This is a genomic window from Bacteroides sp. BFG-637 (assembly GCF_024793605.1).
Taxonomy (GTDB): Bacteria; Bacteroidota; Bacteroidia; order Bacteroidales; family Bacteroidaceae; genus Bacteroides; species Bacteroides vicugnae.
In genome coordinates this window covers 1,153,432-1,211,102 of record NZ_JANUPD010000002.1, presented here as the reverse complement: position 1 = coordinate 1,211,102, position 57,671 = coordinate 1,153,432, and the positions used below count along the sequence as shown (strand labels likewise).

30 protein-coding genes and 6 pseudogenes (2 of these 36 only partly in view) are annotated in these 57,671 nt (G+C 44.5%); 10 read left to right on the top strand and 26 right to left on the bottom strand.

Features of this window, described 5'->3' with window-relative positions; genetic code table 11:
* The 9 genes and pseudogenes from NXX38_RS05145 to NXX38_RS05105 form a co-directional block, all read right to left on the bottom strand.
* Positions 1 to 89, bottom strand: the 5' end (the start) of a protein-coding gene (locus NXX38_RS05145; protein ID WP_005944213.1) for a hypothetical protein. 208 nt of this gene lie to the left of the window's left edge; the window shows 89 of its 297 coding nt (coding positions 1-89); it begins with the start codon at positions 87 to 89; the stop codon falls past the left edge of the window.
* A 15-nt stretch (positions 90 to 104) separates the two neighbouring features.
* A complete protein-coding gene (locus NXX38_RS05140) occupies positions 105 to 482 on the bottom strand; it encodes a DUF4134 domain-containing protein (protein ID WP_004301347.1) in 378 nt (125 codons plus the stop codon).
* A gap of 54 nt (positions 483 to 536) precedes the next feature.
* Positions 537 to 863, bottom strand: a complete 327-nt coding sequence (locus NXX38_RS05135) for a DUF4134 domain-containing protein (RefSeq protein WP_004301348.1) — start codon at positions 861 to 863, stop codon at positions 537 to 539.
* Between the two features lies 1 nt (position 864).
* The gene (locus NXX38_RS05130) at positions 865 to 1,311 is read right to left on the bottom strand and encodes a hypothetical protein (protein WP_018452175.1); all 447 of its coding nucleotides are present in this window, start codon (positions 1,309 to 1,311) and stop codon (positions 865 to 867) included.
* Between the two features lie 244 nt (positions 1,312 to 1,555).
* The gene (locus NXX38_RS05125) at positions 1,556 to 2,443 is read right to left on the bottom strand and encodes a toprim domain-containing protein (RefSeq protein ID WP_004301350.1); all 888 of its coding nucleotides are present in this window, start codon (positions 2,441 to 2,443) and stop codon (positions 1,556 to 1,558) included.
* 103 nt (positions 2,444 to 2,546) lie between these two features.
* Positions 2,547 to 3,648, bottom strand: a pseudogene (locus NXX38_RS05120) (AAA family ATPase).
* Positions 3,626 to 4,000 (bottom strand): helix-turn-helix domain-containing protein, encoded by a 375-nt coding sequence (locus tag NXX38_RS05115; protein ID WP_005944205.1) that lies wholly within the window; start codon positions 3,998 to 4,000, stop codon positions 3,626 to 3,628. The pseudogene NXX38_RS05120 and the gene NXX38_RS05115 overlap by 23 nt, the downstream one beginning before the upstream one ends.
* Positions 4,001 to 4,200: 200 nt before the next feature.
* Positions 4,201 to 4,905, bottom strand: coding sequence for a hypothetical protein (locus NXX38_RS05110; RefSeq protein WP_004301353.1), 705 nt, complete (start codon positions 4,903 to 4,905; stop codon positions 4,201 to 4,203).
* 199 nt (positions 4,906 to 5,104) lie between these two features.
* Positions 5,105 to 6,250 (bottom strand): site-specific integrase, encoded by a 1,146-nt coding sequence (locus NXX38_RS05105; protein WP_004301355.1) that lies wholly within the window; start codon positions 6,248 to 6,250, stop codon positions 5,105 to 5,107.
* Between the two features lie 420 nt (positions 6,251 to 6,670).
* Here NXX38_RS05105 and NXX38_RS05100 point away from each other — a divergent pair, with 420 nt between their 5' ends.
* Positions 6,671 to 7,015, top strand: coding sequence for a hypothetical protein (locus tag NXX38_RS05100; RefSeq protein ID WP_217720871.1), 345 nt, complete (start codon positions 6,671 to 6,673; stop codon positions 7,013 to 7,015).
* A 184-nt stretch (positions 7,016 to 7,199) separates the two neighbouring features.
* On the opposite strand, the gene NXX38_RS05095 is transcribed toward NXX38_RS05100, so the two are convergent.
* Positions 7,200 to 9,557 (bottom strand): glycoside hydrolase family 3 N-terminal domain-containing protein, encoded by a 2,358-nt coding sequence (locus NXX38_RS05095; RefSeq protein ID WP_258978740.1) that lies wholly within the window; start codon positions 9,555 to 9,557, stop codon positions 7,200 to 7,202.
* A gap of 238 nt (positions 9,558 to 9,795) precedes the next feature.
* On the opposite strand from NXX38_RS05095, the gene NXX38_RS05090 reads away from it, so the two are divergent.
* The 9 genes and pseudogenes from NXX38_RS05090 to NXX38_RS05050 all read left to right on the top strand — a co-directional run bounded on the left by NXX38_RS05090 (position 9,796) and on the right by NXX38_RS05050 (position 32,015).
* Positions 9,796 to 11,361 (top strand): glycoside hydrolase family 43 protein, encoded by a 1,566-nt coding sequence (locus NXX38_RS05090; protein ID WP_258978739.1) that lies wholly within the window; start codon positions 9,796 to 9,798, stop codon positions 11,359 to 11,361.
* 241 nt (positions 11,362 to 11,602) lie between these two features.
* Positions 11,603 to 14,697, top strand: a pseudogene (locus tag NXX38_RS05085) (SusC/RagA family TonB-linked outer membrane protein).
* Between the two features lie 27 nt (positions 14,698 to 14,724).
* Positions 14,725 to 16,458 (top strand): RagB/SusD family nutrient uptake outer membrane protein, encoded by a 1,734-nt coding sequence (locus tag NXX38_RS05080; protein WP_148366835.1) that lies wholly within the window; start codon positions 14,725 to 14,727, stop codon positions 16,456 to 16,458.
* A gap of 12 nt (positions 16,459 to 16,470) precedes the next feature.
* Positions 16,471 to 18,270 (top strand): hypothetical protein, encoded by a 1,800-nt coding sequence (locus NXX38_RS05075; protein WP_234133151.1) that lies wholly within the window; start codon positions 16,471 to 16,473, stop codon positions 18,268 to 18,270.
* Between the two features lie 10 nt (positions 18,271 to 18,280).
* Positions 18,281 to 19,990 (top strand): cellulase family glycosylhydrolase, encoded by a 1,710-nt coding sequence (locus tag NXX38_RS05070; protein WP_258978738.1) that lies wholly within the window; start codon positions 18,281 to 18,283, stop codon positions 19,988 to 19,990.
* A 184-nt stretch (positions 19,991 to 20,174) separates the two neighbouring features.
* Positions 20,175 to 24,216: pseudogene (locus NXX38_RS05065) on the top strand (two-component regulator propeller domain-containing protein).
* A gap of 143 nt (positions 24,217 to 24,359) precedes the next feature.
* Positions 24,360 to 27,224, top strand: a complete 2,865-nt coding sequence (locus NXX38_RS05060; protein ID WP_258978736.1) for an alpha-xylosidase BoGH31A — start codon at positions 24,360 to 24,362, stop codon at positions 27,222 to 27,224.
* Positions 27,225 to 27,245: 21 nt separating this feature from the next.
* A pseudogene (locus NXX38_RS05055) lies at positions 27,246 to 29,770 on the top strand (glycoside hydrolase family 2 TIM barrel-domain containing protein).
* Positions 29,771 to 29,785: 15 nt separating this feature from the next.
* Positions 29,786 to 32,015, top strand: a pseudogene (locus NXX38_RS05050) (glycoside hydrolase family 3 C-terminal domain-containing protein).
* A 299-nt stretch (positions 32,016 to 32,314) separates the two neighbouring features.
* Here NXX38_RS05050 and NXX38_RS05045 read toward each other — a convergent pair.
* The 16 genes and pseudogenes from NXX38_RS05045 to NXX38_RS04970 all read right to left on the bottom strand — a co-directional run.
* Positions 32,315 to 33,319 carry a FecR family protein gene (locus NXX38_RS05045; RefSeq protein ID WP_258978735.1) on the bottom strand — a complete coding sequence of 335 codons (1,005 nt, stop codon included), beginning with the start codon at positions 33,317 to 33,319 and terminating at the stop codon, positions 32,315 to 32,317.
* On the bottom strand, positions 33,319 to 33,861 hold the full coding sequence (locus tag NXX38_RS05040; protein ID WP_258978734.1) for an RNA polymerase sigma-70 factor: 543 nt from the start codon (positions 33,859 to 33,861) through the stop codon (positions 33,319 to 33,321). The genes NXX38_RS05045 and NXX38_RS05040 overlap by 1 nt, the downstream gene beginning before the upstream one ends.
* A gap of 55 nt (positions 33,862 to 33,916) precedes the next feature.
* A pseudogene (locus NXX38_RS05035) lies at positions 33,917 to 36,497 on the bottom strand (outer membrane beta-barrel family protein).
* Positions 36,498 to 36,579: 82 nt separating this feature from the next.
* Positions 36,580 to 38,157: a S41 family peptidase gene (locus NXX38_RS05030; protein ID WP_217721025.1), complete on the bottom strand. Its 1,578-nt coding sequence runs from the start codon at positions 38,155 to 38,157 to the stop codon at positions 36,580 to 36,582.
* Between the two features lie 37 nt (positions 38,158 to 38,194).
* Entirely contained in the window at positions 38,195 to 38,653 is a 459-nt protein-coding gene (coaD, locus tag NXX38_RS05025; protein WP_148366827.1) for a pantetheine-phosphate adenylyltransferase, read from the bottom strand.
* Complete coding sequence (locus NXX38_RS05020) at positions 38,650 to 40,527, bottom strand: DNA topoisomerase IV subunit B (protein ID WP_148366826.1); 1,878 nt, start codon at positions 40,525 to 40,527, stop codon at positions 38,650 to 38,652. Before NXX38_RS05020 ends, coaD begins: the two co-directional genes overlap by 4 nt.
* An 8-nt stretch (positions 40,528 to 40,535) precedes the next feature.
* Positions 40,536 to 41,672 carry a GNAT family N-acetyltransferase gene (locus NXX38_RS05015; protein WP_148366825.1) on the bottom strand — a complete coding sequence of 379 codons (1,137 nt, stop codon included), beginning with the start codon at positions 41,670 to 41,672 and terminating at the stop codon, positions 40,536 to 40,538.
* A gap of 49 nt (positions 41,673 to 41,721) precedes the next feature.
* Entirely contained in the window at positions 41,722 to 44,214 is a 2,493-nt protein-coding gene (locus tag NXX38_RS05010) for a PQQ-binding-like beta-propeller repeat protein (RefSeq protein ID WP_258978730.1), read from the bottom strand.
* Between the two features lie 47 nt (positions 44,215 to 44,261).
* Positions 44,262 to 46,139, bottom strand: a complete 1,878-nt coding sequence (locus tag NXX38_RS05005) for a sodium:solute symporter family protein (protein ID WP_148366823.1) — start codon at positions 46,137 to 46,139, stop codon at positions 44,262 to 44,264.
* A 251-nt stretch (positions 46,140 to 46,390) separates the two neighbouring features.
* Positions 46,391 to 47,578 (bottom strand): glycosidase, encoded by a 1,188-nt coding sequence (locus NXX38_RS05000; RefSeq protein WP_258978729.1) that lies wholly within the window; start codon positions 47,576 to 47,578, stop codon positions 46,391 to 46,393.
* 144 nt (positions 47,579 to 47,722) lie between these two features.
* Positions 47,723 to 48,901, bottom strand: coding sequence for a hypothetical protein (locus tag NXX38_RS04995; RefSeq protein ID WP_258978728.1), 1,179 nt, complete (start codon positions 48,899 to 48,901; stop codon positions 47,723 to 47,725).
* A 25-nt stretch (positions 48,902 to 48,926) separates the two neighbouring features.
* Positions 48,927 to 50,489, bottom strand: coding sequence for a glycoside hydrolase (locus NXX38_RS04990; protein WP_258978727.1), 1,563 nt, complete (start codon positions 50,487 to 50,489; stop codon positions 48,927 to 48,929).
* A 34-nt stretch (positions 50,490 to 50,523) separates the two neighbouring features.
* Positions 50,524 to 52,149, bottom strand: coding sequence for a RagB/SusD family nutrient uptake outer membrane protein (locus NXX38_RS04985; protein WP_258978726.1), 1,626 nt, complete (start codon positions 52,147 to 52,149; stop codon positions 50,524 to 50,526).
* A 38-nt stretch (positions 52,150 to 52,187) separates the two neighbouring features.
* On the bottom strand, positions 52,188 to 55,253 hold the full coding sequence (locus tag NXX38_RS04980) for a TonB-dependent receptor (protein WP_258978725.1): 3,066 nt from the start codon (positions 55,251 to 55,253) through the stop codon (positions 52,188 to 52,190).
* A gap of 531 nt (positions 55,254 to 55,784) precedes the next feature.
* Positions 55,785 to 56,702, bottom strand: a complete 918-nt coding sequence (locus tag NXX38_RS04975; protein WP_258978724.1) for an alkaline phosphatase — start codon at positions 56,700 to 56,702, stop codon at positions 55,785 to 55,787.
* Positions 56,703 to 57,497: 795 nt separating this feature from the next.
* On the bottom strand, positions 57,498 to 57,671 hold the 3' end of the coding sequence (locus tag NXX38_RS04970; RefSeq protein WP_258978723.1) for a DUF2264 domain-containing protein. 1,074 nt of this gene lie beyond the right edge of the window; 174 of the gene's 1,248 nt are visible here — the last part of the coding sequence; the start codon falls outside the window, past its right edge; its stop codon occupies positions 57,498 to 57,500.

The window sequence follows — 57,671 nt, the reverse complement described above, 5'->3', positions numbered from 1 at the left end:
TACCGGCCTTGGATGCCCAAAAACTCAAGAGGCCGTTGCAGTCCCTTGAACAGCGGATAGTCCGGATAGCGTTCGTCCTTGCTTTTCATACTTATCCTTGATGTTTAAGCGGCAATACCGAAGAACAGAGGCAACGCCTTGGCCGCCGCAATGAGGAAGATACATGCTCCCACGACCATCATAATCTTCTTCTTGACGTCCTGCTCCTCGTTGTTCATGGCGATATATACCGAGATTGCACCCACGATGGCCACAACGCCGGCAATGGCGTAGCACAATTTCACCATAATAGGCACATACTTGGCAATCTCATCGGCGACAGTGGATAATGCGCTCGTACCGGCGGAATAGTCGCCTGCGGAGTTCTGCGCTTTCGCCACCATGCCGGACAGCAGCATGAAGGAGAACATCATTACTTTGGTAGGGATTCCGTTGACGAATCCGAATGCCTTGCGGCACAGCTGTTTGGTTTTCTGAAACATACGTTTACTTTTTTAGTGAATATTTTATTTGTCTGCGACCTGATACAAGTAAGGTTATATGCGGTAGCCGAAGAAAGCCGGGAAAACATAGAATGCCCCGATCAGGAACAGGCACGCGCCGACAAGCGTCATTATCGACTTGGTGATGCCGTCCTCGCCCGTGTTCATCTTGATGTATATCTGACAAACGGACACGATGACGTAAACCCCGGCTATGGTGCAACAGATATACTGGACATAGAGCATCATCGTCACCACGAAGTCGTGCATCGTGGCCAACGCGTCCGCTCCCCAGCTATAGTTCACGCTGCCGCTTTTGGCAAAAGCCGTGTAGGGGAACGGGAGGCACAGCGCACATAGAATCTTTTTAGCTTTCGACATCTCACAACCGGTCTTGAATTGGGTTCCACTTTATTTCCGGTCGGTTGTCTAACCGTCCCTTGGAAATCATAGCCTTGTACATCTCCTCCGACGTGCGTGCGTCCGACAGGTAAGGCGTGGTCTCTTCCATCTGTTCCTCCGCCTCGGCCTTCAGCCGTTCCAGTTTCTCCTGCGCCGTTCCCGGTTTGTCCTTGATGTCCTCCTCAGGGGATGTTTCGGAAGAGGTAGCCGTACTTTCCGTCTCGTAGTTCTCGCTACCGATACTGAAGCCGCTCTCGCTTTCCGTGACAGCCACACTCTCTTCCTCTTCCGGTGCGCCGAGGTCGAAAACTTCCTCGTCCGGTTTGTCCGTCCCCTTTTTCCCGTAGAGGTCATGCGCTATGATGACGGCGTAGTAAATGATGTAGGCAACCGTCAGGACAATGGCAAAAATGAAATATGAGTTCATGTATTTAGTATGAATATTAAAAATTCGTATTAGTATGATTTTGCAAAGAAACGCACGAAATATAAAACCATAAAATAATTGAGCATTAAACATCTGTTTCGTTAATGAGATTTGTGTAAGTTTCAAAAATCGAACTATTAAATCGTACTATATTGCAGTCTCTATGGTGGGAAATGGAGAAATCGGGGCATAAAAAAAGCTCTCGTGGTGGAGAGCTTTAGGTGGCAAAAGAGAACATTGAATATCAGCGTTTCTTTCCGCGCAGGTAGTCGTTCAGGTCTTTGTATTCCGCATAGTGGCAAGATTCATCGCTGACACGTCCGCCATACATCCCGGCAATGGTCTCTGTGGTTCTCTGCCCGGCAAGGTCATTGTCGAGATAACAGTGAATGTCCGAATACTCCTGTAAACGTGCCAGCGTCTTTTTCAAATTGTTTACCGAGTTCATCACGAGGTAGTCGCATGGTATGGCAAGACAGACCGTCCGGTCGCCTGCCAGTTTCAGTGTCATATAAGAAAGAAAATCCATGAATCCCTCGAAGACACAGACGTTTTCCTGTGTCTCTTCTGTCAGATGTCTTATCAATGAGATGTCCTTGTTATTCAGGCATCCCTTGTAATAGGCGTTTCGCACCTCGTAACCGCCTGATATATTGCCGAATGCGAGAGCGAAGTAATGACGGCCTCGCAGTTCGTAATGCACCTCCTTGCAATACATACGGCTGATGTCCGCGTCGATAAGCCGGGATTGGAGGTAAGAGAACAGGGCGTGATGACGGAGTGGAATCACGATCACGTCTTTCATTTCAGCCTCCACCGGTCGGGGTGGAGCGGTCAGCATACGGGTTCTCGGTAGTGATGCGCCATTCACAAGCCTCTCTATATACGCCAGGGCCTCGCTCACGCAGTCCGTCCGGCAAATGTATTTTGCCAGTTCCACCAGGTCGCCACCGGTCGCCTCGCCGAAATCGTACCATTCATTGATGCGGTCATTCACTTTGAACGACGGGGTACGCTCGTTCCGTAACGGTGAGAGATACCAGTATTGTCCCGATTTTATGTGCTGCGTATGGTGACCGAGACGTGCCAGAAAATCCACGATACGCACTTGTTTTGCTTCTGCTATGGTCATGTCTTTTTTCTTTCACTTGGTTTCACGAAAATGGTTTAGTTTAGTTTTTTCCTATATATATAAATACTAAAGTAAACTAAATCATACAGGCCCGCGCCCGGCATCATTCTTCATCAAAAAGCATGGCCTCGGTAGGCGTCATGTCATAATAGAACAGCTTGTCCCGTTTGATGATGAGCTTGAGGTTGTCTATCAGGTATTGCATCAGTTTTATCATGACGCTCCGACCACGTTTGAACCCGATTGCCTCATAGGAGACCATCAGGCTTTGCAACAGGTTGTCGAATCCCCGGATAGGCTTTTCCCCGAAAGCGGCGGAGAGGGCTTCCCGGTGCTGTTCGATGCTCAGCTCCGTGAACCCCGTCCGAGCCTTGGGCTTCGGGGGCTCTCCGAACGAGTGTCCTTCCGCAATGACGGGCAGCCCAGTCTCGTTGATGGTGAACGCAAACGGCTTGAACTCCTTTTCCCGGATATGGAGCGCATGGACTTCGCTGATACCGGGATTCTCGTTGCTCTTGCTGATGACAAGCACGGTTTCCGCCTTGTTGCTCATTTCCGTACCAATGTGTCCCCGCACATTATTATCCCCTTTGTTCAAATGGAGTACACAATGGATATGCAGGTCGTACCTTGAAGACCATTCCATCATCCGGTTGATGACTTCCACCGATTCACCGGTGCTGTTGATGTCAAGCATCAGGTCGCGGATGCCGTCAATGATGACCAGCCCATAGCCTTTGTTCTGACGCAGCGCATAGTCGATGACCTCGACACGCACCGACGGCGAATATTCACGCAGGCAGAAGAAGTCGAGATTCTCCGGGTCGGTTGTCGTGGGCAGCCCGGCCAGCCGCAATATGCGCTCCAATACCGAGCGGCAATGGAAACGGCTCTGTTCCGTATCGACGTACAGAATCCGCTGTTTGCCTTCGGGCAGATGCGCACGGTAGTTCAACACTTGTTTCCCGGCCAATGGAAGCGGCGACAAGCGCAGAGACATTAAACGTCTTCTTCGACTTTGCCTTTCCTGTCGATGCACTGAAATTGCCGAGCGTGGCAATCGTCGAGTTGTCTATCCAGATGATTTGCGGCGGGGTCTCATAAATGTCCGTTGCCTTGATTTGCGAGGCCAGAAGGATGTCCGACAGGCGGTGTTCATCCATTCCCATATCGGCTGAGCGGTCAGTCTTTCTTTCGTTTTCCATTGCGTCTCTTATTAAGGAACGGTTCTGTGGCGGCGGCTTCCGTCGCCATGCGCACGGCCTCGTTCACTGTAGGTTCATAATTCTGCAACAGCCATTCGTCCAATTCCTCCTTGGCGAAATAGACCATTTTACCGCGCGGTTTGTAGTGCGGTATCTCCTTGCTCGATGTGAGCTTGTACAGCATACTTTCAGAAACCCCGATATACATACAGGCTTCCTGAAACGTGAACACTCTCTTGGTCGTGAAGATGGTATTTTCCAGCAACGTGATACGCTCCAAGAGACTTTCGACCGGTTCCAATTTCTTTAGTACCGATTCGATGGCGGCGAGCCGTCCGCTCATCCGCTCCATGAATGTCATTCTATTCGGCATAATAACATGGTTTGATTTTTGACAATGGAGATGCAACCTCCGTTATGCAGCGCGCTAACGGAGGTCAAAGGTATGTCCGGTAAACGAAGATGCCGTGATTTGGGGAATGATACTATGCGCGTATCATTGCAACTCTCATGCTTTTACCTTTCACATACTTCGCTTCTTGTCACTTCCTGTCATTCTTTCAGCCGGTCAATGGTCTTTCGGATGCCGTATGCGACCGATGTCATGTTGTTCTTGATGGATGACAGCGCGGAAGACAGGGTCGATACCGAAACGGAACGTGTCCCGTCCTTGGACTGCAGGAATGCACCCTTGCCGAGAACATTCTGCCACCGGGACTGGATAAGCGAGTTTTCAAGAAGCGCGTCGAACAGGATTACCACACGGCGGATATTGTTCACTCGGATGGAAAAGCCTTTCTTACAGGCGAAAAGAGCCTCCATGTCTTCAATGCGTACAGAAACACAGAACAGATGATAAGTATTGGCACAAGCCACAATACTTTCCATCTGTTCCGGGGTAAAATCACAGCCAAAAGAAAGGGAGAGATCTGCCGGTCGGTCAATGTGGGGCGGACCGAGCGGAGGCAACGATTCCGAGGTATCATACATCCGTTTCAGCTTCATGCACTCGTCAAACGTGAAATTCGGCGTAGCAAAGCAAATCTGGACGAAACGGGCGTACTCGGTCAGCAGCCCCTTGACGATGTGGATGTTCATTTCGTGGCAGTTCCGGCAGGCCGCATGGTCGCAGTCTATGTACCGGTGTCCGTTTACGAAATCGTCCACATAACGGTGGTACTGTTTACCACCCGACACAACATCGTGGAGATAAACTGTTTTTGCTTCGGTTAGCAGGGCGAAAAGTTCATTCGCCACATCCTTCTCCGCAGCGAAGTGCTGCAGGTGTTGGCTCCCTCCAAAAAGAGAGAAGGCCGTCTTCAGGTCTTTTCATGTCGATTTACCTTTTTGAGTTTATAATATGTGATGAAAGCATTAACTTCGGTTGCGTTCACAACCGGAGCAATGCCATAAATTGATGTTTGTAAATTAGACATGAACCACATAGTGCCGTCAATTAGTGAAACAAACCGTTTACAAGATTCACTGCCTCGTCCTTCTTCTTGTTGATAATCTTGGCATACACCTGTGTCATTTTTACGTCGGCATGACCGAGCAACTTCGAGACGGTATATAAATCCGCGCCGAGCGTCAGCATCATGGTGGCGAATGTATGCCGGCTGGTGTGATAGGAGAACCGCTTGGAGATTCCGGCTGCTTTCGCCCAAGGTTTGAGCTGCATCCTGATTGTATTGGCGGACGGCAGGTCGAACACATTATCTTCCGATGATTTTCCCCCACGTTCCGGCATCCACTTCAACGCTTCAGGAGAGAGGGGCAGGTAAATAGGCTCTTTGGTCTTTTTCATGGACACGGCCAAACGGTACTGTCCCCGGTCAACGAACACGTCTTTCCATTTCAACTTGATTATATCGCTGATGCGCAATCCGCAGAAGCAGGAGAACAGATACGCGCATTTTACTATCTCGTATTCCTCGTGGGGCATAGGAGTGTCAATCAACGCCTGTACCTCTTCGATGGTCATGTACGACCGCATACTCTCCGGCTTACGGATTTTCTCCGACTTCTCAAGCTCGTTGAAAGGGTTGGCCTTCATCTTTTTCTTCCTGACGGCAGAGTTCAACGCACCGTTCAACGCACGGTAATAATTGTGAAGCGTGTAGTTTGATATGTCCTTGCCTTTCGGATGATATTCCGTCAACAGATAAGTGATGTAGCCCCGGCAGAAGTCCCCGTCAATCTGATCCAGTGTGACCATTTCTCCGGCATAGTCTTTCAGTATGCGCATGGCAATCTTGATTTGGTTGCCGTCTTTCTTGCCCGCACTCTCTTGGGCTTCCATGTAAACCTTCATCCAGTCCAACAGATAAGTCTTGTCCTTACGGAATACGATTCCTGCCTCATTGCTGGTCAGTTCGATAATACGTTTCGACTTGATGGCATTGGCGGCATCCATTGTCGCCTGATTCTGCCTACGGGCATTATTATCCGTCTCCGGGATAATATACATCTTGAGGTATTCATACGTCCGCTTTCCATCGCGGTATATATCCAGATATAGACTCTTGCTGCCATCGCTCAACGGCTTCATCCGAAGACGAATCGGCTCTTTGACTTTTGTATGATTCTTAACTCGTGCCATAGGGATTCCTTTCTCATTTTTCCTATTGCAAATATACGGATAAGTATCGAGATTAAGAAACAAATAAGAAACAAAATTGCACCAAATAAGAGCCAATTCACTGAAAGTACTGAAAACAACTGAAAATAAAAATAGGCTTATAAAACACTGATTTATAGCTTATTTATTATCACTTTATTGGGTGTTGTTTGCATTTTGTATATATACTGCGTAAATCTGGTAAATTTAGCACCCGTAGATAATAAGTGACCGGTCTCCACGTCCATGTTGTATATATATTTGTTATATACCTCAACGGGCGTGGAGCTATTGCTTATTATTCGGGTACGGCCCACCAGAGCCTCTCACAGGATAGTACAGTAATAGTTTCCGCGCCTTTTTTATTGGCAAACGGGAACACATAATTTAAAAATGATAGTTATGAGTAACTTTACTTGTTCCCGTTCCTGTCTGATGAAGCACGATTTAGAACGCTCCGTCGACAAGCTTAGTTTTATGAAAGAAAACTGGCCTAGCTTTGCAAATATTGAAAGTGTAGACCAATTATCAAAAGCTGAATTGCGGTGTTCTCTCTGTTTGTTGAATATAGTGATAGACGGACTGTCTAAAGATGAATTTTCATGTCCGAATAAAGAACTCATTCGTTTGGTCATCATGTATGTGTATATACAGGAAAGGTTCGATTTATGTGAGATCAAAGAACTGCATACTAAATTGGTGATGGCTCCTGTGAAGAAAAGAAAGAAATGGCTCTCTAAGTCATAGTTATTCAGGTTGTCTTTGCAAAAATGTGATGAAAGTAGTGCTTTTTGCGGTGATAGGTGACAGATGTGGTGATAGGTTGAAAAACAACCTATCACCGCCGGAAACCTCGATGAATAAGGTGTTTGATTGCCGTTGGTGATAGGTGATAGAGAAAAGTGATTTTTTATATATGAGAAGAAGCTTATTAATGAAGAGTATTTTTATTCGGAGTATTCCATACTTTCGTCTGATCGCATACAATATCAATCCATTGGTCACCGCATTTGATCTTGAAATCTCCTTTTTCCAGTCTCCACTTACCGTCATATCCGACAAATGCCAAATCGCTTCCTTTTAGTTTCAACGTAACAGTCTTTGTTTCTCCCGGTTTCAAAGAGATCTTTTCAAAGTTCCGCAGACGGATATTGTCCGGTGTACTGCTTGCCACCAAATCTTTAGAGAATAACAACACACTTTCTTTTCCGGCAACTTTGCCCGTATTGGTTACATCAATCGTGAATATCAGCTCATCATCGGCATTGAAAGTCGGTTTGTCTACTTTTAGGTTATTATATTTATAATTGGTATAGCTTAATCCGAAGCCGAACGGCCATTGAATATCCATCACCGAATCATAATTGTAGTTACCTCCCATTTGCCCCATATTTTCACAAGGTTTGTAGTCATAAGTTGCCAAAGCGTTGATTAGGCGGGGATAAGTAAACGGCATTTTTCCACTGAAGTTGGCATCACCGGGCAATAAGTTAGCAAGTGCATCGCCACCATAATTGCTTGGCAGCATGATGTTGACGACAGCTTTTGCCAAAGGCTCTATGTCATTGATAATACGCGGACGTCCTTGGTTCAGAACCAAAACGATAGGTTTACCCGTAGCGGCCAGAGCTTTTACCAGATTGCGCTGATTTTCCGATAAGGTAAGATCCGTCAGGTTACCGGGAGTTTCGCAATAGGAGTTTTCGCCAATGCAGGCGATGATAATATCTGCCTGTGTTGCCGCTGCTACCGGTTTTTCAATTTCCGGTTTGTTTTCTTCCCACCAGTTATCGTTCTTGTAAGGAGCATAGGTGACTCCCGGTTCGTAGATAATATTCTCTTTTCCGTATTTCTCACACAAAGCCTCGTAGATTGTATGATATGCCTGCGTGTAATCATCGGCAACGTGTCCCTGCCAGCTATACGACCATCCGCCATTCAGGCAACGCATGGAGTTTGCGTTCGGCCCGGTCAGCAGAATCTTTTTGCCTTTCGCTATCGGCAGGGTATGTGCGTCATTCTTCAATAACACTTCCGATTCTTCGGCAGCCTGGAGGGCAACGGCAGCAAATTCCTTAGAACCGAACTTGTCATACTTCTTAATGTCCCAATACGGATTGTCGAATAATCCCAGACGATATTTCAAACGCAACACACGGGCTACTGCATCGTCGATGCGCTCCATAGATACCTCTCCTTCTTCAACCAACTCTTTCAGATAATCGCAGAAACTCACTTCATAAGGAACCATTGACATGTCGATTCCGGCATTGATGGCAATCTTGATAGCTTCTTTCTTGGTGGCAGCAATATGATCCCGTGTGCAGAGATTGTTTATGTCCGCCCAGTCTGTTACAATCAGACCGTCCCAGTTCAAGTCTTCTTTCAGCCATTCGGTCAGTAATTCACGGTTGGCATGAAAAGGCAGGCCGTTGTCAACGCCGGAATTCACCATCACGCTCAATGCACCATGACGCACGGCAGCCAGGAAAGGAGCGAAGTGTTTTTCACGCATATCGCTGCGTGAGATGGAAGAAGGAGTACGGTCTTTCCCGGAAACGGGTACACCGTAACCCATATAGTGCTTCATACAGGCAGCTACATGGTATGCTCCGATGCGGTTCGGGTCTTCTCCCTGAAATCCCTTTACGGCCGACACGCCCATTTCTGCATTTACATAACAATCTTCTCCATAGTTCTCCCACATACGTGCCCAACGAGGGTCACGACCTAAATCGACAACCGGGGCAAACGTCCAGGGGATGCATCCTGCTTTGGTTTCATAGGCAGATATTTCGGCACTTTTCCTTGTCAGTTCCCGGTTGAAAGTGGCTCCCATGTTGATGCCTTGCGGAAACATCGTTCCGTCCAGCGTGTAGGTCGTTCCATGAATCTGGTCTACTCCATAGATGCACGGGATACCGATTTCTTTCATTGATTTCTCCTGTATCTGCTTGATGGCTTCCGCCCACTTCTCCTTCTTCTGTGCTACTCCCAGAGGGACATTCAGTAGTGAGCCTACCTTATATTTACCGATAACCGTGTCGAGCATCGCCTCGCTTAGACAGAATCCTTTCTCACGGCTGGTTTCAAGGTCAGACACCACATCAATGGTGATTTCACACATCTGACCGATCTTCTGTTCGAGAGTCATTTTTTGAAGCCATTTCCGGATGTTAGCTTCAATAGCCGGATCGGTTGGGATGGCGGGAGGGGTAGCCTGCGCGTGAGTTGTAAGGCAGGTACCGGCAAAGGCTGATACTAATACCATTTTCTTAATGCTTTTCATGAGTTGATATTTTTAGAGTGAGACTTAAAATCTACCACAAATGTAGAAAGATTTGCAGTCACTCGAAAGGGCGAAATACAATTGAATACATATGATGCCCCAATAAGATACATTCTGTGCGTATGGGGAAAACATTTGGCAGACCGGGTGTAAACGAAATACCATGTCTCCTTGAGGGAAAACATCTACTTTTGTATCGTCGGCCGGCAAAAGATGTTTAACTCTTAAATTATATTATATGCGAAACGCTTTATTCCTTATTTTCATCTCGCTTTGTTCTGTATGCAAATCATCGGCTCAAGGTTACAGTAATCCTGTAATTCCCGGTTTCCATCCCGATCCGAGTGTTTGCAAGGCAGGGGATGATTATTATTTAGTCAACAGCAGCTTTCAATATTTCCCCGGAGTGCCTTTGTTTCATAGCAAAGACCTTGTGCATTGGGAGCAGATAGGAAACTGTCTGACTCGTCCGTCCCAGCTTGATCTGACTAATGCCAATTCGGGAAGCGGTATTTTTGCTCCTACCATTCGTTACAATGATGGAGTGTTTTACATGATTACGACTAATGTTTCCGGTAAAGGGAATTTCCTGGTGCATACTACTGATCCCCGTAGTGAATGGTCGGAACCTGTCTGGCTCGAACAAGGAGGCATTGATCCTTCGCTTTATTTTGAAGACGGCAAATGTTTTATGGTCAGTAATCCGGATGGATACATCAACCTGTGTGAGATTGACCCCCTGACAGGCAGACAGCTTTCTTCTTCCAAACGAATATGGAACGGTACCGGGGGCAGATATGCCGAAGGTCCGCACATTTATAAGAAAGACGGTTGGTACTATCTGCTGATTTCAGAGGGCGGTACGGAATTGGGACATAAAGTAACGATTGCCCGCAGTCGTTACATAGACGGTCCTTATCAGGGAAATCCGGCAAATCCTATTCTGACCCATGCCAATGAGTCGGGACAATCCAGTCCGATTCAGGGAACAGGGCATGCTGATCTGGTGGAAGGCACTGATGGTGCTTGGTGGATGGTTTGCCTGGCATACAGAATTATGCCGGGAACTCATCATACATTGGGACGTGAAACGTATCTGGCTCCGGTGCGTTGGGATAAGAATGCCTGGCCTGTGGTCAATGCCAACGGAACTATTTCTTTGGAGATGGATGTAACCACTCTGCCTCAACAGGAAATGAAAGGCAGACCGGAACGGATAGGCTTTAAAGAAGGAAAACTTTCTCCCGAATGGATTCATCTGCAAAATCCGGAAGCGAAGAATTATATTTTTACCAAAGATGGCAAACTTCGTTTGATAGCAACTCCTGTTACGCTAAGTGACTGGAAAAGTCCTACCTTTGCCGCCTTGCGACAGGAACACTTTGATATGGAAGCATCCGCTCCGGTAGTCTTGCATAAAGCGGAAGCAAATGATGAAGCGGGACTTTCCGTTTTTATGGAGTTTCATTCTCACTATGATTTATTTGTCCGTCAGGATAAGGATCAGAAACGTTCTGTTGGTTTGCGGTATAAACTGGGAGAGATTACTCATTATGCCAAAGAGGTTTCCTTGCCAACCAGTGGTGAAGTGGAACTGGTGGTGAAGTCGGATATCAATTACTATTATTTCGGTTATAAAGTGAATGGAATATATCATGATTTGGGTAAGATGAATACTCGTTATCTAAGCACTGAAACAGCAGGTGGATTTACCGGAGTTGTCTTGGGACTTTATGCTGTATCAGCCTCTAAAGAATCAGAGATGTGCGCTGATTTTGGGTGCTTTAAGTATAAAGGAAAATAGGAAGAAAACAAATGAATCCCCTTTATAAAACAAATTCACCCCATCGTTTCCAAAACGCTCCCTATATGAATAACATTACAGAAGCGAAGTTACATACCGAATATATAATTTTGCAGTGTAGAAAACAATATGTTTTAAATTAACTATTAAACAATATACCATGAGTAAACACTTTTTTAGAAAATGCACATTTGTGCATCTCTTTAGCTTTTCGGTAATCATTCTATTATGTTTGCCGATAATGGCTGTGAAGGCTGCTCCTTCACAAACTTCAACTGTCAGTGGTGTAGTTATCTCGGCTACTGATGAGTTGCCTCTGGTGGGGGTCAGTGTCTTGGTGAAGGAGACAGCCAATGGAACGATAACCGATATGGACGGAAATTTCAAGCTGAATGTGGTATCCGGCCAGACTTTAGTCTTCTCTTATATAGGATACGTTACGCAGGAAATCGTTGTGACGGGTCAGAAATCGCTCAATGTAATATTAAAGGAAGACACCGAAATCCTTGATGAAGTAGTGGTGGTGGGTTATGGTGTGCAGAAAAAGAAACTGGTGACCGGTGCAACGGTGCAGGTGAAGGGTGAGAGTCTTGCCAAGATGAACACCAATAGCCCTTTGCAAGGTATGCAAGGACAGACACCTGGGGTGAACATTTCTTCCACTTCCGGTCAGCCGGGCTCGGATATGAAAGTCAGTATTCGTGGTCTGGGTACTGTCGGAAATTCCAGTCCGCTGTATCTTATTGATGGTGTGGGCGGCGATATTTCCACTTTGAATCCTGCTGATATAGAAAGTATCGATATATTAAAGGATGCAGCTTCGGCAGCTATTTATGGTGCACAGGCTGCCAATGGTGTAGTGTTGATTACCACAAAATCGGGCAAGGAAGGAAAGGCGCAAATTTCTTTTGATGCCTATTATGGTGTGCAGACTGTGGCACGTAAGATAAATATGCTGAATGCGAAGGAATACATGACCATTATGGACGAGCAGGCTGTTAATTCCGGAAATGCGCCTTACAACTGGAGTTCGTTCCGGAGTATTTATGATGCCAATGGAAATGTACACGACACTGATTGGGTAGACTCGATGTTTAAAGACAATACCAGGACGCAAAGTTATACATTGGGTATCACCGGAGGTTCGAAGACTTCCACTTATGCCTTATCGTTGGGATATATGAGTCAGGAAGGAGTAGTGGGCGGTAAGGACGTTTCGAACTATGAACGTTACAACTTCCGCGTCAATTCCGAGCATAAGATATTCAAGGATTCGGATTTGCTGAAAGTGGGCGAGCAGGTCAGCTTCGTCTACAAAATGAACAATGGTATTTCAGTATCCGACCAATATAACAATACTTTGCGCGGCGCATTTGCCACTTCGCCGCTTGCTCCAATCTATAGCGATAACAATGTTTATGATTCTTCTTATAACGATACATCGAACTCCGATTGGTATAACGGTGACGGCAATCCTTACGGCTTGATGATGACCAACAGCAACAACAAGAACAAGACGGCAACATTCTCCGGCAATGTATATGCCGAACTGCAACCGGTCAGGAACTTGAAGTTGAGAAGCGTATTCGGGGCGGTGTACGGTTCTTCGGAATATCGTAGTTTCAATCCGCTTTATCAATTCTCAATTTATACTTATAATACGACTCGTACATCAGCCACCCAAAATATGAATCATTCTTTAGGAATGACTTGGACCAATACGGCTGCTTATGACTGGACATGCGGCAAACATGCATTCAATGCTTTAGTCGGAATGGAAGTATATCGCTATTCCGGTACTTACCTGCAGGCCAAAACCGGTGCATTGAGAGAAGGCTTTGACGACTGGGATCATGCCTATGTAGGTAATGGTACAGCTTCGAGCGCCGACGACGGAATGTCTGTCGATGGATATCCGCATGATGAAAGTCGCTCCGTTTCTTATTTTGGACGTTTCGGATGGAACTGGAAAGAAACTTATATGCTGAATGCCACCTTGCGTGCTGATGGCTCATCGAAGTTTGCACGTGGCAACCGTTACGGTGTATTTCCATCTATATCTGCAGGATGGACTCTCTCAAATGAAAAGTTCATGGAGAATACTCAGAATTGGCTTGATTATCTGAAGTTGCGTGCAAGTTGGGGGGCAGGTCGGCAATCAGAACATCGATAATTACCAGTATACGGCTCCTATCACCTCTTCCAATACCCATTACATCTTCGGAACAACCGATGGTGCTCCGGCACAGTCCGGTTACTGGGGGGCGTATCCTAGCCGTCTGGCCAATGAGAACGTAACTTGGGAAACCTCGGAACAGACCAATATAGGTATTGACGCACGTTTCTTAAAAAGCCGTTTGAGTTTGACCGCCGATTTCTATATCAAGACAACTAAAGATTGGCTGGTGGAAGCTCCTATTCTGGCTACGGCAGGAACGGGTGCACCTTTTATCAACGGCGGCGATGTGAAGAATACAGGTTTTGAACTGGCTTTAACCTGGAATGACCAAGCAGGTAAAGATTTCAATTATAATATTGGTGTGAACGGTGCATATAACAAGAATAAGGTAGGGGAATATTCCTACTGAAGATGGTATCATTCACGGCAAAATCAATATGTTGTATGATAATACACCGGAGTTCTACCGTGCACAGAATGGTCATGCTATCGGTTACTTCTGGGGATACGAAACTGCCGGTATCTTTCAGAACAAAGAACAGATTGCCAACTGGAATGCCGACGGAAAGCATGGCATCCTGCAGGCCGACGCACAAGCGGGTGACGTTATCTACGTAGACCAGAATCAGGATGGAATTATCGACGATAACGATAAGGTGGATTTGGGCAATGGCACTCCCGATTTTACCTACGGATTCAATGTCGGATTTAACTACAAGAATTTTGATTTCTCATTGGTAGCCTATGGAGCCGCTGGCAATCAGATTGTGCAATCGTACCGTAATCATGCCAATAGCAAGGCTAACTATACGACTGCCATCCTGAACCGCTGGACCGGAGAAGGAACCTCCAACCGGATGCCTCGTGTGACGGATACTAATATCAACTGGCAGTTCTCTGATCTTTATCTGCAAGATGGTGATTACCTGCGTATTAGTAACATCACCTTGGGCTACGACTTTGCCAAGCTGATTAAACTCAAAGCTATCAGTCAGGCCCGTTTGTATATTCAGGTACAGAATGCGTTTACTTTCACCAAATATGATGGCATGGATCCCGAAATTGGTTACGGAACCTCCGACTGGGTATCGGGTATCGACTTGGGGTATTATCCTCGTCCGCGTACATTCCTCGTTGGTGTCAATCTGAAGTTCTAATTTATAACCTTAAAAAAATCAGAGAATATGAATAATATGAAATTATATATAGTGGGAATGGGACTAGCCGTGATGTCACTTACGGGATGTACGGCAGGCTTTCTGGATGTGGAATCGAAGAAAGAATCTACTACCGGTAACTTCTACCGGACTGAGAGTGATGCGTGGCGGGCATTGATAGGGTGTTATGATGGCTGGCAGTGTACTACGTCCAGTCAGGCATGTGCTTTTTATTTTGCTTCGCAAATCATGGCGGACGAGTGCTTTGCCGGTATGGGAAATACTGACGCCCGCAACTATCAGGTGATAGATCGCTTCGATGCTACGCAATCTCCTTCCGATATGAACTTGCTGGAAACGGAATGGACCAACTATTATGCAGCAGTGTATCGATGTAATGAACTTCTGGCTCATGAAGGTCAGATATCCTGGACAAGTGACCAGACGAGAAATACTTATATGGGTGAATGTCGTGCCTTACGCGCCTTGTGTTATTTCGATATGGTCCGCCTTTGGGAAAATATTCCCTTATTCACTGAACCTGTGAATGAGAACCGTGCACAGGCCAACCCGGAAGAGGTGTACAATCTTATCTTTAGCGATCTTAAGTTTGCTGCGGATAATATTCCGGCAGGTGCATACCCTAAAAGTGCAGCTGCTTCGAATGACGGTCATATAACCAAGTTTGCTGCTGAAGCGCTGTTAGCTCGCGTTTACTTGTTTTATACAGGCTATTACGGTAAAGAACCTCAGGTAGAAGGTGTCACCAAAGCTTCGGTATTGCAGGGATTGGAAGATTTTATCTCTGTTGCGGAGACCGAAGGCTACGGGCTGGTTGAAGAATTCAAAAACTTGTGGCCGGCTGCTTCCACTTCATGGAGCCGAAATGCGGCGACAGGTGATTATACACAGACTACAACCTATGCCGGAAAAGGTAATAAGGAGGTGGTATTGGCACAGAAATTTAATTATACGCAAGACTATGACGGAAATAATGATGGAAACCGCTGGCTGGTCTATATGGGAATACGTAGTTATTTGAATCATGCACCTTACGGAAAAGGATGGGGAGGATGTACGGTCAATCCCAAAATGTGGACTGTCTATGGTGCAGGTGATGCACGTCGTGAAGCTTCTATCATCAATCTGGATAGTGAAGGTATCGCCGATGATTCGGAATATGCAAAATCATATGCCGACCAACGTGAATATACCGGATATACGGTAAAGAAATATACTCCGATGTCGAAATGGGTCAAAGATGAAAAGTCCGGTGCATGGTCGCTTGTTGATGAAGTTTCCGGTTTAGGCAAAGGCGATTTCCAGATTTCACAATATCAGGATTTCATTGTGATGCGCTATGCTGATGTGTTGTTGATGGCTGCTGAATTAGGAAGTCCGAGCGCACAGGCATATCTCAATCAAGTACGTCAGCGTGCTTATACGGTGAATGATGGTAAGGGAAACTTGTCGGTTTCAGGTGATTATCGGGAAGTTGCGGTCACAAAAGAAAATATAATAAAGGAGCGTATGCTGGAGTTTGCTTTTGAAGGACAGCGTTACTGGGACCTGCTGCGTCAGGGTGTGGATTATGCCGCTTCGCAGATTGCAGGCACTACGTCGGTTGTCAGCGGGGGAAATCCCGAGGATGTAAGCATTACAGTTTCGAATATTACCGGCAAGCGAGGTTTTTCTCAGATTCCGAATAATCAGATTACACTTTCGAATGGCGTTTTGAAACAGAATGTAGGTTGGTATTAAAAAATGGAAGTTATGAATAAGATTGTATCAAAGTTATATATAGCATTGCTGGCAACGCTCGTCACATTGTTGTCGGCATGTACTCCCGAAACTTATGAATTGGGAAGTCAGGATATCGTTTCGGATGATCTGGCTGAAGGAATTGCTTTTTCGATCACGCATGATGCGGTGAATCCGAATATTGTTTATCTGAAAAGTCTGATGCCTTCAAGTTATCAGGTATGTTGGGAACATCCGCAAGGGCGGAGTCAGAGTGCGGAAGTTAAGTTGCAGATGCCGTTTGAGGGGGAGTATAGCGTGAAGTTCGGTGTACAGACACGAGCCGGAATAGTGTATGGTCCCGCTGCAAAGTTTTCCATCGACAGTTTCTGTGCCGAATTTGTGAATGATGCTTTATGGACTTATTTGTCGGGAGGGGTCAACAATGAGAAGGTTTGGATTTTCGATAACGGCTCGTATGGCTTTGCTGCGGGTGAAGTGACTTATGCTGATCCGAGCACGACCGTAGAGTGGAACAACTGGAGTGCCAATTGGGATCCGGGCGTCGGTCATTCGGGAGATGATGCCATTTGGGAGAGTACGATGACTTTCGGTCTGACTGGCGGAGCGAACGTGACAGTTTATAATTCTTCTTCACAGAGCACAACCGTAGGTACATTTATGCTCAATGTGGACGATCATACCATCACGTTTACTGACTGTGAACTGTTGCACACGCCTTCATGGTCGGACAGAAGTACGAACTGGAACCGGAATCTGAAGTTGCTCGAACTGGATGAAAATCATCTGCGAATCGGGGTGATGCGTGACAATAGTGAAGGACCCTGGTGGTTGATATGGAACTTTGTTTCAAAAGAATATGCCGACAATTATGTGCCTGAAGATAAACCCGATCCGGAACCGGTATTGCCTGACGGATGGGAAGACATGGTATCAGAAGTCGTGACCACAGAAATCAAATGGACGATGTCGCCTGATGTTCCGTTCGACTGGGCAAATCTGGATGGTAGCCTGATGAATAACTTTACGGCCGGTAACTATCCTGATTGGGCAGCTCCGGTCAGCGGATTGGAGAAACTTGCTTTGACTTTGAATTCAAGTACGATGACATATTCCCTTATTTTGCCCGATGGTACTTCTTCGGATGGAACCTACAGTTTGGATAAAAAAGGTGTTTACACCTTCAGCTTGCCTTTGCCTGCCTATCACATCGGAGGTGGTGATATTATGTTTGGAGCAGATGCTAACAACCAACTCCGTATCTTAAGTATTGAGAGTGTAGGAGGATCGGTGATGGGTATGTGGCTTGGTGCACGCAGCTCTGAAAAGGATGAATACCAGGCTTATCATTTTGTGCCCAATGCCGGGGGAAGCACAGAACCGGAGGCAACCACTATTACTGTTGACAACAATAAATTGGTGTGGGGACATCTGGAGAACGATAAGAATAATTTCCGTATCGAACTGTACAATCAATATGGTCAGACAGCGTCTGCATCTCCGGTTGATCCGGCAAGCATTGTGTTCGACTATTCAATGGAACTGACTTTCACTATTAGCGGACTGAGTGGCGATGCGGCCACCAAGGAATATAATGCAGGTCTGATGTGTACGGCAAGTGGTTGGTGGCCTAGTTATTCGGGTACGAGTGATGTAAAAGTGAAAGGCAACGGTACTTATACTATCAACATTAAACCAGAAGCGGCATATAACGGTGTAATCGTATTTGTGATTGATATCATTGATATGTTCAGTGACATTGCAGAACCGGATAAAGTGAACGTTACTATAGATACTTTAAGAATCTTGTAATTGAATGAGTATGAATAAGATTTGTAGCCTTTGGACTTATTATATTTTCTGTTTGGCAGGTGTTTTGCTTATTTCCTGTACGGAAGATGAAGTAGCGGAAACTCCTTTCATCACAGTCTCAAAGCAAGAACTGACTTTCGGTAAGAATGGAAGCGAGACTTTACTCTATATACAATCAAATGTGTCTTATGAAGTAGTGTCGGATTCGCCGGAGTGGTGCAGCATCACCCGGCAGGAATCGGACTCAAAAAAGACTGGCAAGTATTTGGTTAGTGTAACTGCTAATCCTGATACAGAATCCCGTTCGACTACGATTAAGGTGACAGGAAGTGAAATGAATGAGGTGGTACAGGTGAGTCAGCTTGCCAGTGATCTTTTAGTGGGGGAAACACACGAAGTGACAGTTGCCGGTGAAGGAGAAAACTTTTCTATTAAGATGCAGGCATCCGGAGATTATGAGATAACGATCGATGCCGGATGGCTTCATCATAACTCCTCACGTGCTCTGACTGAAAAGGTGGAGACATTTACCGCCGATCCCAACGTTGGTAATGAAGTTCGTACAGCCGTCATCACATTCATGCTGAATGACCTTATAGAATCGGTTACCGTGATTCAACAGGTTTCTTCGATACCGGAAGCAGATATGACAGGCATGGAGAAGAATGCGATGGAATTGATGAAGGAAATCGCGATTGGATGGAATCTGGGTAATTCGCTGGAAGCTACCGGTGGAGAAACTGCTTGGGGAAATCCGGCTACTACCAAAGCCATGATTACCAAAATAAAGGAACTTGGATTTAGTGCGGTACGCATTCCTTGTGCTTGGAATGATTATCTGGCAAGTGATGGAAGCTATGAGATACAGGCGTCGTGGCTCAACCGTGTGAAAGAAGTAGTAGACTATTGTGTGGATAACGAACTGTATGTTATTCTTAATATCCATTGGGATGGTGGGTGGTTGGAGAATGATATACCAAACGGCTATAATAAAGCTGTAGACCAAAAGCAACGGGCTTTGTGGCGTCAGATTGCTACTTTCTTTAGAAATTATGACGAGCATCTGATTTTTGCTGGCTGCAACGAACCGAATGTTGAGGATGCCGATGATATGGCAGTACTGCTACAGTATGAACAGACATTTGTAGATGCCGTTCGCGCTACGGGAGGGAAAAATGTGTATCGTAATCTCATAGTACAGGGACCTGCTACGGATATTGACAAAACTATCCAATGGATGGGGCAGTTACCCGAAGACCCGACGGACGGGCGTATGATTGTTGAAGTGCATTATTACAGTTCGTGGCAATTCTGCGGAATGGAGAAAGACGAGAGTTGGGGAAAGGCTTTCTATTTCTGGGGAGAAGAGAATCGCGGGTATGCTGTTGGCAATTACGAAGGTCGTTGGGACAATATTGGCGGAGAGGAATACATGAAAGCTCAATTTCAGAAGCTGAAGACCCGGTTTGTAGAACAGAATATTCCGGTACTCATCGGTGAGTTTGCGGCTATCCGTCGTCAATTGCAGGATGAAGAAGCCCAAAGAGGACATGACCTGTCGCGTGCGGCGTTCGACAGATGTGTAGTGCGTCAGGCGCGTGCTCATGGACTGGTTCCATTCTATTGGGATCGTGGGGACGGTGTTTTGAATCGCAATACGTTGGACATTTATGACAAATTGGAGTATAACGCTCTGATAGAGGGACTCGCGACAGAATAGTCCGGATAAGAGTTGTTCTGTTGTTTCTATTGAGTATCAATAAACCATAAAGACGGTCTGTACGGGAATCTCCGTTCAGACTGTCTTTTTCTTGGCGGGTTGGTTGATTTCGCCAAATAATCCGCAGACTCTTTTTCTTGGCTGTTTGATAATATTTTATTTCCTTTGTACAAATCTGAAAAACATGATAAGAAAGAGCCTTTTATTGTTAGCTTTACTTTTCACTTCATGGATTGTGTCTGCACAATCCTATCTGTTCAAGCATCTGGAAGTATCGGACGGATTGTCTAATAATTCTGTAAATACTATTTATAAGGATCGTGACGGGTTCATGTGGTTTGGCACGACTGCCGGATTGAACCGCTATGATGGATATACTTTTAAGGTTTACCAGCATGTCGAGGACGAGCCGGGATCTTTGCCGGATAATTATATCACTGATATTGTAGAAATGCCTGATGGACGGTTTTGGATAAATACTGCCCGGGGATATGTATTGTTTGACAAGGAACGGGATTGCTTCATCACTGATGTTACCGGATTTATGAAGACTCTCGAATCATGGGGAGTTCCGGAACAGGTTTTTGTAGACCGGGAAGGGAATACCTGGCTTAGTGTGGCAGGTGAGGGATGTTACTGTTACAAGGAAGGCGGAAAAAGACTTTTCTTCTCGTATATGGAACATTCGTTACCGGAATATGGAGTAACACAAATGGCAGAATGTAGTGACGGGATCTTGTTGATTTATAATACAGGACTACTTGTTTGCCTGGATCGTTCCACATTAGCAGTAAAATGGCAGTCTGATGAAATCAAAAAATATATTCCGGAAGGGAAGAAGATAGGAGCTTTCGCTCTTTGTAGACAGAGACAATTGTATCTGGGCATATAGTCTTATGGGAATCTGGGTGTATGACTGCGGAACAAAAAGTTGGCGGACAGACTTGACTGGTATTTGGTCGTCACGTCCGGACGTAATCATTCATACGGTGGCACAGGATATAGAAGGCAGAATCTGGGTTGGAAAGGATTATGACGGTATAGATGTGCTTGAGAAAGAAACTGGAAAAGTGACTTCTCTTGTTGCCCATGATGACAATGGACGGAGTTTGCCTCATAATACAATTTATGACTTATATGCTGATAGAGATGGTATCATGTGGGTGGGAACTTATAAGAAAGGAGTATCTTATTATAGTGAAAGTATCTTTAAGTTCAATATGTATGAATGGGGAGATATTACCTGCATAGAGCAGGCAGATGAAAATAAATTGTGGCTGGGAACGAATGACCATGGGATTCTTTTGTGGAACCGTTCAACAGGAAAGGCGGAACCTTTCTGGAGAGATGCCGAAGGACAGTTGCCGAATCCGGTCGTGTCTATGCTAAAGTCAAAAGACGGCAAATTATGGGTCGGAACATTTAATGGAGGGCTGTATTGTATGGATGGTTCCCAGGTACGTTCTTATAAGGAGGGTGCCGGGAATGCTCTGGCAAGTAATAATGTCTGGGCATTGGTGGAAGATGATAAGGGGAGGATCTGGATTGCTTCCTTAGGAGGTGGTTTACAATGTTTGGAACCGTTGTCCGGTACTTTTGAAACTTATACGAGTAATAACTCGGCTCTGCTGGAAAATAATGTTACCTCTTTGTGTTGGGGAGATGATAATACATTATTTTTCGGAACTGCTAATCAGGGAGTAGGTATGATGGATATGCGTACTCGTGAAATAAAAAAAGTTCAAGGTCAGAGCGGTAGCATGAAAATGTCGAACGATGCGGTTAATCATGTGTACAAGGATAGCCGGGGACTGATATGGATTGCTACACGTGAGGGATTGAATGTATATGATATAAGACGCCATCTGTTTCTTGATTTATCTCCTGTTGCAGAGGCCAAAGGAAGCTTTATTGCTGCGATTACGGAAGATCAGGAGCGTAATATGTGGGTCTCGACCAGTAGGAAGGTAATCCGGGTGACAGTAGCTTCGGACGGAAAAGGGAGTTACCTTTTTGATTCCAGGGCTTATAATAGTGAGGACGGATTGCAGAATTGTGATTTTAACCAGCGTTCTATCAAAACCTTGCACAATGGAATCATTGCTATTGGAGGTTTATATGGGGTAAATGTTTTTGCTCCGGATCATATACGCTATAATAAAATGCTGCCTACTGTGATGTTTACAGGTCTTTCGCTGTTTGATGAGCCGATAAAGGTGGGACAGTCGTATGGTGGAAGAGTGTTGATAGAAAAGGAATTGAACGATGTAGAAAATGTCGAGTTTGATTATAAGCAGAACATTTTCAGTGTATCTTTTGCTTCGGATAACTATAATTTACCGGAGAAAACTCAATACATGTATAAGTTGGAGGGGTTTAATAATGACTGGCTAACCTTACCGTTAGGAGTACACAATGTGACTTTTACAAATCTTGCACCGGGAAAGTATGTTTTGAGAGTGAAAGCGGTAAATAGTGACGGTTATGTCGGCGTGAAGGAAGCGACGCTGGGTATTGTAGTCAATCCTCCTTTCTGGATGTCATGGTGGGCCTATTTGTTGTATGCCATCGGTTTGGTGGTCGTGCTTTTTCTGGCACGCTACCGGATGCTGAAACGTGAACGTGAGAAGTTTCATCTTCAGCAGATAGAAAGCGAGGTGGCGAAGAACGAAGAAATCAATAATATGAAATTCCGTTTCTTCACGAACGTCAGCCATGAATTGCGTACACCGCTTACATTGATTATTTCTCCTTTGGAGGGTATGCTGAAAGAAACAACCGATGAATTGCAAAGTACACGTTTGCAGTTGATGCATCGCAATGCGCAGCGGTTGTTGCACTTGGTCAATCAACTGCTCGATTTCCGTAAAGGGGAGATGAGCACTCATCAGTTGTCTCTGTCGGAAGGAGATATTATCTCGTATGTGCATAGTGTTTGCAACTCTTTCCTATTGATGGCGGATAAGAAACATATTCAGTTCTCTTTTTTCTCGGGGATAGATACATTCTCGATGGCTTTTGATGCTGACAAGGTGGGAAAGATTGTCATGAATCTGCTTTCCAATGCCTTTAAGTTTACTCCCGAAGGAGGACGGGTGACGGTGATGATAGAGCATGTGGCAGGAACTCCTGATATGCTGGAGATCAAGATTGCTGATACTGGAATAGGAATTAGTGAGGTGGATAAGGAACATATCTTCGAACGTTTCTATCAGGCGGGTCATAAAGGGGTAGAGGAAACTACCGGAAATGGTATCGGCTTGAGTTTGGTACGTGACTTTGTAACTTTGCATGAGGGAGAAGTGAAGGTCTTTGATAATATAGGAACAGGCTCCGTTTTCGTTATTCAGTTTCCGGTAAAGCATGTGGAGACACAGGTGCAATTGCCGCCAGAGACAGGTATACCGGCCGGGGAGGAAGAAGATAAGGAGATAAAAGAGGAAACCAGAGAGGAAACGGAACGTAAGGATTTCCCATTGTTGCTGATAGTAGATGATAATGAAGACTTCCGTATCTTTATGCGTTATAGTCTGGAATTGCAGTATCGTGTCAAACTGGCTGTGAGTGGTAAGGAAGCATGGGAGATGATGCAGGAAGAATTGCCCGATCTGGTTATCAGTGATGTGATGATGCCTCAAATGGATGGTAATGAGTTGTGCCGTCTGATAAAGCAGGATAAGCGCACAGCGCATATCCCTGTGATTTTGCTGACAGCACGGCAGAATACCGAAGCGAAGCTGGAAGGATTGCAGACAGGAGCGGACGATTATGTAACGAAGCCGTTCAATATGACTATTCTTGTGTTGCGTATCCGTAAACTGATAGAATTAAGCCGCTATCATCGTGTCACCCAGGGAATGATTGACCCTGCCCCCAGTGAGATTGTCATTACTTCATTGGATGAGAAATTGATAGAGAAAGCAATCAAGTATGTGGAAGATAATATGTCGCGTACCGAACTCTCGGTAGAGGAGCTTAGCCGGGAACTGGGTATGAGCCGTGTGCATCTGTATAAGAAATTACTCCAGATCACAGGAAAGACACCGATTGAGTTTATCCGCGTGATCCGCTTGAAACGGGCAGCGCAATTATTGCGTGAAAGCCAGCTTCATGTATCTGAGGTAGCCTTCGAAGTAGGCTTTAATAACCCTAAATATTTCAGTCGTTATTTCAAGGATGAATTTGGTGTTTTGCCCTCTGTTTACCAGGAAAAAGAAGGGAAATAACAAATGATACCTCTGAAAAAAACATATCGTCCGGTCACTGTTTAAAAGTTCCCCTTCTATAAAACATTAGAAGGGGAGCTTTTCATTTATAGTACTTACTTTTGCGATATGAGAAAATATATTGTTGAACCCTAAAGGTAGGTATGATTATGAATATGAAAAACATTTTCTGTTGCCTGTTGCCGGGACTTCTTTTCGGAGCATGTGCCAATAAGGTCTATGAGGAGACAGGCGATAGCGTGATAGTTAAAGTACAACAGGAAGTAACAGGAGGTCCCCGACTGGTTCGTCTGCAAGTGATGGGAGATAAGTTAATCCGTGTTTCTGCTACTGCCGACAGCAAGTTTGCCGATCCGCAAAGTTTGATTGTTGTTTCGCAGGAGAAACAAATCCCATTTGCCGTCATGCAGAATGGCGATACGATTACAGTGTCTACAAAAGAAGTGAAAGCGTCCGTATTGGCCAGTACCGGAGAGGTGTGGTTTGCGGATAAAGACGGAAAGTTAATCCTGCAGGAAAACAAGGGAGGAGGAAAGAAGTTTACTCCAATCGAAGTAGAAGGAACAAAGGGATATACGATCTGCCAGGTTTTTGAATCTCCTGAAGATGAAGCGTTCTACGGATTGGGGCAGCATCAGGCGGATGAATTTAATTATAAGGGTAAGAACGAAGAACTGTTCCAATACAATACGAAAGTCTCTGTTCCATTCGTTGTTTCAAATAAGAATTATGGTGTACTGCTGGATAGCTATTCATTGTGCCGTTTCGGTAATCCGAATGACTACTCCCAATTGAACCGGGTCTTTAAGCTTTATGATAAGACAGGTCGGGAAGGTGCGCTTACCGGTACTTATGTGCCGAAAAAAGGAGAGACGTTGGTTCGCCGGGAAGACTCTATTTATTTTGAGAATCTGAAAACGATTCAGAATCTTCCGGAGAAATTGCCGTTGATGGGGGCTAAGGTCACTTATGAAGGCGAAATAGAACCTGCTCAAACAGGAGAATTTAAGTTTATTCTTTATTACGCCGGATATGTCAAGGTCTATTTGAATAATGAACCGGTGGTGCCGGAACGTTGGCGGACTGCATGGAATCCTAATAGCTATAAGTTTGCTGTTCATCTGGAAGCAGGTAAGCGTGTGCCGTTGAAAATTGAATGGCAGCCTGATGGCGGGCAGTCTTATTGCGGGCTGCGGGCATTGACTCCTGTAGATCCGGCAGAACAGGGAAAACAGTCATGGTGGAGTGAGATGGCAAAGCAGCTTGATTATTATTTTGTGGTTGGTGAGGATATGGATGAAGTAATCAGTGGCTATCGGACTCTGACCGGAAAGTCGCCTGTTATGCCGAAATGGGCAATGGGTTTCTGGCAAAGTCGGGAGAAGTATAATACACAAGATGAAATGTTAGGCGCACTGAAAGGTTTCCGTGATCGTAAAATCCCGGTAGATAATATCGTACTGGATTGGAATCACTGGCCGGAAAATGCCTGGGGAAGTCATGAGTTTGATAAGGTACGCTTTCCGGATCCCAAAGCAATGGTCGATTCCATTCATGCTATGCATGGGCGTATGATGATTTCGGTATGGCCTAAGTTCTATGTTACTACCGAACATTTCAAGGAGTTCGACAAGAATGGGTGGATGTATCAGCAGTCTGTCAGGGATAGCTTGAAAGATTGGGTAGGTCCCGGTTACCATTATGGTTTTTATGACGCTTATGATCCGGATGCACGTAAACTGTTTTGGAAGCAGATGTATGAGCACTATTATCCGTTGGGTATCGATGCCTGGTGGATGGATGCCAGCGAACCGAATGTACGTGACTGTACCGACTTGGAATATCGGAAGGCTTTGTGCGGACCTACGGCATTGGGCTCCTCTACGGAATTTTTCAATGCTTATGCACTGATGAATGCAGAAGCCATTTATGACGGTCAGCGCGGAGTGGATAATAATAAACGTGTGTTCTTATTGACCCGTTCGGGATTTGCCGGGTTACAGCGTTATTCTACAGCTACATGGAGCGGAGATATCGGTACACGTTGGGAGGATATGAAGGCACAGATTTCTGCCGGACTTAATTTCGCCATGAGTGGAATACCTTACTGGACAATGGATATTGGCGGCTTTTGTGTAGAGAACCGTTATGTGGCGGGACAGAAACAATGGAATGCGACAAAGACGGAAAATGCCGATTATAAAGAATGGCGTGAATTAAATGCCCGTTGGTATCAATTCGGTGCATTCGTTCCTCTGTATCGTGCACATGGACAATACCCGTTCCGTGAAATATGGGAGATTGCACCGGAAGGACATCCGGCCTACCAATCGGTTGTTTATTATACCAAACTGCGCTACAATATGATGCCGTATATTTATTCGTTGGCAGGCATGACCTGGTTTAATGATTATACAATCATGCGTCCATTAGTCATGGATTTTACAGCGGATACCCAAGTAAATGATATTGGTGACCAGTATATGTTCGGCCCTTCGTTTATGGTATCGCCGGTTTATCGCTATGGTGATCGGAGCCGTGAAATCTATTTCCCCCAAGCAGAAGGTTGGTATGATTTTTATTCCGGCAAGTTTCAGTCCGGTGGAGAAAAGAAAATGATAGATGCGCCTTATGAACGGATTCCGTTGTATGTGCGTGCGGGAGCTATCGTACCGTTAGGTGATGATATTCAGTATACGGATGAAAGACCGGCGGATCATATTCGTTTGTATATTTATCAGGGAGCGGATGGAGCATTTACTTTGTACGAAGATGAGGGCGTGAATTATAACTATGAACAAGGGATGTATGCCATGATACCGATGAAGTATGATGAGGCTACCAAGACCTTAGTGATTGGTGAACGTCAGGGAGAATTTCCGGGTATGCTGAAGGAACGCACCTTCACTGTGGTTACGGTCAATAAGGAGAAAGCCCAACCGTTTGATTTGAATGCGAAAGGGGTGACTGTGAAATATAATGGCAGCAAGCAGACATTGAAACTGTAGGCTGGATGATATAATCCGATGATGATGATTGGTAAATTGAAATATTTGATATTGGGGAGCTGTCTGATGCTGTTGGGAGCATGTAACAGTTCTTTCCCCATTTCTCCACGCGAGCGGTCTGACTTTAATGCGGATTGGCGTTTCCACTTGGGAGACGGATTACAAGCTGCACAACCCGGTTTTGCCGACAATGACTGGCGGGTATTGAATCTGCCTCATGATTGGGCGATTGAGGGAGACTTTAGCTGTGAAAATCCTTCCGGCACAGGGGGAGGGGCGCTTCCGGGTGGAGTTGGATGGTATCGCAAAACTTTTAGTGTAGACAAAGCAGATATAGGAAAGATCTTCCGCATTGAGTTTGACGGAATATATATGAATTCGGAAGTATTCATTAACGGTGTTTCGTTAGGAGTACGTCCTTATGGATATATCAGTTTCAGTTATGATCTGACCCCTTATCTGAAATGGGATGAACCCAATGTGCTGGCTGTTCGGGTGGACAATGCGGAGCAACCTAATTCACGCTGGTATTCAGGTTGTGGCATTTACCGGAATGTATGGCTAAGCAAGACTGGTCCGATACACGTAGCCGATTGGGGAACGTATGTCACGACATCATCGGTTGACAAGGGAGAGGCTGTACTGAATCTTGTTACTACTATTGTGAATGAAAGTGATACAAATGAAAATATCACGGTCTGTTCATCCTTGCAGGATGCTGAAGGCGGAGAAGTTGCTGGAACGCGGTCGGCCGGAAAAACGGAAACTGGCAGAGAAACTGTTTTCGCCCAGCAATTGACTGTAAAACAACCGGAGTTGTGGGATATTGATACTCCTTATTTGTATACATTGGTTACCAAAGTGATGCGAAACGAGGAATGTATGGATAGGTATACGACTCCTGTCGGTATCCGTACATTTAGTTTTGATGCCCGGAAAGGATTTACATTGAACGGTAGGCAAACCAAGATTAACGGGGTATGTATGCACCATGATCTGGGCTGTCTGGGGGCAGCTGTCAACACACGTGCCATTGAACGGCAATTGCAGATTCTGAAAGAAATGGGATGCAATGGCATACGTTGTTCCCATAATCCTCCCGCACCCGAACTGCTTGATCTCTGTGATCGTATGGGATTTATCGTGATGGATGAGGCTTTTGATATGTGGCGGAAGAAAAAAACAGCACATGATTATGCCCGTTACTTCAATGAATGGCACGAGCGCGATTTGAATGACTTTATTTTGCGTGACCGCAATCACCCTTCTGTCTTTATGTGGAGTATCGGTAATGAAGTCCTCGAACAATGGAGTGATGCTAAAGCGGATACATTGAGTCTGGAAGAGGCCAATTTGATCCTGAATTTCGGGCATTCTTCTGAAATGCTGGCAAAAGAAGGAGAGGAGAGTGTCAACTCTTTGCTGACGAAGAAGTTGGTAAGCTTTGTGAAAGGGCTTGATTCTACCCGTCCTGTCACTGCAGGATGCAATGAACCGAATTCCGGCAATCATTTATTCCGTTCCGGTGCACTGGATGTGATTGGCTATAATTATCATAATAAAGATATTCCTCATGTTCCGGCTAATTTTCCGGACAAGCCCTTTATCATTACTGAAAGTAATTCGGCATTAATGACACGTGGATACTACCGTATGCCCAGTGACCGGATGTTTATCTGGCCTGAGCGTTGGGATAAACCCTTTGCTGATTCTACTTTTGCCTGTTCATCTTATGAGAACTGTCATGTGCCTTGGGGAAACACTCATGAAGAAAGTCTGAAGTTAGTCAGAGACAACGACTTTATCAGCGGGCAATATGTATGGACAGGATTCGATTACATCGGAGAACCGACTCCTTACGGATGGCCTGCACGTAGTTCATTCTTTGGTATTGTCGATCTGGCAGGTTTCCCAAAAGATGTCTACTATCTATATCAGTCGGAATGGACAGATAAGCAAGTGTTGCATCTTTTCCCGCATTGGAACTGGACTCCGGGGCAGGAGATCGATATGTGGTGCTACTATAATCAGGCGGATGAAGTGGAATTGTTTATGAATGGAAAGTCGCAGGGAGTGAAATGTAAAGATGCTGATAACCTGCATGTTGTTTGGCGTGTAAAGTTTGAACCGGGAACGGTGAAGGTTGTTGCACGCAGAAAGGATGAAGTGGTAGCGGAAAAGGAAATTCGTACAGCCGGAAAGCCTGCAGAAATTCGCCTGACTCCTGATCGTTCAGTTCTGGCTGCTGATGGAAAAGATTTGTGTTTCGTCACTGTAGAGGTGCTGGATGAAGAAGGGAATCTTTGTCCGAATGCAGATAATTTGGTGAATTTCACTGTGAAAGGTAATGGTTTCATCGCAGGAGTGGATAATGGAAACCCGATATCGTTGGAACGCTTTAAGGATAAAAAGGGAAAGCATTTTATGGAAAATGCTTTGTTGTCATTCAGAATGACGGGAAACCGGGAAAAACGGAGTTGACAGCTACTTCGGAAGGGCTTCGGCAAGCCGTGGTGAAGATCTCGGCAAAAGATTGTAAACTGTAAATGATTATGGGAATAATGAAGATATTTTTATTGACTATATGTTTCCTGTCTGTTCAGACAGGTATGGTGGTGATTGCTCAAGACAAGAAACAAAAACCGGTGTATCTGGATGATACACAACCGATAGAGGTCAGGGTACAGGATGCGCTGAACCGTATGACTGTGGAGGAGAAAACTCGTCTTAGTTATGCACAAGGGAAGTTTAGCTCCCCTGGTTGTCCCCGTTTGGGTATTCCTGAACTCTGGATGAGTGACGGTCCTCATGGCGTGCGTGCCGAAATTAACTGGAATGATTGGGGATATGCCGGATGGACGAACGATAGTTGCACTGCTTTTCCTGCACTGACCTGTCTGGCAGCTAGCTGGAATCCGCTATTGGCAGAGAAATATGGACAGGCCATCGGTGAAGAAGCCCGTTATCGTGAAAAGGATGTTTTGTTGGGACCGGGGGTGAATATCTATCGTACCCCGCTCAACGGGCGTAACTTTGAATATATGGGGGAAGACCCTTATTTAGCCTCGGAGCTTTGCGTGCCTTATATTCAGGGAGTGCAGAAGAATGGAGTAGCCGCCTGCGTAAAACATTACGCACTGAACAATCAGGAATTATGGCGGGGACATATCGATGTGCAACTAAGCGACCGTGCATTGTATGAAATATATCTGCCTGCTTTCAAGGCTGCTGTAGAAAGAGGTAAAACGTGGTCTGTTATGGGAGCTTATAATAAAGTGCGTGGAACTCATGCTGCCCATCACAAATTGCTGAATAATGATATATTGAAGGGGGAATGGAATTTCGACGGATGCGTTATCACGGACTGGGGAGCTGCACATGATACTTATGAAGCTGCCATGTACGGATTGGACATTGAAATGGGATCTTATACCAATGGTTTGACTTCGGAATCGGAATTCGGTTTTGATGATTATTATTTGGGTAAGTCTTATCTGAAAATGGTTCGCGAAGGTAAGATTTCGATGGAGGTAGTGAACGATAAGGCCGCACGTGTGTTACGTCTGATTTTCCGTACAGCGATGAATCGTCGGAAACCGTTCGGTGCACTGACCAGCGAAGAGCACTATCGTACAGCTTATGAGGTTGCAACAGAGGGCATTGTCTTGTTGAAAAATGGGACAGGTAAGAAACAGCCTGCATTATTACCTATTCCCCAGGGAAAATATAAACGTATTTTGGTTGTGGGAGATAATGCTACCCGTAATTTGATGTTAGGCGGCGGCTCTTCGGAGTTGAAAGTTCAGAGGGTGGTTTCACCATTAGATGGTATAAAAGCGAAGTTTGGTGAGGATGTGGTTTATGCACAAGGCTATACAAGCGGTCGCCCGATGTATGGCCGGGCAGATGTTATTCCACAGACAACAGTAGATTCTTTACGTAATGACGCGGTAGAAAAAGCGATGAATGCGGACTTGGTGATCTTTGTCGGAGGACTGAATAAGAATCATTTTCAGGATTGTGAGGGTGGTGACCGTTTGTCGTATGGACTTCCTTTTGGACAGAATGATTTGATAGAAGCTCTGTTGAAAGTAAATAAGAATCTGGTAGCAGTAATTATTAGTGGAAATGCGGTGGAAATGCCTTGGGTGAAGGAGATACCCTCTATTATTCAGTCGTGGTATTTAGGCTCTGTCGGCGGAGAGGCACTGGCTGATGTGTTGAGCGGAGATGTGAATCCCAGCGGTAAGTTACCTTTTTCTTATCCGGTGAAACTGGAAGATTGTCCGGCACACTTCTTTGGTGAGATTAGTTACCCGGGTGATAGTATCCGTCAGGAATATAAAGAAGATATTTTGGTTGGTTATCGTTGGTATGATACGAAGAAGATCCGGCCGCTCTTTCCTTTTGGCTATGGCATGAGTTATACCACTTTCGAATATAGTAAGCCTGTGGTATCGGCTAAAACAATGAATGCTGATGGCAGTATTGATCTTACTGTAAGAATTAGGAATACAGGGAAAATAGCAGGGAAAGAGATCGTTCAGTTATATGTTGGCGACGAAGAGTGTGAGTGTTCTTCGCCCGGTGAAGGAGTTGAAAAACTTCCGGAAAGTACGGCTTCTTCCGAATGAAGAAAAAGAAGTGAAGTTTACGATCAAACCGGAAGCATTGCAATTCTTTGATGATAAACAGCATACTTGGGTGGCAGAGCCTGGTAAGTTTAAGGCATACATTGCCGCTTCTTCTTCTGATATTCGCGGTACGGTGACATTCGAGTATACCCAATGATAAAGTTAACAGGTTAATACACAGTGTTTAGTGGACATATAGAGACAGCGCGGTGGATATATATACTCACCATCGTGTATCTATATGTCCACTACGATAAGTATATATGTCCACCAAATTGAAAGATGATGTCTTGGTAAACTATAAAAGGTAGAAAGCAAAGTATTACTACTTGTTTAAATTGTTCGTGTGGTTTGTTCACATTGATATGTCGTACTACTTTTACTCCTTAGTAAAAGTGAGTGTACGTTTATAATGCTTTAAAGGCGTATTGCTTTTAAGGGAATTAAGTTAGGGTTTTAATAGACCATTATCTGCCCATTCTTGTACTGAAAATGTGCAATTCCTAAATCGTTCAGTGCGTCCAACAGACTTTCTACCGAAACATTCCGGCTAAAACGAAAATGAATCCGTTTCTGTAAGAGGTTGGGTGAGTGGCAGATGACGCTGATATTATACCAAGTCCCTAAACTCTGTAATACTTGCATCATCTTCGTGTTGTCGAAATAAAACTCATTATCCGTCCATCCTTCTTTTTCGGTCTGCGTAGCCTTTGATACAACGATATCACCATTTGTTTCTAATGTGGCGGATTGACCGGGTGATATTTCCTTCCGGTGCGAAGAGTCGGTTTTTGCTACTTGCACCCGTCCTCTATATAATGTGACAGTGGGCGTATTACAAGGATAGGCATTTACATCAAATACTGTCCCCAATACCTGTGTCTGTATATCTCCGGTGGAAACGATGAAAGGACGAAGACTGTCTTTTGCCACTTCAAAGCGTGCTTCTCCGGTGAGGTTTACTATCCGCTTGTTTTGCGGAGTAAACTCTTTGGGGTATTCCAAACGACTGTTTGCACTTAACAGCACGTGGGTTCCGTCTTCTAATGTCAGATTAATGATAGTCGTTGGCGGGGTGGAAACGATTATTCTGCCATTTTTTTCTTGTGTTGTGACCTGCTCGGGAACATTGAGGGCGGCAAATATTTTGATATCCGATGCTGTACTGTCTGATTTATTCCAGGGTGACCACAGTATTAAGAGCAGGGCAATAGCTGCTGCCATGCCACCGGAAAGCCATATGCGGCGATATGCTTGTCGTTTCTTCTGCTCCTGTCGTTGCAAGAAAGCTGTCCATGCTTCCCGTGTCTCTTCCGGCAGGGGCAAATCGCCTAACGCTTCGCCAAAGGCATTTTGTAAACGACGTATCCCGGCATCCTCTGAAAAAGGGCGGCAGTCATCTCCCGTTAGTCCGTAATCGGGGGATTCCTCTTTGGGAGTATACTTTTTCTTTTCTTCCATTATCTGTTCTCCTTCCTTGATCGTTCATGATTTTCATCGTTCATGACTTTGCGTAATGTACGCAGTGCTTTGGATATATGCTTTTTCACTGTATCGGGGCTGATGCCAAGTTGTTCGGCAACTTCCCGATAGGTGAGATGCTCGTAGTAACACAGCCGTAAGATAGTGCAGGTAGGCTCAGGCAGACTTCGGGCTATCATTTCCGCCTTTTGCAATAACGCTTCGTGCTCCTGATAGTTGCTCTCCACATCAGCTAGTGTCGCTTCGTAGATCGCTCTCGCATTATCATGCTCCACTTGAAGGTGTTTCAGGCGGTTGAGGCAGGCGTTGCGGACTGCGGTATAAATCCATCCGCCCCGGTCGTTCTTATCCAACTGCTCAAAATGTGTCCAGGCCTGTTCCATCACTTCGCTCACTATATCCCGTGCTTCTTCTTTATCTCCCGTCAATTGTGAGGCATAACGTACCATTCGCGGATACATTTCCACAAACATCTGCTCGAAAACTTCTTTCTTGGTATGGTCTTTATGAAACAGGAACATGCTCTCTTAGGGGGTTGATACTGCAAAAGTACACACTTCTCTTTAAAAAGAGAGTCTACAGACGCGATTTTTCACTCTCTCCGGCTCCGGTTCCTTTATATTTGCTTTTCGCCGCGTTGAACTGATAACTCAGCCGGATGCCGAAACGCTGCTGGTCTGAATAATCGCGGTTGGAACTGAATGTCCGGTCGCCATAGATGGTGAAGTATCTGTAGCCGGTGTGAAAGATGTCTTTGGCGGTTACCGATATTTTTAGCGACTGGTCTTTCAGGAACGATTTGGTCAGTTGGGCATCTACTCTTCCTTCGGTTTTCCAAATGGCGTAACTTTGTTTGGCTCCGGGCGACAGTACTCCTTTGATATTGAAGAACCAGCCTTTAGGGAAGTTGAAACTGTTGTCGAGACTGAAATAGAACCGTGGCTCATTCCAGTGCTGGGTGATGCCTATGGAAGTACCGTGGGAGTCAAACCAATTGATGCCGGTGGTCAGTTGAGGTTGCCAGATGCCGAATTTTGGTGAAAGGACGATGCTGCTTCCATAGCGGTTGGAATGCGGAATGCTTGCCATGCCGAACAGCAATACACCGGGATGATTGATGTCGTCATACGGGCGGGTGTAGCTGGTGTACATATTCCAGGAATGGTCGTAGTAAATACTGAAATTGATCCATTTCCATCCGGCGTCGAAGAAAGTTGCACGATGTATCTGGGGGACGAGAAACGGGTCTCCGCTCCGGTAAGAGTACTTGTTTTGATACGTGACGGCACTGGTGAGCATATCGTAGCTGGGACTGTATTTCAGAGTGCGGTGGGAAAGGGCGAAAAACCAGTTGCCGGAAGTGTATCTGATGCTGACTACCGGTATCCAGTCGCGATAGGTGGGGCTTTGGCCGTCTTGGTGAATCCCTTTCTCGTAGTAATCTGTTTGTTGAAATTCATAGCGCAGTCCGGCTAAGATATTGAACTTTCCCAATGGCAGGTTGTAGTCGATGAAGCCGGAAAACATAGTTTGTTTGATGCGGTCGTCGGCATCGGCGGAGAAGCCGCTTTGGAGAAATATGTCGTGGCGGTTGGTGAATGTTTCTTCTGTGCCGAAACTGAGTTTGCCTTTCCAGAGTGGGGTGGTGATCAGGAGTTTGGCGGCATAGAGGTGGTTGCGTACGCGGTTGCTCGAAGTGGCGTCTTCGGTTCCGTTGTTCTCGGCGTATTGACGGATGCGGTCCCGGCCATACAGATAGTCGGCGTTGAAGTCGATGTTGCATTTGCCGAACGTAGCGTTGTAGTATCCGTTGGCTGCCTGCCACCAGCCGGTATGCGCATCTGTCTGCTGGCGAGCATACAGGTGGTCTACTTCTTTGCCGTCTTGCAGAATGAGGGTTGTCCCTTCATTGGTAGTATGCGCATTACCTATGTTCGTACCGGGCATATAGCGCATACCGAATGACTGATCCTCGTCGATTTCGTAGTTGAATCCCAGTTCGCCGTTGAAGGTGCGATAGGTTTGTTTGCTTTTGTTCTCCGTTGATTGGTTCCAGTCGGACGAAGCGTAAATGTCCTGACTGTGGATGCTTGTTAGGTGATTGTTGATTTCGGCAAAGTCCCCTTTTACGAAAATATCCAGTCCGCCGGTACGGTAGTTCAAGGATATGCCTTCGTTGCCGATCGGTACATGTCCTTGCGAGTAATCGGTATAGAAACTGCCGCTCATGCCTTGTCCCCGTTTGCGAATGGTGTGGAGACGGATAACGGCACCTACGGAAGAGCCATATTGCACCCCCGGAGTGGTGATGATTTCTGCAGAAAGTATTTCGTTGGCTTGCAGGCGGTTCAGTTCTGTGTTATCCCTGACTTTGCGTCCGTTGATATAGATTTCGGGAGTGCCCCTACCCAATACGGTGTATTCTCCGTCCGTACCTGTGACAAAAGGGAGATGTGAAATCATTTCGCTTGCCGATCCCATGAGTGAAAGGGGAGTTCCGGCTATATTGGCGGTTAATGTTCCGTCTTTCCTTTCTATCAATGGGCGTCCGGCGGTTACCACTATCTCTTTCAGCAGTTTCGTATCGGGTTGTAACCGGAGGATGTTTTGTTGCCGGCAGGGAATAATTTGCGGACAGTAACCTATATAGGTTGCTTTCAACAGGCAATCTTCCCCGGCTATGGCAGGCAGACGGAAAGAACCGTCCTCTTCTGTCACGCTCCCGGCCAGGAAACTGGAATCGGCAGCAAGCGCAAGTATATTGACGAATGCTAGGGGAGTTCCTTTCTCGTCATAGACTTTGCCTTGTACGGTTATAGCTTTGTTTGATTTCTTTCGTTGTACGACGAAATACTCTTCCCGTTCGACGGAAACGAAAGGTTTGCCTTTCAACACGATGTCTATGGCTTCGCATTCTGTCTTTTCGTGAATACTGGCTGTCACGCGATAACTTTCGGTGCCGTTGTAAGTGAAGAGAATACTTTTTCCCCCTTTCTTTTCCTATCTGTTTCAGTGCTTCGGGCAAGCTTTCATTCTTCAGTTCCAATGAGAACTTCTTGATGACTGCCTGTGCTTGTGCGTGGGAGGGAATAAAAGATAAACCGTATCCAATCAGTAACCAGCCGATTGTTGTCCAAGTAAAATTAAACTGTCGCATACTACTTCTGTTTTTGTAATTTTACTTATACTACAACAAAGGGGAGTGATCAGGTACGGTTTATCCGAATTATTTTTGCAGTTTATTTCAGTTTCTTCTGATACTCGTCCGAATTCAGTATTTCCAAAGCCTTTTGTATACTTTCATTCGTTGTATTCATTACCCGGAAATATTCGTTCATATCCCAAAGGTCGCGGGCGATCAGTGCTTTGAGTTGCGTTTTGATAAGTGGGAGCGATTTCTGATATTGTTCTTCATTGAACTTCACACCCTCTTTCTCACCCATTTCCCGTAAAGTAGCCAGCATATCGTCATCAATGACAAACTTCTCGTTGAATGATTCGAACTTCTTATACTTGTTAGCTAATTCTTTCCGGTGTCCCTCGATAAATTTCATGGTAAATTTGATAACCACTCCTTTAGCTACCAGGTTCCGGTGATAATCCGTATACAATGTAGTGTCGATGGGCACGAAATAATCAGGCATAATGCCACCTCCGCCATACACAGTACGTCCTAGTTTCTTTGTCTGCGCTTTCAATGAATCTGGGAAATGGATGCTGTCGGCATTCATAAGCTCACCGTGGTTGAAGCGCTCTATCAGGTCTTTATTGTAATCGACAGTGCTGTCGTATGGTTTTTGGATCGAGCGTCCGGATGGAGTATAGTAACGGGCGATGGTTAAACGAATCATGGAACCGTCTGGTAAGTCGATAGGACGTTGCACCAAGCCTTTACCGAAAGAACGGCGGCCTACAATAATTCCTCTGTCCCAATCCTGTACCGCACCGCTGACAATTTCGCTGGCGGAAGCTGTATACTCGTCTACCAATATGATGAGACGACCATTACGGAAGTCCCCGTTACCTTTTGCATAGAAATCACTACGCTTGGCAGTCCGGCCTTCGGTATATACAATCAGTTCCTTTTGTCCCAGGAATTCGTTAGCAAGGTCAATGGCTGCATTGAGATAACCGCCTCCGTTTCCTTGCAGGTCAAGAATCATATCCTTCATACCTTGCTTCTGGAGGTCCTTCATTGCTTTCTTGAACTCTTCAGCAGTTGTCGCTCCGAAGCGGTTGATGCGGATATAACCCGTGTTAGGTTGAATCATATAAGAGGCGTCGAGGCTAAGGATAGGTATCTTATCTCTTTTCACTGTAAACAATAAAGGGTCTTGCACGCCACGACGAACGATTGTCAGATTGACTTTCGAACCTTTCGGACCACGAAGACGCTTCATTATATCTTCCGTACTCATTTTCACTCCGGCAATAGCGCTGTCATTCACGGCAATGATACGGTCACCGGCAAGGATACCGACTTTCTCGGAAGGGCCGTTGCTGACAGGCTGCACCACCAACAGGGTGTCTTCTATCATCTGGAATTGCACTCCGATACCCTCGAAGTTACCTTGAAGTGGTTCGTTCATCTTCTTCACTTCCTCTGCATCCGAATAAGTAGAGTGCGGATCAAGTTGTGCCAGCATCTTGATGATGGCTTCTTCTACCAACTTGTCTTCATCTACTTTGTCCACATAGAAATTGGAGATTGCAAACTCTGCCATTTGTAGCTTTCGCATGGCTTCGGAACCGAAGTTCTGGGCTTGTGCGGCAACTGCCCACAAGCAAACGGATAGTATAATCGTTAGTTTCTTCATCATCTTTTCTGACTCACCTCCTATTCCCTAACGAGTGTCATTCACTCATTTTCATTCCTTTGGGAATAAACTGGCTGATATCTTTATTATAGGTTAATAACTCGCGTACAATCGTAGAGCTGACGCAAGTCAGTTCCGGTTCTGTGAAGAGCAGGATGGTTTCAATCCCCGCCAGTTTACGGTTAATGTCCGCAATGGTCTCTTCATATTCGAAATCCTTTACCGTACGGATACCGCGGACAATAAACCTGGCCCCTACTTCCTGCGCAAAATCAATTGTCAGACAGTCGTAGGACATCACTGTGATGCGAGGTTCGTCTTTATAAAGTTCCCGAATCATTTCCTCCCTTTTCTCAATGGGGAAGTAGGTATTCTTGTTCTCATTGATACCGATTCCTATCACGATTTCGTCCATAAAGGTAAGTGCACGCTCCACTACCGAATAATGTCCGATGGTGAAAGGGTCGAAAGTACCCGGGAATATTGCTTTTCTCATGATGCCAAGTCTTCTTCTATAACCAGGTTATCTATAATAAAGTTCTGCCGTTCCATAGTATTTTTACCCATGTAGAATTCGAGTAGTTCTTTTACTGCATCCGTTTTGCGCAGTGTCACCTGTTCCAGACGCATATCCTTGCCGATGAAATGTTTGAACTCGTCCGGTGAGATTTCTCCCAAACCTTTAAATCGGGTGATCTCCGGATTCGGTCCTAATTCGTTGATGGCATTGATACGTTCTTCTTCGCTATAGCAGTAACTTGTCTTTTTCTTGTTACGTACACGGAATAAAGGGGTTTGCAGGATATATACATGTCCTTTCTTGATGAGGTCGGGGAAGAATTGCAGGAAGAACGTAATCAGCAGCAAGCGGATGTGCATACCGTCCACATCGGCATCGGTTGCTACGATCACTTTGTTGTAGCGTAGTCCTTCAATACCATCTTCTATATTCAGGGCTGCTTGAAGCAGGTTGAATTCCTCGTTCTCGTAAACCACCTTTTTCGTCAGTCCGAAAGAATTCAACGGTTTACCACGGAGGCTGAATACTGCTTGAGTATTTACGTCACGACTCTTGGTGATGGAACCGCTTGCAGAGTCTCCCTCGGTGATAAAGATGCAGGAGTCTTCTTCCAGTCCTTTTCCTTTCGGGTCGTTGAGGTGGATGCGGCAGTCGCGTAATTTACGGTTATGCAGGTTCGCCTTTTTTGCGCGCTCACGAGCAAGTTTCGTTACACCTGCAATGGCTTTACGTTCTTTTTCGGATTCCTGTATCTTCTGTTGGATGGCTTCCGCTATATCCGCATTCTTGTGCAGGAAATTATCTACTTCAAGTTTGATAAAGTCGCCTACATATTTGTTGACCGTCACGCCACCGGGAACCATATTGGTAGACCCTAGTTTAGTCTTGGTCTGGCTTTCAAAAATCGGTTCTTCCACATTGACGGCAATGGCGGCAACCAGTCCGTTACGGATATCGGTATAATCCATGTTCTTGTTAAAGAACTCTTTGATGGTGCGGGCAATGTGTTCTTTGAAGGCACTTTGATGCGTACCACCCTGGGTAGTATGCTGACCGTTGACAAAAGAATAATATTCTTCTCCGTACTGCCCTGTATGTGTGAAAGCGATTTCGATGTCTTCCCCTTTCAGATGGATGATCGGGTAAAGTCCGGTTGCCGTCATGTTGTCGTTCAAAAGGTCTACCAGACCATTGCGTGACAAGATGCGGTGTCCGTTATAAATAATGGCAAGCCCTGTATTAAGGTACGTGTAATTACGTAGCATTGTTTCAATAAATTCGGGCTTGAAGCTGTAATTCAGGAATAGTGTATTATCCGGTTCGAAGAAGATGTAAGTTCCGTTTTCTTCTTCGGTGTTCTGCGTCTCATCGGTCAGCAGGTTACCTTTTGAGAAAGTGGCGATACGTACTTTGCCATCGCGGTAACTGCGTACCTCGAAATGGGAGCTTAGAGCATTGACGGCTTTCACACCGACACCATTCAGTCCGACACTTTTCTTAAATGCTTTACTGTCGTATTTACCACCGGTATTCAGCATGCTGACTGCTTCGATGAGTTTTCCTTGCGGGATGCCCCGTCCGTAGTCGCGTACGCTGACACGAAGGTTTTCTTCAACGGTAATCTCGATTTTCTTACCGGCTTGCATTTTGAACTCGTCAATACTGTTGTCAATTACTTCTTTCAGGAGGACATAGATTCCGTCTTCGGCATGTGCACCGTCGCCCAGCCTTCCGATATACATACCGGGGCGTGTGCGCACATGTTCCATGTCGCTCAGGTGGCGGATGTTGTCGTCAGTGTACTCTACTGCATTGTTGTTGTCTACAGGTATCAATTCGTTCTCTTCCATAGCTGTTTTTATTTTATCTCTTTGATGAACGCACGGCGGCGCTTATGTTGTTGAGTCTCAAAGTAATCCCATTGTGCCTGAACTTTTCCGTTCAGCTCCAGTTCGGGGTTGCTTTCCGCAAAGATAAAACCTAATTTTTGATAAACTGGAATTAAATCGGAAAATAACAAAGCATTAACACCTTTATTTTGGTATTCCGGTTTCACTGCAACAAGTAGCAGATCAAGCATTTTGGCACGGCGTTTCATAAATAGTGCTTTTAGCAGATAGAACCATCCGAGCGGTAACAGACGCCCGTGTGATTTTTGTAGTGCCTCGGCAAGGGATGGCATGGAGATACCTACACAAACCAGCTCGTCATTGGCATCGGTGATCAGGGTAACCATCCGTAAATCAAGGATTGGGAGGTACATTTTTACGTACTGGTCGATTTGTCGCTGTGTCAATGGAGAATAGCCGTAAAGTGGGCTGTATGCTTCGTTCATCAGTTCGAAAATCTTCTGTCCGTAGTCTTTGGCTATTTTTCTTCCGGAGGTGTATTTCTTTATTTTGAGGTTATATTTTCGTTGGATCAGTTCGGAGATACGTTTGTGCTTGTCGGGAATGGCATCCGGTATGTAGATTTTGTATTCCACCCAGTCAGCGTCTTTCTCGAAACCTAGCTTTTCCATGTGTACAGGATAGTAGGGGTAGTTGTAGATAGTGGCCATGGTGCTAAGCTGGTCGAATCCTTCAATCAGCATTCCTTCAGCATCGAAATCGGTAAATCCGAGAGGACCGGCAATGTGAGTCATGCCTCGTTCTTTTCCCCAGTCTTCTACTGCTTTGATAAGTGCGGATGACACTTCGGGGTCGTCGATAAAGTCTATCCATCCGAAACGAACGTTCTTACATTCCCACTTTGCGTTCGCCTGATTGTTGATGATTGCAGCTACACGTCCTACTATTTTATCGTCCCGATATGCGAGGAAATAATCTGCTTCACAGAATTCGAATGCTGCGTTCTTCTTCTTGTTGAAGGTGTTGAGCATATCGTCATAAAGATCAGGCACAGAGTAAGGATTATCCTTGTACATTCTGTAATTGAAACGGATAAATTTCTTAAGCTCTCTCTTTGTGGAGACTTTCTTGATTGTAATAGCCATATCTCGTATTTATGATTTGAGGAGGCAAAGATACGTGATAATCTTTAAATTACAACGCGTAGGGTGGCAAAAACTGCGCGAGGGTAAAACAATGCACATTGCCGGAATAATCGCAAACAATCATACAATTTCCGGATACGGCAACTGTTGAGAATATGGGTGCTCCAAGATTTAGTTTTTCTTTTATGATACCGGTTGACTGGTCGATGGCGTAAAGGTAGCCATCGGAAGCTCCGATAAACACGGTTCCTTGCGAAGCGACGGGACTGGTTTCTACTCCGGCTTGCGGTGTGGTGGAGTAAGGTGCAGTGTAGACCAGAGACGGTAATGTTTCAGCTTTCCATTTGTTGAAAAGGGTCGATTTGTCCAGTGCCATCACTCCGCGTTCTACGGTTCCGAAAATGATCTCATTTTCAGTGACCAGAGGGGTAGAGGTGGCATCCAGATTGATTGATAAATCTTTTTGTTGAAGTACTGTTCCGGTTTTAGGATCGATGGTAAACAGGCTTTTGGAAGAGATAATCCATAATTTGCCATCTTTGTAAACCGGAGACGCACCACGATTGCCAAGTCCGTTGTCCGAGAGTTTCCAAAGTTGTTTTCCCGTGTGGATGTCATTGCCGTATAATCCTCCCCATTGAGTTCCGCTGATAAGTACACCATCGGCAATGGTTAATGTGGTGGTGGAGCCTTCACGTTGCCGCCAGTCTTTGTTGGTCCATAGAATGCGTCCGGTTTTCAGGTCATAGGCAGATAGACCTACACCGATTCCGGCATAGACTACTCCGTTATCTGTTGTCAGTCCCTCGGTGAGATATGGATAGCTGTCCAAGTTGATTCGTTGTTTCCATAGCAGCTGACCTGTTTTTGCATCAATGGCATATAGATGGCAGGCGGCATCCTGTGCTACAATAATTCCATCTTCGTAAGCAATGGTATTCTTTATTGAGTTTTCTGTCCGGTATTTCCATACGGGATTCCCGGAGTTGAGGTCGAATGCGCATATATAGGTGTTTAGTGAAACATTATCATCTGTGGTAGCTGTAAATACTTGGCCGTCCGCAATGAGGGGGGAAGTCATAAAAATGTTGCTTCCGGCATTGGCGGTCCAAGCCAGTTGCAGAGGGAGATGGAGGTTGGAATGATTGATTCCTCCGGTATGGGCGGCATTTTGGAGTAAGGTATTCCAGTTCTCACCGGGAATGATGGACGGTTTGAAACCATTCTCATAAATGAAAGAACAGGAGTCTGTCGCTTTCTTTCCGTCATTGAAAGAGGAGGTGACTGTCAGTTTCAGTTCTTTCCCGTTTTTATCGGAGGGGATTGAAATATTAGCAGTCCAATTCCAGTCGGTGAGTGGTGTGAGAGTGCCTCGTACTACTTCTTCGTTACTTTCCGGAGTGGTCAATATATATGAGATTTGTTGGGTCTTTGCTTGCGAATTGTATGCATTTACAGAAATGGAAAGTTGTCCGTCAGTGTTGGTTCCCACTTTTTGTTGTTTCATTGGAAAAACAATGGTGGTTTGCGGGGCGACGAAAGCATATCGTAGCTGTGTGGTGATGTTGTCGTTTGCGTCTACTTTAATGTCGCGGAAAGAGGAGGGGGAGTGGTCAATACCACCTTTGTCCAGTGTGCCGGTACAAATGGTATAGATTCCGTTTTGATTGCGCACATAGTTGTAGTGCATGTGCCCGTATATTTGGGCTTTGGCATTGAATGGGCAGAAGTCGAGCACGTGCTGATTGTCCGCTTTGAATACGAGAGTATCATTGGGAGTAAATAGGTCGTGATTGAAAATAATCAGGGCTTGGCCTTTCTTCATGGAGGAGAGGTCATTTTTCAGCCAGTTATATACATCTTTCAGAGTGTAATCGGTCGGGTTGTCGCCGTGGTCGATGGGGGTGACCACGTAATGGATATTGCCGATATCAAATGAATACCAGGTCGGGCCGTAGATTGATTCATAAAGTTCTTCGCCGTAGTTGCCTTTTACAAGGTCATGATTCCCTATGCAGTAGTAAACAGGGCAGTTCATGGTTTGTGAATTTACTATCCGGTTGTGCATTTGCAAGCCCGGTTCGTAACAAATATCTCCGGTGTGAATCAGAAAGGCGGGCTTTTCGCTGTTGATGTAATTTTTCAAATCTGTCACCCATCTTCCCAGTCCTCCGGTAGCTTCAGTATCAGTGATTTGGATGAAAGAGTGCTCTTTGGATTGAGTCCGTTCACTTTCTGTCAGCAGGAAGTCATAGGTTTTTCTGTTTTCCTGGGTAGGCAAATAGAATTGTTGCGTTTCGAATCCGGCAGGGGTGGTAATAGTGATAAATCTTGTTTTTGCGAATCCGGGTAAAGAGAACCGACCTTTTTTATCTGTTTTTACCACATTCAATCCATCTGTTACCATGACTCCCATCAGCGGCTTATCGCTTTTATCCAATATGCCCGATTGGTTGCTGTCGATATAGACTGTCCCTTTAAATTGAGCGCATAGTGGGAGGCATAGTATCAATGACAATAGTATGACGGATAGTTTTTTCATGATCGGTTCTCTGTCTTTTAGTGTGTTAAGCTAATAATCTTTTTTCCTTATTTTAGTTGTTTCATTTCTTCATTATACCTTACTTCTTCTTTACACAAGGGTTTATACCAGGTTTTTCTTAGTATCAGTGTCGTAACCAGAAGTAACGCGATAGAACTCCATAACCCCAGTTGTTCGCGGACAACGAGATACATCGGAATGATCGTGAGGCTGCATTGCCAGATAATACCGATAACCACGTTGAATGCATCTCTTTTGAAGTTCTTGTTGGGCTGTATATGGGGGTAACGGGCTAATGCTTTTTCTTCAATCGGTTTCCACCATCCCCATGGACGTACACGGGTGTAGAAACTGATTAATGTTTCTTCGTCTGTCGGAGGTGCACTGTACGTTCCGGCAATACATCCTATCAGAGAGACACCGAACAGTACCGGGAAGAAGTAGAGCACCCATGCGTCGGGAACTGTAAACTTCATGACAATGGCTGCTATGACTCCGGCAGTCATTCCCCAGAAGTAACCTTCGCCATTGAAGCGCCACCAATGCCATTTCAATACATTGGCTGCGATGTATCCTCCGAAGAGTGCGCCTACAATCCATTGGAATATTTCATTGATGTCTTTCAGGAAGAATCCGATGATAGTGCTGACAACTACCACTGCAACAGAAATGATATAGCTGCTGCGTATCTGTGTTTTCACACTCGCTTTCGGATTGATATATTTCAAATAAATATCATTCACGATATAGGCCGGTGCGGCATTGACTGTGGATGCAAAGGTTGACATGAAAGCCGCCAGTAGTCCGGCTAATAGCAAACCTGCCAGTCCTGCCGGTACGTAACGTGTGATTAGGTGGGGGAGAATGGTCTCAAAATCGGTCCGTGTCACTTCCATTTGTGTCAGGCCGCCATCTTCCTTAAAGAAGTAGATAGCCAACAAGGCAAATCCCATAATCATCAGGTAGCGGGGAATTAACAGTACGACCGATACGGAGCCGCTCATCATAGCCGCTTCTTTAGGGGATTTGCAGGATAGAATTTTCTGCATATCATAGTTGGGTGCAGGTCCTGCCATACTCATAAATATTCCTTTGAGTAAAGCCATCATGACGAAGATACTAATCAGGCTATATGGTTCATTTGCCATGCGTTCTGTCAGGAGGTTCATTCGGCTGCTCCAGTCAATGTCCAATGTCCATCCGAAGAAAGGGGAATCCCATCCGGCGGGAACGAAGGAGTGAATCATATCCGGTGCTACCATTTGCATTCCGATAATAACGATCACGATACCTGCTACTGTCATAATCAGGAATTGCACCACATCTGTCCATACAATACTCAACATACCTCCGAGCATTACGTAGAATGTGGCAATAGCGGTAAAGAAGATACCATATACGTGGGGGACGTATTCTGCCGGAACATTGAAAGGAATGTAAGGAGATACTACTTCCCAGGGGATGAATATCTCCATAAACTTGCCAATACCTATGAAACCGTAACTTAGAAAACCTAAGACACTCAATAGTGCGAAGATGATAACAATCGTATGTGAAAGAGTAGACCCTTTACCTTTTCCGAAACGTGTCTTGATCCATTCCGCTCCGGTAAGTACATTGGAACGGCGGAGCCACACCGATAGATATATCATTAGAAATATCTGATTGAATACCGGCCATAACCAGGGAATCCAAAGGCTCTTGAATCCGTAAGCGAATGCCCAATATACCATTAGCATCGTGCCTGTGATGTCGAACATTCCGGAAGCATTGGACAGTCCGAGCATATAGAAAGGCAGTGATTTCCCTCCTAGAAAATAGGAGTTCATATTTTGGGCAGCCCGTTTTTTTAGAATAAGTCCGATGGCAATCATAGCGATCAGATAAACGCAAATGATGAGAAGGTCGGTAGTGTGTAATTTCATACTATAGGTTTGAATCGATTTATATGTTATGATCTTTGTGACAAAGGTAGGTGGAAAGCGATAACGAAACAAATATTATTTTAACTCATTCTGATACTATGTTGATATCACCTGAGTTTTCTTTTTGTATTGACATATTCAGTGATAGATGCGGAGATGCGGGTGGAAGTAGTTCTATATAAAGAGGAGAATGCAAAACTGCCGGTTTTTCACCGAAAAACCGGCAGTTTTGCGCTTTGTGCCTGAATACCTTAAAAATGAAACTGTTCTGCCAAGATCAGTTTGTTGGCTTCTACGGACTTATAAATGTTCTTTACAGAAGCAGCGGAACGGAAACCGTCCGCAGGTGTGTGGAAGCAATAGTCTATCAGTCTGTCGATTGTAGAAGTTGCCACATGCATACGAGTATCGGAAGAGGCATAATAGATATACACTGTTCCATTTTCATCAGCAATCCATCCATTAGAGAAAAGTACATTGGATACATCTCCTATCCTTTCTTCTCCCATGGGTGCCAGTAAGAAACCACCCGGTTCGGCAATGATCTTTGTCGGATCTTCCAAAGAAGTCATGTACAGATAGAGCACATAGCGCAGACCGGCGGCGCATGCACGGACTCCGTGAGCCAGGTGCAACCATCCTTGGGAAGTTTTGATGGGATGAGGCCCTTCACCGTTTTTCACCTCTTTGATGGTGTGATAATGACGGTGGTTTATAATGGTTTCTTCTTTTATTTCTGCATGGGTGATGTCGTCTATCAGTGCCCAGCCGATACCTCCGCCGTTACCGGCGTTGATAAAGTTATCCTGCGGACGGGTATATAAAGCATATTTGCCATTTACAAATTCCGGATGCAGTACGACATTGCGCTGCTGACTTTGGGAAATCAAATTAGGGAGACGTTCCCAGTTCTTTAAATCTTTGGTACGTATGATACCCGCTTTGGCTACGGCAGAAGACAGATCACCCAGCGCAGCGTTGGGATCAAGACTTTCGCTGCAGAAAATTCCATAAATCCAGCCGTCCTCATGGGCTGTCAAGCGCATATCATATACATTCGTTTCTTCGGGATATAAATCCGGGAGTTGAACCGGATACTCCCAGAAGTGGAAACGATCAATACCGTTAGGGCTTTCGGCAATGGCAAAGAATGATTTGCGATCATACCCCTCTACCCGTCCCATTACAAGATATTTCTCATTGAACTTGATTGCTCCTGCATTGAATACGGCATTAATGCCGAAGCGTTCCATAAAATATGGATTTGTCTCGGGGTTGAAGTCGTATCTCCATTCCAGTGGAGTATGGGCAGCCGTTAATATGGGATATTTATAGCGTTCGAATATTCCATTGCCTGGCAGTATCTTTTCATTTTCACGTGAGATGAGCATTTCGTATTCTTCCATAAGAACACGTAATCTGTTATCATATCTATTCATATCTATTCAAAATTAATAAAAAGAGACTGACCACAATACAGACAGATACAAGGGATATACTGTGTTGCAAGAACAGTCTCTTTTTATGTTTGTCACTTCAAAAGTATGGGGGTACTTTTAAAATACATGCGTCAAGTTTACAAATTATTGTTTAGTTATAAAATACGAACGAGCTGTACAGTTCGGTTCCGTAAAACTAACCCAATACCAGTCGTTTTCAACTTTATCGATACGGCAATTTTCTGCCGGATATTTCACACTTTTATCTATTGCATTTCTTGTCACCTTATACAGTACAGCGTTGCTCTTATCGCCCACTGTCAAGTCTCCTGTAAATTGGATGGCAAAACCGCTGGCATACGTTCCTGTTCCTTTTATAACCAGTTCGGACATGTTGAACTCTGCTGCGTGAGTTACTGTGCCTACTGCTGAGGTAGATAGGCTTTGGTAAGAAGCAGAACCGGCTATAAAGTAGCGATAAGACGGGTTTGTCAGATAAGGGTCGTCGATATATACCACATTGATGCTGATTGATTCCCCTTCCTGGTCACTGATAGTTATCGTCTTGTTGAAACGGTATCTTTTAAGACCTTCGACTACGACATCCGTTCCATTCTCCGCCATTGTACATTTCAGATAAGTGGCAGAGCCATTATTGACACAGGTATATTCTCCGTTACCGTCCAGAATCTTGAGAATCAGAGGTTCACCAATAGTCAGATAAGCAATTTCTTCACTGTTGTCGAGCACTAGTTGTTTGACTACTTTCACAGAAAGTTCAGCAGTCTTATTCAGTCTGTCGGTAACTGTTACGGTCGCAATGCCCGGTGCCAGGGATTCCACTTGGATATGTCCCTCTTCATCCACCGTAGCTTTGGCTATGGATTCTTTATCGACTGTCACTTTGTATCCTCTATTTCCTGTATGTATGTTAATCACTTTATTTTCACCCAGATACATTTTAGTGGATGAAACAGCCAGAACTAGCTCACTTAACTGATCTACTATAACTTTTACATTGGTACTCATTTGTGCCCAGTCGGTGATTGTCAGATTAGTGATGCCCGCTTTCAAGGCTGTCACTTTAATCATATTTCCTTCGGCAACGGCAGTGGCCACTTCTTCATTAGAACTGACTATCTTGTAGTTGCCATTTCCCTGAAGCATCTGAATCGTTCCTTGTGGTGCTTCATCAAAATTAATTATCAGCTCCTGTGTATCTGTCACGAGATTGTGATAGGAGGGATCTTCATCGTTACAGCCAGAGAAAATAGTAGCGGCTGCAAGCAGGAATCCTGCTAAATATAATAGATTTCTTTTCATGATATTCATTGTTTATTTAGGATGATTATTCAGCTCCAATGTCTTTCATTTTACCGGTGATGGTTACAACGCTAAATTTGGGAACAGTGATGGCGCGCAATCCGCTAAGAGACGGGTTTACTTTCTTACGCTGCCATTTTACACCCTCGTCTGACGTATATGAAATCATTGTCTGGAATTCTTTTCCCTCAATCTCCAGTTTAGTTTCGAAAGCTTTGCTTGTAGAGTTATTCACTAATACGATCGTATAAGTGTCGTCTTTAACATAAGCTGTCATTAACAGTTCTTTAGGGAAAACTTCTTCACCATTTTCAGGAGCAATCGTTTTTACGTCTACGCGACGGCTTCCCTCCGGAATGAACTTGGTGAACTGTCCATAACTATAATAGCGGGCGGCTCTTTCATAATTTGTTCCGGGTAGTGCCTCTTCCAGTCTGATAAGTGCTTCATTATTGGTACAAGGACGTGCGCCTGCCCACCATACAAATGCATTCAGATTGGAAACAGCCAGATAATTGTGGAAAGTAGTGGCCCATTGCATTGCATTTTTCCAGGATGGATCGTATGTGTCTGTAGAGCTGGTCTCTGTATTCCATATATGAATGTTATTTTCTGCACAGAGAGGTGATTGTACGAATTCAGTGTTACCGATTAAAGTATATCCATGAGCGGCTGCAATGATATTAGAATTTGCTAATTCGGGGCGAACCTTCAAACCGTTTTCAAGGAAGGTGACTCCCGCTTTCCACCATGAGTGTTCTCCAAAGATAATTTTCATATCCTGATAACCTGCCTTGTCTAAAGCCGGGCGAAGATTATCTTGGCAGAAATTTGCAAGATTGGTGTAACTCCAGCTACATCCATTCCAACCTGTTCCGCTACTGTTCGGCTCATTGGATGGTGAAATGGCATAAATCTTGATTCCGAATTTCTCTGTATATGCTTTGATGAAGTCTATCAGATAATCAGCGAATGCATCTTCCGAACCGGATTTCAAACTACCGCCGGAAGGCTTACCGTTAGATTTCATCGTTCCGGGAGGACTCCATGTGGAAAACATGAACTTTACATTTTTGTATTTCCTCTGGAGAATGTCCACTAACCACATTTGCCCCAACTGTACCTGTTCGCCGCATCCTGAACCATTAAAGTCTCTCCAGTAATCATTAATCATAGACGGATCATTGGCTGCCAGATTGAATGTGCGGTTAATGCCGAAGTCGATAACGTTGGTGACAGGATTCTGATAGTGTGGAAATACTTCTCCCCGGAATATGTTCAGTTTTAAACCATTTTCGCCAAACAGATCGTCCACTACGTCTTCACGCATCATATTATTCCAGATGCGGTGTGACCATTCGGCAAAAGCACATCCGAAACCATCAATAATCTGATGCTCATGTCCATCCCCGAACTGCATTTTGATGACAGCCTCGGTGGTTGGTTCGGCAGAGAATCCGTCATCTTCATCGGTTTCTTCTACCGGATCAGGAATGTAGACATCACTGTGACTCAGACTTCCGTCGTCACAAGAGTATCCTAGAAATAGGAAGAGGGATACGAATAATAATGAATATATCTTTTTCATATTGTTTCTTTATTAAGTTAATCTTGTCTGGACATTATTTCCATAGACTGGTTTGCACCATGGCAGTATTATTGTTCAATTCACTTGTCGGTATAGGATAGTAAAGGTGCTTTTCCTGAAAATTTTCTGCACCCTGCTTCCCGTTGGCCTTGAAAATCAATTGAATTTCGCTGACAGAATACCAACGCTTGAGATCATAAAAACGGTGACCTTCTCCGAAGAATTCCAATAAACATTGATGTTCGATTTCAGTCATAAGTTCCTCTTGTGCGAAAGTCTTTTCCTGAAGTCCTGCTCTGTTGCGGATTAGTTTTAAAGCATAGTTGGCACCGTCCGGATCATTGGTTTTGGCACATGCCTCGGCATAAAGCAGCAAGACTTCCGCAAAACGCATCACACGTAAGTTGCTGGACCTTCCTTCCTTATTACCCATATTATCCGGTGCTTTATCATCTACATAGTATGCGGTATTTTTCTTGATTAAGAATTTACCTGCCGTTCCGTTGACATTGAAGCTGGGAGCTCCTCCTGCCATTTTACCCTCATTACCTTCCCAAAGCTCGTCCATCGAGTAATTGTTTCCATACCATTTTTCGTTGGGTACTTTGTCGCCGTAGTTGGCTGCATCAAAGAAAAGACTGGCATACATACGTTTGTCAAACTTGGTATCTGCATCGCTCGGGCGAGTTTCTTTGGTGAATTCTCCTACGATGAAAGAGTTCGGCATCAGTTTGGCCCATCCGCCGGATTTTACCGGACCGATAAACTGTGGTATATAGCAACCCAGACAGATTCCACTTTCGTTGCTCCATGAGTATTCTCCGTCGGGACTGTATGCTATTTCATACACGGATTCTTTATTGAACTCATCTTCATTTGTGAAGTTCTTACCGAAGTTGTCAACCAACTCATAAGAATAAGGAGCTTTTAATAATGTTCCTAATAATTGCTTGGCTTCCGGATATTTATGTTGGGTGGCATATACTTTACCCAACATTGCGATAGCAGCGCCTTTGGTAACCCGCTCTTTGGCAGTGGTGCGTTCTACGGGCAGATTGCATTTGATTGCGTTACCCAGATCTTCTTCCACTTGTGTCCATAATGCTGCTTCAGTGGCAGGCCCTTTGTTGGTTTCATCTTCGTTAGACGGTATCAGTCGCAAAGGGACTTCTTTGTAGTTGTTGACTAACAGAAAATATTGATAGCCGCGCAGAAAGAGCGCTTCGCCCTTAATCATCGAACGATCTTCTTCCGTAATGCCCGAAGCCGGTACCTGGTCGATATAGCGTAATACGATATTGGCACGTTGGATACCCGAATAAAGCGCTCCATAAGGATCGTTGCCGGTGGACGGTGAATTCAGGAAGTTTGCAATATTCCACATGGGAACTTCTTCTCCTTTGATGGTGAAGATATCGTCGCCGCGACCGTTGAGGTTCAGCCAACCGTCGAATGCGCCGAAGTATCCGTACATGGCTCCTTTTATAGGGGAATAGGCGGCTGCCAAAGCACTTTCCGCATCTGCTTTATCTTTCCAGAAGTTGCTTTCAGTGAAATGGTTAGGGTCCGACAGATTCAAAAAGCTGGATTCGTTGCACGATGTCAGTGCTCCGGAAAGAAGAGCTGCCATGCACATATATGATAACCAATTTCTTTTCATGTTTATAGACTTTTAATGTTTAATATTAATTTAAGGCATTACAGGTTAACTTGTATTCCGAATGAGATGGTGCGGGGCAATGGATAACGTCCCTGGTCGATACCTCTTGAGAATACGTTGTAGTCAACACCGGCAACAGTACTTTCACCCAAATCCGGAGTATAACCCGAATATTTGGTCAGTGTGAATAGATTTTCCATTGAAGTGTATATTCTTACATTCTCAAGTTTGACTTTTTTGGTCAGGTTTTTGGGCAATGTATAGCCGATATCCAATGTTTTCAGACGCATATATGAACCATTCTCAAGCCATCTGTCGGAGTATGCCCATTTGTTGTCTGCACCATCTGTTTTAGAGAAGCGTGGAATATCGGTGTTCTGATTGTCCGGTCTCCACGAGTTTGCCAATACAGTGCTCATATTTCCGTTGAAGTTTCCTGATTCCAGGCGATAACGCGGATAATTATAGATTTTGTTACCTACCATACCGTCAAAGAAAAGGTTGAAGTCGAAGTTGTTCCACTCACCACCCAGTCTGACGCCGAAAGTGAAATCGGGGAAAGGGCTTCCTACATCATGCTGGTCGTCTGTATTAATCTTGCCATCACCGTTCCAGTCCTTGTAGCGGATATCGCCGACCTGGGCTCCGGGTTGAATGAGTTCGCCGTCTTTGTTCTTGTAATTGGCAATCTCTTCTGCCGAACGGAACAAACCGTCTGTTTCAATCAGGTTGAAATAGGACATGGAATGTCCTTCGGCAAACATATTGATACCACGACCACCGGCACCGTGTGCGCTATAACCGGAAATCATCAGATTCTGGCCGCCCAATGTGATTTTCGTTACTTCATTCTTGTCGGCAGCGATATTGGCACCTATATAATAAGTGAACTTATCTTTGATAGAACCCCGATAATTCACGGCAAATTCAAATCCCTTATTTCGTACCTGTCCTGCATTTTGGATCGAGTTTCCGCTGATACCGGTAGATGCGGTCGAGGGAATAGGCAGCAGTACGTCATTGGTGTTTTTCACATAAGCATCGGCAGTGAAAGTTAATTTTCCGTTCAGCAGGCTGACATCCAGACCGATGTTATATGTTTCTGTATTTTCCCATGTCAGATTGGCTGGTGAAATAGCCTGTACATAAGGCATGGAGCCAAACCATGGTGAATTGTTCGATACATAGTTCATTCCATCCGATACTACACTTTGCGTAGGATAGTAGCTGGTCATTTCCTGATTACCGAGTTTACCGTAGCTGAAACGTAACTTCAATTGGTCGAATACATTTTCCAACGGTTTGAAGAACTTTTCGCGGTTAATGTTCCATCCGATGGAAGCGGATGGGAATGCACCATATTGATGCCCTTTCTTGAAACGTGACGAACCGTCGCGACGGATGGAGGCAGAAAACAGATAGCGGTCGTCGAATGAATACATGACACGTCCGAATAGAGATACTAATGCCAGTTCATTCAGGCTGCTGGATGCTTTCAGGTTGGACGGATCCACATTGCCCGGCATTGTTTCTATGAATTGGGCCATATCGCTATTCTTTCCATATAAGCTGTGGCTTTTGTCTTTCTGCGCAGAGTAACCGGCGAGAAGTGACAGGTTGTGTTTGCCGAATGTACGGTCGTAGTTCAAAGTATTCTCTAAAACCCACGATTCCCAGGTGGATGATTTTTCTTCCAGGTCGGGTTTGTCATTCTTTCCAAATGTACCTAAATCGTATGCATCTGTATATTTGCGCCATTTAGTATGTTCTTTTCTGATACCTACGTTGAGCTTGTATTTTAATCCTTTGATGATTTCCGCTTGCAAATAGGCATTGAGGAAAATTCTGGTTGTTTCAGTTCGCTCATCATTGACTGTCATTTCTGCCAATGGGTTGGGTAAGTTGATATCGTTGGAAGTACCCCAGCCCCCTGAATTCGTCGGGTCATATACGGGTACAACGGAGGGAAACTGGAAGATGTCGAACATTGTATCCTGATGAATGTAGCCGCTTCCTTTTGTCATGTTTACAATCATCGATTCACCTATGGTTAATCGATTGTTCAGGAAAGAATAATCGCTCTTCAGGCGGATATTATAAGACTCATGATCTGTATTGCGCAATATACCCTCTTTGTTGAGATAACTTACGGATGAACTGTAAGAACCATTTTTCGAACCGCCGCTGATTGTAGCATTGGCTTTGTAGGTCATGGCGGTGCGTAACATTATATCCTGCCAGTCTGTACCCTCACCGATAAAAGGGGTTGCCCCGTTTTCTGATCCGTAACCGTCGCCCGCCAGACGATAATAACGTGCGAAACGACTGTATTCTTCTCCATTAAATACTTTTAGGGTTTTAGGGGTGTGGCTGATGCCTGTGAAGAAGTTGATATCCAATTTGGTTGGCATATCTTTACGGCCGCTTTTTGTAGTGATCAATACCACGCCACCTGCTGCACGTGAACCGTAGATGGCTGCTGCAGCAGCGTCTTTTAATACCTCGATAGAAGAGATATCATTCGGATCGACCATGCTGATGTCGCCGAATGCGCCATCAATTACATACAGTGGATTGTTGTTGGATAATGAACTGATACCGCGTACGTTGATTGTCATCGTTCCATTTGGATCACCGCTGGAACTTGCCACTGATACTCCGGGTATCTTTCCTTGTAATGCTGTCGCAGCATTGGAAGCAACCTGTCCGTTAAGCTCTTTGGCACTAACCGAACTTACAGCTCCCGAAAGATGGCTTTTTTTCACTGTACCGTAACCGATAACTACTACTTGTTCAAGAGCAATATTATCTTCTTCCATTGAGACGTTGATCGGAGCACCGGATGTAACTGCTCTCTCTATTTGTTTCATACCTATTGCTGAGAATCGTAAAATATCTCCTTGGTTTGTTTTGATGGAATATTTTCCATCCATGTCTGTTACTGTGCCGGTGTCCTTTCCTTTAATACTGACTGTAACTCCAGGTAGAGGTTCATTTGTTGCAGCTTCTGTAACTATACCTTTTATTTCAATATTCTGAGCAGCTAGTGGAATGCTAGTTATGCAAAGAAAAAGGAATAGTAGAAAATGAATTTTTCTTCTCATAATTTATTGTATTAGATTATAAACTCTGTTCAATTATTGATTGATCCATGGAAACCTCAAACAATAATTGGATGATGCAAAAGTATGGGATAATATAGTGATAGACAAGTATTATTTTATCCTATTCTAATACTTTTCTGTAATGTGGTATTAAAATATGCTTTTGTCCTTTTTTTAATGGAGGAATATAAATAGGTTATTATTAGAATGGGAAAGCGTATATCGATTAATGGATCTTATGTCGTGGCTTTTGATTGCTTTTTTATTATGTTATTAAGAGGCGAAGGTTAAAGGATATGGATTCTGATACAAATATTATTTTGTAATTAACAACAGTGAGAATCTTATTTTATTATTCTTGTAAAAAAGAACTAGGTTTTGACTTATGAAAAAGCCGCATAATATGATTATATTAACGAATGTAGTAAACAGATATAATAATATCAGAGATATACGACTATTGCTGGATTTTGTATAAAGTAAAAAGAGAAGCTAAATAGTGTCTAGCTTCTCTTTTATAATCTCAAAAAATTATTTGAAAACCGCCTTCATCGGTCTGCCAATCCAAACTTGTGGTTGTTCAAGATTGAAAATAGATGCTATTGTAGAAGCTACATCGTATTGCATCATACTTATGTCATCGAATCTAAGTCCTTTTTTGATATTCTTTCCGGAAATGATAAACGGAGTTTCCATTTCTTGCATTGTTTTTCCTCCGTGTCCTTTGTTGATGCCTCCGTGGTCGGAAGTTAAGATAAAAATGGTGTCATCCAGGATTCCTGCGTCTTTTACTGCCTGAACGATTTGGCCGACATAAGTATCCAGTTCTTTGAGCTTTTCATAATATGCAGGAGTGTCATGCCCTTCAGTGTGACCGGTATGGTCGGGACCATCGTAACAGATAGCAACCAGTGCCGGCTGTTTTTCTTTAATATAAGCAGATGCCATATTTCCTAATTCTTTAGGAGTTTTGTTGCAATCAGCAACGTGATAATGATAGCTCATGGAAAGAGTATCTACCAAATATTTAATCCCCTCCCATTCGTACAAGCAGCCGATTTCTGCTTCAGGACGAGCATCACGCAGCAATTGGAAAACTGTTGGGAAAATGCCATGCTGGTTTAATACTCGTGAGGGAAGTTCCGGAGTTTTAGAGCCCCACTCGGTATATCCGTGCAGTTCCGGTCCGGCTCCCATGAACATGGAAGCCCAGTTGATGGCACTGGACGAAGGAAGTGCGGAGCGTTTCTTTAATGTATAGGCTCCGTCCTCCATTAATTTTTTGACATTAGGCATATCCGCTTTGGGGAGACTGTATGCACCCCAGCCGTCCAAACCGATGAAGACAACGTGTTTGGCTTTGTCTTTTCCTTTGGCATTACAAGAATATGTGAAACAGAAGAGTAATGCGAATGTAGCAAATAAAGTGAAAAGGTTTTGTCTATTCATGATACTTTTATTTAAAGGGTTAATGTTTTATTCGTTGTTTAATGAGATGTTGTAATTGACGATAAGCAAAGGTAGGGCTATTTTGAACGGGAGACAAATATAATATTAGCAGATACTAATACTTTTTTTCTATTTCCTTTGAAACTACATGATTTGCTTTTTGATTTTCTTATTTGGTAACTGGTTTTTTAGAGAGAAAGGATGTGCTATTAATATATGTAAGAAAAATATCACGTAGTATTTGTATGTAATATTGACTATATAGTGACCTTTCTTGTTAAGATATGAATAAGCCTGCTGTTTTATAGAGATAATATATTTACAGCTCTATAATAAATCCGAATATCGTTTTTAATAAATAGTTGAAGAGTTTATTAAGAACGGTATTCGAGTTTATTAGAAACTATTTTTGATGAATATCAGAAATGTTTGTGAATTATATAAACAAAATGGGAGAAAATCAGTGCTGATCTTCTCCCATTCCTATTCTTGTATATATGGAAATATATGCTTGTTAATACGTATTTATGTCTTGATATTTATATGTTTCATCTTGCTTTTCTTCTTTTTGTTTTCTCAAAGATACGAAATAAAACAGGAGAAGTCAAGGGTTTGGCTACTATTAAACTGTTCTCTTCTTTACTTGTTTCATCCACAACACAAAAAAGTGATATTTATTGATTTTCTTACTTATAAGGAATAAAAACAAGGAGCTGTGTTACATGATAGTTTCCATTCGTAATGGATAATAGTTTCCAGTGCAACTGGAAACTATTATATAATGCTGATTATCAATTACTCCTCATGATAAGAATGATCTCTTGGAAAATCCTCTCCATCCCATGCCTTTTTCGAAGTCCAGGGCTGTGAAGCATCTGTCCAAAAGGGATCGTCGGCAGGAAGGCCTAACGGTAGAAAAGCAAGGGAAGCCATATATAAACTGCCATTGTTGGTGTAATAGTCCGAAAT

What these genes read in the sequence shown, in the direction of transcription:
- NXX38_RS05140 (WP_004301347.1), bottom strand. Translation starts at nt 482, where the DNA reads ATGTTTCAGAAAACCAAACAGCTGTGCCGCAAGGCATTCGGATTCGTC.
- NXX38_RS05135 (WP_004301348.1), bottom strand. Translation starts at nt 863, where the DNA reads ATGTCGAAAGCTAAAAAGATTCTATGTGCGCTGTGCCTCCCGTTCCCC.
- NXX38_RS05130 (WP_018452175.1), bottom strand. Translation starts at nt 1,311, where the DNA reads ATGAACTCATATTTCATTTTTGCCATTGTCCTGACGGTTGCCTACATC.
- NXX38_RS05125 (WP_004301350.1), bottom strand. Translation starts at nt 2,443, where the DNA reads ATGACCATAGCAGAAGCAAAACAAGTGCGTATCGTGGATTTTCTGGCA.
- NXX38_RS05115 (WP_005944205.1), bottom strand. Translation starts at nt 4,000, where the DNA reads ATGGAGCGGATGAGCGGACGGCTCGCCGCCATCGAATCGGTACTAAAG.
- NXX38_RS05105 (WP_004301355.1), bottom strand. Translation starts at nt 6,250, where the DNA reads ATGGCACGAGTTAAGAATCATACAAAAGTCAAAGAGCCGATTCGTCTT.
- NXX38_RS05100 (WP_217720871.1), top strand. Translation starts at nt 6,671, where the DNA reads ATGAGTAACTTTACTTGTTCCCGTTCCTGTCTGATGAAGCACGATTTA.
- NXX38_RS05095 (WP_258978740.1), bottom strand. Translation starts at nt 9,557, where the DNA reads ATGAAAAGCATTAAGAAAATGGTATTAGTATCAGCCTTTGCCGGTACC.
- NXX38_RS05090 (WP_258978739.1), top strand. Translation starts at nt 9,796, where the DNA reads ATGCGAAACGCTTTATTCCTTATTTTCATCTCGCTTTGTTCTGTATGC.
- NXX38_RS05080 (WP_148366835.1), top strand. Translation starts at nt 14,725, where the DNA reads ATGAATAATATGAAATTATATATAGTGGGAATGGGACTAGCCGTGATG.
- NXX38_RS05075 (WP_234133151.1), top strand. Translation starts at nt 16,471, where the DNA reads ATGAATAAGATTGTATCAAAGTTATATATAGCATTGCTGGCAACGCTC.
- NXX38_RS05070 (WP_258978738.1), top strand. Translation starts at nt 18,281, where the DNA reads ATGAATAAGATTTGTAGCCTTTGGACTTATTATATTTTCTGTTTGGCA.
- NXX38_RS05060 (WP_258978736.1), top strand. Translation starts at nt 24,360, where the DNA reads ATGATTATGAATATGAAAAACATTTTCTGTTGCCTGTTGCCGGGACTT.
- NXX38_RS05045 (WP_258978735.1), bottom strand. Translation starts at nt 33,319, where the DNA reads ATGGAAGAAAAGAAAAAGTATACTCCCAAAGAGGAATCCCCCGATTAC.
- NXX38_RS05040 (WP_258978734.1), bottom strand. Translation starts at nt 33,861, where the DNA reads ATGTTCCTGTTTCATAAAGACCATACCAAGAAAGAAGTTTTCGAGCAG.
- NXX38_RS05030 (WP_217721025.1), bottom strand. Translation starts at nt 38,157, where the DNA reads ATGAAGAAACTAACGATTATACTATCCGTTTGCTTGTGGGCAGTTGCC.
- coaD (WP_148366827.1), bottom strand. Translation starts at nt 38,653, where the DNA reads ATGAGAAAAGCAATATTCCCGGGTACTTTCGACCCTTTCACCATCGGA.
- NXX38_RS05020 (WP_148366826.1), bottom strand. Translation starts at nt 40,527, where the DNA reads ATGGAAGAGAACGAATTGATACCTGTAGACAACAACAATGCAGTAGAG.
- NXX38_RS05015 (WP_148366825.1), bottom strand. Translation starts at nt 41,672, where the DNA reads ATGGCTATTACAATCAAGAAAGTCTCCACAAAGAGAGAGCTTAAGAAA.
- NXX38_RS05010 (WP_258978730.1), bottom strand. Translation starts at nt 44,214, where the DNA reads ATGAAAAAACTATCCGTCATACTATTGTCATTGATACTATGCCTCCCA.
- NXX38_RS05005 (WP_148366823.1), bottom strand. Translation starts at nt 46,139, where the DNA reads ATGAAATTACACACTACCGACCTTCTCATCATTTGCGTTTATCTGATC.
- NXX38_RS05000 (WP_258978729.1), bottom strand. Translation starts at nt 47,578, where the DNA reads ATGAATAGATATGATAACAGATTACGTGTTCTTATGGAAGAATACGAA.
- NXX38_RS04995 (WP_258978728.1), bottom strand. Translation starts at nt 48,901, where the DNA reads ATGAAAAGAAATCTATTATATTTAGCAGGATTCCTGCTTGCAGCCGCT.
- NXX38_RS04990 (WP_258978727.1), bottom strand. Translation starts at nt 50,489, where the DNA reads ATGAAAAAGATATATTCATTATTATTCGTATCCCTCTTCCTATTTCTA.
- NXX38_RS04985 (WP_258978726.1), bottom strand. Translation starts at nt 52,149, where the DNA reads ATGAAAAGAAATTGGTTATCATATATGTGCATGGCAGCTCTTCTTTCC.
- NXX38_RS04980 (WP_258978725.1), bottom strand. Translation starts at nt 55,253, where the DNA reads ATGAGAAGAAAAATTCATTTTCTACTATTCCTTTTTCTTTGCATAACT.
- NXX38_RS04975 (WP_258978724.1), bottom strand. Translation starts at nt 56,702, where the DNA reads ATGAATAGACAAAACCTTTTCACTTTATTTGCTACATTCGCATTACTC.